The organism is Butyricicoccus porcorum, from assembly GCF_051246315.1.
Taxonomy (GTDB): Bacteria; Bacillota; Clostridia; order Oscillospirales; family Butyricicoccaceae; genus Butyricicoccus_A; species Butyricicoccus_A porcorum.
This window is the reverse complement of record NZ_CP178353.1, coordinates 2,930,144-2,986,798: the sequence shown is the minus strand read 5'-3', so window position 1 is coordinate 2,986,798 and position 56,655 is coordinate 2,930,144. Positions and strand designations below refer to the sequence as shown.

The window sequence follows — 56,655 nt, the reverse complement described above, 5'->3', positions numbered from 1 at the left end:
TGCGAAGAATGAGATGTCTTACCAAGCACTGAATTTGGTTAGCCAAATTCGCTTGTTAGGGGTCAGCCCCTAATACCCCGTGAGAACAGAAAGGAGTTCAAGAATGAGTGAGTTCTTATTTTTCATTATCGGCACAATGCTTGGCGGTCTGTTCGGTGTTGTGTGTATGTGCTGCTTGCAGATAAACAGACTTTCCGAGAGAAAGGAAGTGGACAATGCGAAAAAGAAATGTGCAGATACTTTTCCGTCTGACTGAGGAGGAAGCCGAACACCTTAATGAGCTTGTGCGGAAATCGGGTCGCTCAAAAGAAGCCTTTTTAAGAGAAATGGTAAGGGGCTATCAGCTCTGCGAGAAGCCCGACCCAGAGTTCTATAAAATGATGCGTGAGCTGTCCGCCATTGGCAACCGTATCAATCAGCTTGCGGTTAAGGCAAACGCCCTCGGTTTTGTGGATACCCCGATGCTCTGTGAGGAAGCAAGGAAATGGCACGAGTTTCAGATTGACATTCGCAAAAGGTATCTGCTCCCACGCAGGTCATCGTAATGGCGGTCTGCGAGATATGGGATGTGCGTGGCAGGCTCGACCACCCAATTGACTATGCCGAAAATCCCGAAAAGACCGCCAACCCGAAATATTCCGAAGCCGACCTGCAGGCGATGGTCGATGTAATGGAGTACGCTACTAATAAGGATAAGACCGAGCAGCGTTTCTTTGTCACAGGCGTAAACTGTGACCCGACCACCGCCAGAGATGAAATGATGATTACCAAAGCGGGGTGGAGCGATACGAGCGAGATTGTCTGTTACCACGGCTTTCAGAGCTTCAAGCACGGTGAGGTTACGCCAGAGCAGGCTCACGAAGTCGGCGTTAAACTTGCCGAGCGAATGTGGGGTGACAGATTTCAAGTCATCGTTGCCACCCACCTGAATACCGACTGCCTGCATAATCACTTTGTCGTGAACTCTGTTTCTTTTGCGGACGGTATGCACTACCACGACAACAAAGCAAATCTGCGGTTGCTCCGTCAGCGCTCCGATGAGCTTTGCCGTGAGTATGCCCTGTCCGTCATCGAACACCCAAGCGGCAAGAAAAAGCCTTATGCCCTTTACCAAGCCGAAAAGCAGGGGCGACCCACGAGGGATAATGTTGCCAGACAGGCGGTGGACGAAGCTATCAGCAAATCATTTACGCTGAAAGACTTTGACCGCCAGTTGGCAGAAATGGGCTACCGCATAAACTTTGACCCCAACCGTAAGTATTGGACGATTATCGGCGAGGGCTGGCAAAGACCCAAGCGGCTTTATAAGCTCGGAGAGGAATATACCAATGACAGGATTATGGAGCGTATCAGCGAAAATTCCTATGCGGTCAAATTCCAGAGCTTCTCAGAGCCACAGCCACAGGTCAAGGTCTATCGGGTCAAAGGCTCATTGAAGAATGCCAAGAAAATCGACGGCTTGCGTGGGCTGTATCTCCATTACTGCTACAAGCTCGGTATCCTGCCGAAAGGCAGAAAACAAAATTATGCACGGCTTCATTATCTCTTAAAGGATGACCTTATGAAGATGGAAGCCATCACACAGGAAACAAGGCTGCTTTGCCGCAATCACATTGATACGGCGGAGCAGCTTTGTTCATATAAAGGCTCTCTGGAAACGGAGATGTCTGCCCTGCTTCAGAAGCGAAAGGAGCTTTACTCCAAATCCCGCAGGATAAGCGGCGAAGAAAAGGAAGCGGTCAAGGCAGAGATTTCCGATATTTCGGGGCGGCTGAAAGTTATCCGAAAGGATGTCAGACTGTGCGAGGGCATTTCCGCCCGTAGTGATACCCTCAAGGAAAAATTGCAGACGATATGGGCAGACGAAAACGAACAGCAAAGAAAGGAGCTGATGAAGAATGAACACAGGCGGCGAAGCGGCAGAACAAATCGTCCGAATGAGCTTGGAGGGCTTTGAGGTCGCTGCCAAAATCACAGGTGCAGGTGCGAAGAACATCGCTATCCTGTTGTATTCCATTCTCAAAGAAGAAAAGAAAACCAAAGGCAAAGCAAGGCTGACGAGTATGCTCCGTTCTGGTAAGGAACTGAAAGTCTTTACCGTCAAAAGCGGCGACTTAAAGAAGTTCACGCAGGAAGCGAAAAAATACGGTGTGCTTTACTGCGTCCTCACGGACAGGAAAAACAAAGACCCCAATGCGGAGGTCGATGTCATCGCCCGTGCCGAGGACGCATCGAAAATCAGCCGTATTGTGGAACGCTTTAATCTTGCTTCGGTGGATACCGCCTCTATTGTGACGGAAGCCGAGAAATCCAAAGATGCAAAGGATGGTCAGCCAGAACCAGATATTGGTGTGCAGGAAAAGGCGGAGAAAGACAAGCTGCTTGACGAGCTTATGGGCAAGCCTGTCCAGAAGGAGGAAAACGCCCCAAACCCCTCGGTGGCAAAGACAAAAAAATCCCCTCAGTCCGAGCCTACCTCAGAGCAGCCAAAGAAGTCCGCAGAGGGGGCTACTATGACTAAGGAAAAACCTTCTGTCAGAGAGGAACTGCGGAAAATCAAGGAGAGCCGCAAGGGGCAGGAAGCAGAGATTGGCACTTCCGCCCTGGACAAAAGCGGAGCTTCCGACAGGGCGAAAAGTGCTAACGGGAAAACTGAGCATAAACAGCCCCAGAGAAAGAAAAAGAAACCAAAATCCAAAGAAACGAGGTAAACAGCTATGAGTATTTACGATGTATTCAGCGGCGGCAACAGACCTTTTGATAAAGAGGAATGGGCTGCCGCAAAGCAGGCACAGCGGAAAGAAGCCTATGAGCTGATTGACAATACCTGCTCTGAAATGATGGCGAGCGGCGACAGCTTCCGTCAGTATCTTGATGTGCAGGGTCGCTTTGACCGCTACTCCGTGGCTAACGCTATTCTGGTATCAGCACAGATGCCCGAAGCAACGCAGCTTAAAGAGTACAACAAATGGAAAGCGAGCCGTGTCTATGTGAACAAGGACGCACAGAAAATCATTATCCTTGAGCCGAGCAAGGAATACACCCGTGAGGACGGGACAAAGGGCGTCTCCTACAATGCCAAAGTGGTTTATGACATTTCCGAAACCTCGGCAAAGGACAGGCAGCAGGAACAGGAGCCGAAATCCATGCGTGAGCTTGTGTCGGCTCTGATTGATGCAAGCCCTGTACCCTGTGTCCCTGTCGATGAGCTTGAACTGCCTGCCTATTATGACAGCTCTCAGCAGACCATTTTTGTCAAGAAGGGGCTTTCCGAGGAAGTGCTGTTCGTGAGTATGGCAAAAGAAGTGTCGGCGGCGGTTTATGACTTTAAGTACAACGAGAGCCGTGATGCTTCCGATTTCAAATCCTTCTGCGTTGGCTATATGGTAAGCTCCCGTTACGGCGTGGATACCAGAGGTTTTGACTTTTCCAGACTCCCCAGAGAGTATGCGGAAATGGATACGCAGGCGTTCAAGGGAGAACTTGGCACGATGCGTGATGTTCTGGGCGAAATCCAGAGCGATATGTATAAGAGTATGGAGAAGAACAAGCCTGCAAAGAACAAAGAGCAGGAACGCTAATCGGAGGTGCAGACTATGAGAGAAGAACGATACCATATCGCACTTGACAAGTACGATAAGAATATCGTCATCAACGCCTTAAACACCCTGCGTACACGGCAGTTACAGGAGGAACGCCCCACCGAGCCTGTTGACGAGCTGATAAGCAAGGTGGCACACGCTCCGACAAAAAAGGTTAAGGTCGTGCATTGCAGGTGCAATGAGGAACGATGACAAGAAAACGAGCCTAATCCTTTCTATCTGCGGCATACTTCCTGTCGTATGGCTTGCCCTGCTGACAGCACCCTATGTCAGCGGCGGTCTTGTAGAGATTATCCGAGGTCTGCCTGTGGCGATGGGCAATCCATTTGAAATAACGATGTGTGAGGACAGCGTAAAGACTGTCCTTATTTTTTTACTTGCCTACGCTATGGGCATCGGCGTTTATTTCTCTACACGCAGGAACTACCGCAGGCGTGAGGAACACGGCTCTGCGAAATGGGGCAACGCAGGTGTTTTGAATAAGAAGTATCGAGATAAAGACCCGTCAGCCAATAAGCTCTTGACCCAGAATGTCCGTATCGGGTTGGACGGGAAAAAGCACCGCAGGAATCTGAACATTTTAGTCTGCGGAGGCTCTGGTGCGGGTAAAACGAGGTTTTTCTGCAAGCCAAATGCTATGCAGTGCAACACATCTTTTGTAATACTCGACCCAAAGGGCGAAATCGTCCGTGACATCGGCGGTCTGTTGGAAAATAAAGGCTATGAGGTGCGTGTACTTGACCTTATCAATATGCACCGCAGCCATTGTTACAATCCCTTTGTCTATCTGCGGAACGATAACGATGTTCAGAGGTTGGTAACAAACTTGTTTAAGGCGACCACGCCGAAAGGCTCACAGTCGCAAGACCCGTTCTGGGATACGGCGGCGAGTATGCTGCTTATGGCTCTGGTGTTCTATCTGAAATATGAAGCACCGCCAGACGAGCAGAATTTCCCGATGGTTATGGAGCTGCTCCGTGCAGGCGAAGTCCGAGAGGACGATGACAGCTATGTAAGCCCTCTGGACGAGCTGTTTGACCGTCTGGAAATGGTAAACCCAGAGCATATCGCCCTTAAGTATTACAGGGATTACCACAGTGGTAGTGCAAAGACCTTAAAGAGTATCCAGATAACCCTTGCCGCAAGGCTTGAAAAATTCAATCTGGAGAGCCTTGCAGGGCTGACCGCCACCGATGAGCTTGACCTGCCAAGTCTGGGCGAAAGGAAAGTCGCTTTGTTTGCTCTGATACCAGACAACGACACGAGCTTTAACTTCCTTGTCAGTATCCTTTATACCCAGCTCTTTCAACAGCTTTTTTATTTGGCAGACCACAAGTACGGCGGAAGCCTGCCCGTGAATTGCCATTTCATAATGGACGAATTTGCGAATGTTTCATTGCCTGATGACTTTGATAAAATCCTGTCCGTTATGCGTTCCAGAGGGGTATCGGTATCCATTATCCTGCAAAATCTGGCACAGCTCAAAGCCCTTTTTGAAAAGCAATGGGAAAGCATTGTCGGCAACTGCGATGAGTTTCTGTATCTGGGCGGCAACGAGCAAAGCACCCACAAATATGTGTCAGAGCTTTTGGGCAAGGAAACCATTGATACCAACACCTATGGGAAAAGCTCTGGGCGGAGTGGTAACTATTCAACAAATTATCAGATTTCGGGGCGTGAGCTGATGACCCCAGACGAAGTGCGTATGCTTGATAACCGTTACGCACTTCTTTTTGTGCGTGGAGAACGCCCCGTTTTGGATTTTAAGTATGACATCTTGAAGCACCCGAATGTGAAGCTGACGGCTGACGGAGGGCAACCGCCGTATATCCACGGAGAGCCTACGCAGGTTGTCGCAACCCTTGTGTTTGACAGTGATATTCCAGATAACGCCGTGAGCGTGAAAGCTGTCAGCACTTCCTATGAGCTTCTGTCCGATGAGGACTTGGAAGAAATATTCAATTTATAAGGAGGATTTACCCTATGAAACTTTTTAAGAAGAACGAGAACAAGAAAACCACGAAGCTGCCGATGACTGGAAAGGTTAAGAAAGGCTTCCGCTATTACTGTATGGCTGTTATGGCAATGACCTTTGTGCTTGGTACTTCCGTAACCGCCTTTGCTGCCAATGACCCTATTCAGGTAGTCAACAATCTGTCCGATTTCATTTTCGGTCTGGTGAGGGCTGTCGGTATGATTATGCTCGGCTTCGGTATCGTGCAGATTGGTCTTTCCCTCAAATCCCACGACCCGTCCCAGAGAGCTAACGGCTTTTTGACCCTTGCAGGCGGCGTTGTCATTACCTTCGCAAAGGAAATCTTGACTCTTATCACAGGCTAAGATAACAGACTGACACAAAAAGATAACGGGAGCAGATCCGCCGAGTGCGGAACTCGCTCCCGTTATCTAATATCATCAAGGAGGTGGTCAAATGTCTGATAACTGGGTGGTACAGAATTTAGAGAACGCCCTAAACACTTGGAATGAGAAATTAGCCGAGATATGGCAGCTCATTACCCAATCCCCAGAGAACTTTAAGGGCGGCACGATATGGAATGTCATCGTGGATATTCACGGTGCGGTGCAGGCTATCGGACTTGCCTTGCTCGTGCTGTTCTTTGTCGTGGGTGTAATGCGTACCTGCGGAAATTTTGCAGAAATCAAGCGACCAGAGCAGGCGTTGAAGCTGTTTATCCGCTTTGCCATTGCCAAAGGTGCGGTGACCTACGGTTTAGAACTGATGATGGCTCTGTTTAAGATTGTGCAGGGTATGATTTCCACGATTATGAATGCCGCAGGCTTTGGCTCGGTACAGCAGACGGTGTTGCCGCAGGAAATCGTGACAGCAGTTGAAGACTGCGGATTTTTTGAGAGTATCCCGCTATGGGCGGTCACGCTGATAGGCGGACTGTTTATTACGGTGCTGTCATTCATAATGATTATGTCGGTATACGGCAGGTTTTTCAAGCTGTATATCTATACTGCCATAGCACCCGTACCCCTTTCCGCTTTTGCGGGAGAGCCGAGCCAAAGCGTCGGCAAGAGCTTCATTAAGAGCTATGCCGCTGTATGCCTTGAAGGTGCGGTTATCGTGCTTGCCTGCATTATCTTTTCCCTATTTGCTTCTTCTCCGCCTGTGGTCAATCCCGATGCGGCGGCGGTTACAATGGTATGGAGCTATATCGGAGAGCTTGTGTTCAATATGCTCGTCCTTGTCGGTGCGGTCAAAATGGCAGACCGTGTTGTAAGAGAAATGATGGGCTTGTAAGGGAGGTGCTATGATTGGAAGTCAAGATAAATAAGGAAATCCGTAATTATACGGAGAGTATGTTTTTTGGACTGTCCCTCAGACAGTTCATTTTTTCTGTCCTTGCCTGCGGCGTGGCGGTGGGTTTGTATTTTCTTCTCCGTCCACGGTTTGGAACGGAAACGCTCAGTTGGGTTTGTATCTTAGGTGCATTCCCCTTTGCGGCTATGGGCTTTATCAAATACAACGGTATGACCGCAGAGCAGTTTGTCTGGGCGTGGATTAAATCGGAATTTCTGATGCCGAAAAAGCTGATGTTCCTGCCAGATAATCTCTATTACGAAACGATGAAGCCGACTATTGAAGCCTATGAAAAAGGATTGGCGACAGTACGGAAAAAGCAGAAAGGCAGGACACCGAAACCAAAGAAATCGAAAAAGAAAAAAGCGAAACACAGCAAGGAGGTAAACAATGCTGAGAACTCTTAAAAATCTGTTCAAGCAGGACAGGGAAAAGTTTGTTGTGCCGAAGTCGGTACAGAATGTTATCCCGATTAAGACAATCTGGGAGGACGGCATATTCCTTGTCGGCAGGAACAAGTACGCAAAGACCTTTAAGTTTGAGGATATAAACTATGCCGTGGCAAGCCGTGAGGATAAGGAAACGATGTTCCTTGAATACTCGGAGCTTCTTAATTCCCTTGACAGCGGTGCGACCACGAAAATCACTATCAACAACCGTCGCTTGAATAAAGCTGATTTTGAACAGACCATTTTAATCCCAATGGCTGATGACGGTTTAGATAAGTACCGCAAGGAATACAACAAAATGCTTCTGGATAAGGCGACAGGGGCTAATTCCATCGTACAGGATAAGTATGTAACCGTATCTGTCTGCAAGAAGAATATCGAGGAAGCCCGAAACTACTTCGCCCGTGTGGGTGCTGACCTTATCGCCCACTTTAACCGTCTGGGGTCGAAGTGTGTGGAACTGGACGCAGGCGACAAGCTGCGTATCTTCCACGACTTCTACCGTACGGGAGAAGAAACAGCGTTCCACTTCGATATTACCCAGACGATGCGGAAAGGTCACGATTTCAAGGATTTTATCTGTCCTGATACCTTTGAATTTGAGAGCGACTGCTTCAGAATGGGTGACAGATATGGGCGTGTGATTTTTCTCAGAGAGTATGCGGCATATATCAAGGACAGTATGGTGGCGGAGCTTTGTGAGCTGAACAGGAATATGATGCTGTCCGTTGATATTATCCCCGTTCCCACAGATGAAGCCGTGCGGGAGGTGGAAAACCGTCTGCTTGGTGTGGAAACCAATATCACGAATTGGCAGAGGAAGCAGAACCAGAACAACAATTTTTCTGCCGTTATCCCCTATGATTTGGAACAGCAGCGAAAAGAAAGCAAGGAATTTCTGGACGATTTGACAACCCGTGACCAGAGAATGATGTTTGCCGTGCTAACGATGGTGCATACGGCAGATTCCAAAGAGCAGCTCGACAATGATACAGAAGCTCTCTTGACTACCGCAAGAAAGCATTTGTGCCAGTTTGCGGTGCTGAAATATCAGCAGATGGACGGATTGAATACAGCCCTGCCATTTGGTGTACGGAAGATAGATGCCCTGCGTACCCTCACAACAGAGAGCCTTGCAGTGTTTATCCCGTTCCGTGTGCAGGAAATTTACCACGAAAACGGTGTGTATTACGGTCAGAATGTCATCAGCAAAAATATGATTATCGCCAACCGCAGGCAGCTCCTTAATGGCAATTCCTTTATTCTCGGTGTGTCGGGTGCAGGAAAATCCTTTACCGCAAAGGAAGAAATGACGAATATCATTCTGACCGACCCTAATGCCGATATAATCATCATTGACCCAGAGCGTGAATATTCCCCGCTTGTGAAAGCAATGCAGGGAGAGGTCATTCATATCTCTGCGACAAGTGAAAATCACATCAATGCTATGGATATGAACTCCGATTACGGTGATGGTGCAAACCCCGTCATTCTGAAATCGGAGTTTATTTTATCCCTTTGCGAACAGCTCATCGGCGGCACGAACTTGGGAGCAAAGCAGAAATCTATCATTGACCGCTGTACGGCAAGCGTCTACCGCTACTATCAGCAGGGCAACTATATGGGAACGCCGCCCACCTTGCAGGACTTCCGTGAGGAACTGTTAAAACAGAATGAGCCAGAAGCACAGGAAATTGCCCTTGCGATTGAGTTGTTTACGGACGGGTCGCTTAATACCTTTGCAAAGCACACGAATGTTGATACTCACAGCCGTCTTATCTGCTATGACATTCTGGATTTGGGTAAACAGTTACAGCCTATCGGTATGCTCGTCGTGCTTGACAGCATCTTAAACCGTATCACCCAGAACAGGGCGAAAGGCAGAAACACCTTTATTTTTATTGATGAAATCTATCTGCTCTTTCAGCACGAATACTCTGCAAACTTCCTCTTTACCCTCTGGAAGCGTGTGCGTAAATACGGTGCGTACTGTACGGGTATTACGCAGAATGTGGACGACCTTTTGCAGAGCCATACCGCAAGGACGATGCTTGCCAACAGCGAATTTATCATTATGCTTAACCAAGCATCTACGGACAGACTTGAGCTTGCCAAGCTCCTTAATATCTCCGACCTTCAGATGAGCTATATCACGAATGTCGGTGCAGGACAGGGATTACTCAAAGTTGGCAGCTCTCTTGTACCATTTGTAAACAAGTTTCCACGCAATACCGAGCTTTACAAGTTGATGACGACCAAGTTCGGTGAGGTCTAAGAAAGGAGGTCTTTTATGGCTGATATTAAATTCCGTGATACGGCTCACCGTGATTTCTTTCTGGAAAATATAATGAAATGCAGAGTGAACGACTGTTATCACAGGGCATTTTTCTATGTGATGGGTATCGCTTCGGAAACGAGGGCGAACATTAACCAGATGTTCAATTTCAAGGAGGACTGCATCGAGCCAGAGGGTATGCACGGCGGCTGGCAGACAAGCGGAACAGTTAAGGTCTGCCATCTTGCTTTTAACCTTTGGAACGGGTATGCAGAGGAAGGGCGGGAACGGTATTTCACGCCAGAGGAGTTGTTCTGCTGTGAGTTTGCTCCCTACTTTATGGAGGGTATTAAGGTCAGATACCCCGAATATTGCAGGGAGCTTCCTGCTCCCAGAAAACAGACGGAAATTTCAAGATAAGAAAGGAAAAGCCTATGAAGAATTATAAATCTATTATCTGTGTTGCCGCCGCCGTGTGCCTGTTAGGTACGGCGGCTTTTTGCGGCTTCCGTATTTACCATCACTATGCACAGGTGGACGAACAGACGGAAGCCTTTGAGGAGATTGCCGAAATGGTAGAGCAGGCTCCCACGGAGGAAACCGTGCCAGACGATGCCCCTGTCAGCGAGGGAAAAGATGTGCTTGCCAAGTATCAGGAATTGTATTTACAGAATGAGGATATGGTCGGTTGGATTTCCATAGCCGGCACGACAATCAATTATCCTGTGATGCAGAGCAGGAACAATCCGAATTTTTATCTGAAGCACAATTTTGAAAAAGAGTACAGTGACTTAGGTACGCCTTATGTGCAGGAGAATTGTGATATTGCCGAAAGTGACAATCTGGTTATCTACGGTCATCACATCAAGGGCGGTAAGATGTTTGGAGCGTTGGAGGATTACAAGTCCAAGAGCTTCTATGAGGAACACAAGAATATTCAGTTTGATACCCTCACAGAGCAGGCAGAGTATGAAATCGTCGCTGTATTTAAGACTGTGGCGTACAGCTCTGAGGGCTTCCGATACTACGACTTTGTTGATGCGGAGAATGAGGAAGATTTTAATTCCTATGTCGGGAAGTGCAAGGAGCTTGCTTTGTATGATACAAGTGTGACCGCTGAATACGGCGACAGGCTCATTACCCTTTCCACCTGCGAATACTCCGCACAGAACGGCAGACTCGTTGTAGTGGCAAAAAAGGTCGGCTGATTTGAACGCAAATCCTCTGGGAAAGGAGGTTTTTTATGGCTGATATTAAAACCAGAGATGCGGTCAAAGGCACGATAAAGACCATAGATAAAGCCGCCATAGCCAGTGAGCGTATGAAGTCTGCCTATGTGGGGATAAAGGAACGGGCAGAACAGGGATATTACGCTGATGAAAACTCTGCCACTGAGTATGCTGCTGACAGGATTTCTTATGCAGCAGACCGTGTAAAGGATGAAGGTATCCACCAGTTCAATAAGCAGGGGCAAAAGGCAGTCAAGACAACGCAGGAGAATATCGGTAAGGCAAAAGATAAAATAAGCGATTTCAAGCAAAGTCGGGCTGTCAAAGCCGCAGAACAGAAAGCAGCACAGAATATGTCAGAACAACACGGCTTGCAGATCCGTCACGGGGCTGCAAGCCGTTTCTCTGCCCCCGATGTTTCCCAGACAGCAAAATCGCAGTTGATAAAGACCCGACAGCAGGGGCAAAAAATGATTAAGACCACAGCTCGAAATGCAGAAAAAGCGGTGAAAACAACTGCTAAGGGAACAGTCAAGACTACCGAAAAGGGAATTAAAACCGCACAGGCAACTTCTAAGGCGGCAATCAAAACGACGGAAACCTCGGTAAAAACGGCACAGGCAGCGGCGAAGGTTTCTGCGAAAACTGCCCAAAAGGCAGCACAGGCGGCAAAAGCCACCGCAAAGGCAACCGCCGAAGCCACCAAAGCGACGGTCAGAGCCACCATAGCTGCGGTCAAGGCGATTATTGCAGGAACAAAAGCTCTGATTTCTGCTATAATTGCAGGCGGTTGGATTGCAGTTGTGATTATTCTCATTGTTGTCCTGCTCGGCTGTGCTGTTTCCCTGTTTGGCGGCGGAAGCGGAAGCAACGCCTATACGCCTGTCAGTGCGGAGGTGGAAGCCTATGAGCCTTTGATACAGAAATATGCCAAACAATACGGCATTTCCGAATATGTGGAGCTTATCAAGGCGGTTATGATGCAGGAGTCTGGCGGGCGTGGACTTGACCCGATGCAGGCGGCGGAAGGCAGCTTTAACACAAGGTATCCACACGAGCCGAATGGGATTAAAGACCCAGAATATTCGATTGAGTGCGGTGTGCAGGAATTAAAGGCAGCCCTTATCTCTGCTGAGGTAGAAAACCCGATTGATATGGAGCATATCAAACTTGCCTTGCAGGGTTACAATTTCGGCAACGGCTATATTTCGTGGGCTAAGACCAACTATGGCGGCTATTCCTATGCCAATGCGGTGGAGTTTTCCACCATGCAGGCGGCACGGTTAGGTTGGGACAGCTATGGCGACACGCAGTATCCCGCCCATGTGCTGCGGTATTATCCATACGGGAGGGCGTTCACAAGCGGCGGTAACCAGGCGATTGTGGAGGTCGCTTTGACACAGCTCGGAAATGAGGGCGGTCAGCCTTATTGGAGTTGGTATGGCTTTGAAGGGCGTGTGGAATGGTGTGCCTGCTTTGTGTCTTGGTGTGCCGACCAATGCGGATATATTGAGAGCGGGATTATCCCGAAATTCGCAGGCTGCGTGGACGGTGCAAATTGGTTTAAGGGTAACGGGCAATGGCAAGACCGAAGTTATGAGCCGTCGGCAGGCGATATTATCTTTTTTGATTGGGAAGGCGACGGAGAAACCGACCATGTAGGCATTGTGGAGAAATGCGAAAACGGTGTCGTTTACACCGTGGAGGGTAACTCTGGCGACGCTTGCAGGCAAAATCAATATACGGTTGGAAGCAGCTCCATCTATGGCTACGGCGTTCCTGCCTATTAAAAATGGGCAAAAGAAAAACCAGAGGTTTATTCCTCTGGCTCTTTTGCCTTACATAGTCCGCTGACAGTTGCTTCAACTATGGACAGCTCTTTATCGTTTAGTTTGTCGAGTTCTGCGTCTAAGCGTCTGCGGACGGAACTTTTCTTGACCTCATTATCTGGGAATATGTATTCATCAACCGATACACCGAATATCGTTACAAGCTGAATGAACAGCTCCAGACTTGGCTTTTGCCCCTCATTTTCAATCGCTTGAAGATGCCTTGGGTCATAGTCAATGATACGAGAAAGCTCATCTCTGGTCATACCTTTTGCAGTTCTTGCTTTCTTGATTGCCTGTCCTATCGGTGTAAAATCGAAGTCAAAATCATTGTTTCTTGCGTCCATAAACTCACCACCTTGTATCAATATAATATTTCTATTATATTTTACAGAAATGAGAGTTCTTATTGAACGGTCTGAAATCCCTTGTAATAAGAGATATAATTTCTATATACAAGAGATAAAAGCTCATATATAAATACCGATGCACCTATAAACAGTGCATCGGCTCTGCTTTTATTCTTGTATTGGCAATGTGACTTTTACTGAAAAACCGCCATAGGAGCTATGCTCGATAATGGTTGTTCCGTCGTGTGCTGATATAATCTGTTTTACGATAAGAAGTCCTAAACCGTGGCGTTGCTCAGCTGTATTTTCGTCACAGACCATATAATGCGGAGCATTATTGAGCTTTTCTATTTGCTCGTCAGTAGTTCCAACGCCGTCATCAGAAATACCTACTGTGCATTTGCCGCTGTCAGCCGTAACGCTGACATAGATTTTACAGCCCTGTTCATTATGATTGATGCTGTTTTGAATGAGATTGCTAATCGCTCGCTTTAGTAAGTCCTTATCAGCATTTACAGGGCATATGGTTAAGGCTTCGTCTGTTTCCCATTCAATCGGATATTTGTCCTCAATATCCATGTTGATAAAATCAACAACTACCTGCCGAACAATAGCAATTAGATTTTGCTTTGCAGGATTTATCGGCTGCATATTGTACTCTAATTTGGACGCAAGATTAAGGTCATTGATTAAGTTCTGTATACGCTTACTTTGTCTTACAATGACTTCTGCCTTTTGTCGTTCTTCAGAAGTCAAAGTTGCATCGTCCTTTAGTTGACCTGCATACCCCATAACCATAGATAACGGAGTTCTGATGTCATGAGAAACTCCTGCAATCCAATTCGCTCTTGCAGTTTCCTTTTTCTTTAACTGTTGCCGCTGTTCCTGCAATATATTAGAAGTCCGATTGATATTGGCAGAAATATCAGAAAGCAGACCTTTTTCTGGAATATGAACAGGCTCTCCGATAGACAAATCTTGTATGCCTTTTGTAATTGGTTTTACAGGTTTTAAGAATTTCATATTTGCTACCACATAAATCAGCAGGATAACCGCAATATTAACAGCAAAAACAATGAAAACGATTTGTGGTAAGTGGGCAAAAAAGTTATAGTTCCAACTCGCACTTGTATGTTTCCAAAAGCTGTCTTTAGGATAGCCAAGAACGACAATGCCATTTTCTGTTTCGCCCGTGTAAGTAGGATACCCATCGAGATACCCGACAGATAAATCAGCTATATCAGACAATGAGTAACTAGCAGGTATTGTATCGGGAACATTTTCTGTTTTCCACACGATTTGCAGGGTATCGTTATCTACAACAAAGGCCCATATATTTTGTTCTTTTAACTGCGTGGAAACATCTTCCTGCAATGTATATCCGCTTTCGGATATTTGAAACGCCTTGCCTGTTTGTGTTGCCACATTATATGGCGAGTCAGCAACAGATGGCGATTGCCAAACCATAAGGAACGCTAATATAGCAAAATTAGCAAATACCAACAGCACGAAGCTCAACAAAAGAATACCCGTAAAACGCCATATAAGTTTAGGTAAATTGTTCATGTTATCTGCCCTCCACAATCAGCTTGTATCCCAATCCTTTTACTGTTATCAGTGAAACAGGTTGTGAAGGATTTTCCTCTATTTTTTCTCGGATACGGCGTATGTGTGCCATTAAAGAGTTTTCATATCCAAATGGATTTTCGCCCCAAGCCGCTTCACACAGAGCATCTATTGTTACAATCCGACCTGCATTGCGGTATAAAACAGCCAAAATGTCGTGCTCTTTTGCCGTTAGAGCGATATGCTCTCCGCCTTTGATTATCTCTGCACGGTCAAAATCAATTTCGCTGTTTTGCAATTTTACAAGAGGATTTTCGTCCTTATAGCTTCTTCGTAGAATAGCCATTATACGGAATGTTAGCTCCTTTGGTAAAAATGGTTTGACGACATAGTCATCAGCACCAAGACCAAACCCCTTGAATTTATCCTCGTCCTCTCCACGGGCTGTCAAAAATAATATTGGGTATTCGCCTTTCTGCTTTAACTGTTCCATTAAAGAAAAGCCGTTACCGTCTGGCAGCATTACATCAAGGATAGCAAATTCTGGTTGAAAATTGTCTGCTAAAACAAGTGCTTCTTTGACGGTTTTTGCGGTGGCAATATTGTTAAATCCTTCCTCATTCAGAATAGACACAACCATATCCAAAAGCTCCTGCTCGTCATCTACAAGCAACAGGCGTTTATCTTTCAAATATTCAAAATTCATACGGACACCTTCTTCCTAATTAAATATTATAGCATAGAATTTTGAAATTTCCTAATGTGCGAATGAATGTAAGGTAAATGTAAGGTGGATAGAAGGTTGCCACAAGGTTGGTGTTGTACCATAAGGACAGAAAGGAGATGTTGCTATGAACAACTATATTATCAAAACAGAGCAGTTGACAAAAAAATACAAATCTTTTGTTGCTGTCAATGATGTTTCACTGCATATTCGAAAAGGGAGTATTTACGGCTTTTTAGGTCCGAACGGTGCAGGAAAGTCTACTACAATGAAAATGCTCTTAGGGCTTACCGCCCCGACAACAGGCAGCTTTGAAATTGACGGTAAACAGTTTCCGAATGACCGTCTTTCCATCTTGAAAGAAACAGGTTCTTTCATTGAGTCGCCATCCTTTTATGCAAACTTAACAGGCAAAGAAAACCTGGATATTATAAGGCGTATTTTGGGATTGCCTAAAAGTGCTGTTGAGGACGCATTAGAATTGGTAGGTCTTTCTGAGTTTGGCGACCGCCTTGCTAAAAAATACTCGTTGGGTATGAAGCAGAGATTAGGACTTGCAGGTGCATTGCTTGGCAGACCCCCTATTTTGATTTTGGATGAGCCGACAAACGGACTTGACCCGTCTGGCATACATGAAATCCGAAATCTGATTAAGTCGTTACCCGCCCTTTATGATTGTACCATTCTTATTTCCTCTCATATGCTGTCTGAAATCGAGCTGATGGCAGATGATATAGGAATACTTAATCATGGGCGTCTGCTTTTTGAGGGCAGTCTGGATAGTTTACGGCAGAACGCAATGCAGTCTGGATTTGCCGCTGATAATCTGGAAGATATGTTTCTGAGTATGGTAGATAAAGATAATGCAAGCAGAAAGCAGAGGGCAATATTATGAGAGTGTTATCTATTGAGCTTCGGAAAGAAAAAAGAACAGGCGTTATTCCGTTAATGCTTGCGGTTGGAATTTTGGGTGCGGCATACGCACTTGTAAACTTTATTGTACGGAAAGATACGCTGCTTAATTTGCCGTTAGCTCCTATGGATGTTCTTCTTACGCAGGTTTATGGCATGATTATGGTGCTAAATATGTTTGGCGTTATCGTTGCTTCCTGTATCATATATAACATGGAATTTAAGGGAAGTGCCGTGAAAAAGATGTATATGCTGCCAATGAGTGTTCCTGCTATGTATTTTTGCAAGTTTTTAATTTTGACGGTCATGCTTTTATTTGCCATAGGCTTGCAGCACTTAGCTCTTGCTAAAATTGGAATGACAGATTTGCCAGAGGGAACATTTGAACTTGGAACATTGTTGTCTTTTGCAGGATATTCTTTTACGACATCAATGCCTGTATTAGCTTTTATGCTTTTCATATCCTCTCGATTTGAAAATATGTGGATACCGCTTGGCATTGGAGTGGCAGGCTTTTTAAGCGGAATGGCGTTAGCGACATCAAATATAAAATGGTTATGCGTCCATCCGTTTGTAGTTATGCTGAAGCCTGCCGTTGCGACGAGTGCAAAGCCAGATATGACTATTGTAATAATAGCATTGATTGAGACAGCCGTCTTGCTTTTTGCAGGATTATGGACAGCAAAAAATCTGCGTTATGAATAGGAGGTGCCGATATGAGTTTTTTAGAATTACTTAAAATTGAATTTATGAAAGTTAAGAGAAGTAAAATTGTTCCTCTGATTTTCATTGCTCCGATATTGGTAGTAGCTTCTGGTGTCGCAAATCTGCAAAGCTATTTTACACCCGAATACACCAATGCCTGGGCGGCAATGTTTATTCAAAGTGCATTAGTATATGCCTATTATTTACTCCCATTTAGTATGATTGTTGTTTGCGTAATGCTTGCAGGACGTGAAACGGGAAACAACGGAATATTAAAAATGTTGGCGTTGCCTGTTAGCCGATATGCACTTTCTGCCGCAAAATTTTGTGTGTTGCTATTCTATTTGTTCATGGAAATGGTTGTGTTTCTTGGTGTATTTGTTGTTGCAGGATTGATTGCAACGAAAAGCGCAGGAATTACGGAAGCATTACCTATCATGTATTTGCTGAAATGGAGCGTTGGTCTGTTTCTTACTATGCTTCCGAGTATAGCAATCATGTGGGCAATTACAGTATTGTTTAGCAAGATGCTACTTTCTGTCGGATTGAATCTATTGTTGGTTATTCCCAGTGTCTTAGTAGCGAATACACCACTTTGGATTGCTTATCCCTATTGTTATAGCGGCTATTTGGTTTCGTGTTCTTTACATGATTTCAGCGTAGGAAGTGAGAGTACAGCTTTTCAGCTATTTCCGTTTTTACCATGTGCGATATTGATTTTTACTTCGGTACTTGTAGTGGCGGTAACACGCTTTGGAAAAAAAGAAATGAGGTAATACGATTATGGAAAATAAAAAAATAAAAAAACTGAGTATAGCAGCAATTGTCATTAGTATATTGCCGTTGACAACTTTTATCCCATCCCTGCTGAACATTACATTGTCTGATGGAGTGCGTTCGGTCTGGGCAGGTGTAAATATAGTATCTGTATTGGTTGGGTTTGCACTATCCGTTGTCTGCGTTAAAAATCACGATAGCAGAAGTGTTGTAAACATTATTGGGATGGTTATTAGTAGCTTATGGATATTGCTTATATGCGGTATTCTTGCACTTGCAGTATTCCTTAACTTTATTCAATAGAGAGGTATTCTTATAATGAGAAAAATATTTATCTCTTTAATACTGGTGTTGTGTTTGACTTTTTGTGTTGCAGGGTGTAGCTCCAATCATAATAATGGAAATTTGACAGATAAGCTGATTGATGGTTGGGATAGTTGGATGCAATCATACAGTAAACACGCATTGACAAAAGCAAAAGACCTGCAAGGTGAAAAGACCGAGGGTGATGACGCATATACAGGTACTTATACTGCTACCTATGATGGCTTTAACGGAAAAGAATTTATTTTCGGCGGGACTGCTTTGGAACGAGAAAACGGTAATCAACTGAAAGTGACCTATACATTAAGTATAGATGAAGGTACGGCTGAGTTGTATTGGATTGCAGGTAATGATGAATATACGATTGCGAATGACAATTCAGAGGACACAAAGGAGTACACTATCTCGTCTGGAGATAACTATATCGTCCTTAAAGGGGAAGATTTTAGCGGTACTCTGACATTGACCGTAGAATGACAGGCTTGTATTTCAGAACATGTCTATCTTATACCATAACTGGTATCAGCGTGATCCTAATCGGAATACTGCTAATACCAGTTGGCATATTGCTTATGCTTATTTTTATTCTATGGACTTCTACGGATGAAATTTTACGATTGTTGGAGGAAAAAAATGAATTATGAAAAATGGGCGTTTCACGACATAACCCCTATTTCCAGACAACTTATCCAGAAGCTGATATATGCTATTTTGAGTAATGAGCTTTCCTCTGGGGATAGTATTCCGTCTGTTCGTGAAATGGCTGAAATACTACATATCAATCCAAATACCGTTTTGAAATCTTATAAGGCGGTAAAACAAGAACACCTCATTATTTGCTCTAAGGGCGGAAAGTATTCTGTTACGCAAGATTATGATTGCATACAGCAGGTAAAGCAAAATACCATTAAAGAACTTTGTTGCTCATATTTGAGCAAGATGTTTGCATTGGGATTTAGCAAATCCGAAGCTATTGAACAGTTACAAAATTACTGCGATAAGCTAAGTTGTCATCAATAAAGAACTATTAATAGAAAGGCATCAGCCCACCAAATAAAAAAAACGGTGCTTTGGTGGGCGGCTTTGTCACGCCCAGATAAAATTCCAACTGCCCTCTAAACCCGTTTTCGAGTTTGGAGGGATTTTTATGTGTTGGGCAAATCCAACCACGCTGCTTATCAGAAGCAGCAGCTATTTACATAGTGTCATGCACAAGTGAGGATAACCTGTTAAAAAAAGCCTTGCTTGCTCGTGGCACTTTTCTACTTTTCAAATAGAAGTCACATATCCATATCATAGAGATAATTATGCGTATTGCCGTAGAGGTCTTAGTACCTTTGCGGCTTTTTGTTTGTCGTTTTTTATTGGAACGCAGGAGAAGTCTGTTTCGGGCATTGGCTGTCGTAGCCCACCTCAATCTGAATTTTCTCAAAAAAATCAGATTGGAGGTACACATTATGGCTTACAACAAAGCCAGAGAAGAAAAGAAATGGCGGCTCTGGAAAGAAGCCGAGGAAAAGCAGTTACGGAGCTTGGGGGTTAATGGGGACGATATAGAAAAGCTCCGTGTTCACGATTGGGCGATTTTTAATTCAGACAGACGGTATTATCAACGAGTGCAGGAAACAGGTACATATCTTGACGAGCTTGCTGAAGATACTACACAGCCCGAAGTCAAAACGGTTGAGGATTTTCTGGACAGCATCGAAAATCAGCACCTCTATCAAGTTTTGATTAAGGTGGACAGGCTTACATTGCAGATTGCTTTTATGAAGATACAAGGATATTCAACCCGTGAAATTGCGGTGTATCTGGATATTACTGAAAAAGCTGTTTACAGAAGAATGGATAGGCTCAAAGAAAAATTAAAAAAGTTTTTTGAGTAGAGGGGAAAATTGAATATTCCCACGGGCTACAGGGTGAGAGGACAAAAAACTCTTGCCCTGTTTTCCTTTGTGTGGCGAAAACGGGATTGCTCCTTGACAACCGAATACCCATTCGCCAAATACTTTCTCTTTGTGATTGTGATGAGCATAAGCGTGTGTAGCGGTACGCCACGACCTGCCAAGCGGCAGCGAGCGATTGAAAGGTGGTGAGCCTATCTTTACCGACTCAAAATATCGGGCAGCTCCCGATTTCGCCATAACCCACAAAGAGGATAATGATACTCCCGTCCAGTCACAGTCCGAGCGTGAAAAAACCGTCGCAGGCAATGAGGGCGGCTCTGTCAGAACGACAGTTGGGGTGGAACTCCCGTGGCGTCAGTTCGCTGCTGACCGTTTGGCGACTTCCCATAGCATTTCGGGGTGTCGAGGACAAGTTGAAATGCTTCTATCATATCAGCCAAACGAAAGGCGGTCATAAGAACAGAGATATTGTTAAGATACTTCCGACCTTAAATACTTCCTTGCGTTTGGCTGCCTACATAGGCAGGAAGCACCTGTCTAAATCATATTGGGAGGTCAAACACAATGGAAAGAATTATTAAGCGTGGCGACATTTACTATGCGGAGCTTAATCCCGTTATCGGCTCAGAACAAGGCGGCACAAGACCTGTACTTATCATTTCCAATGATATAGGAAACAAGCACAGCCCGACGGTAATCATTGCAGCAATTACGAGCCGAGTACACACAAAAGCAAAGTTGCCCACACATACCGCAGTAAGTAATTATGAAGGACTTGACAAGGACTCTGTTATCCTGCTTGAGCAGATACGGACGATTGATAAGCAGAGGTTAAAACAGTATATGGGAATGATGCCCAATAGCATAATGGCAAGGGTTGACAAGGCTCTTGCCATTAGTGTTTCTCTGAAAGGAGGTCAAAATGGACAATATTAAAGTAGATAAATATACCGCAGCTCTGAAACTCATTGAGATACTTCTTGAAAAAGGAAAAATAAATCAAGCCACATATACAAATATCGTGAAGCACACCAATTCGCACATTTCACAAGCGGATTGATAATAGGTAGAATGTAATCAGCACAGAAATGGAGGTATGCTTTATGAATACAGCAGTAAATGAATATAATTACCGATTTAAGCTCACAGATTATGCTCAGTTTGATAGAAATAGAGCCAGAAATGTTGCTATTTATGGTCGTGTATCAACAGAACACGAAGCACAGTTGTCTGCATTGGAAAATCAGTTACAATGGTATGATGACCAAGTAAAATATCATCCGAACTGGACGGTCTGTGAACGATATATTGATGAAGGTATCACGGGAACACAGGCAAAAAAACGCCCTGCCTTTTTGAAAATGATTGAAGATGCCAAGCAAGGTAAATTTGATTTAATTGTTACCAGAGAGGTATGCCGTTTTGCACGAAATGTTGTGGATACCCTTGTTGTTACAAGAGAGTTGAAAGGCATAGGCGTTGAGGTGTTTTTTATCGACGATAATATTTGGACAATGGACGGAGATGGAGAACTGCGGCTATCTCTTATGGCAACATTGGCACAGGAAGAAAGTCGTAAGACTTCCGAGCGTGTAAAAGCAGGTCAGAAAATCAGCCGTGATAATGGTGTTCTCTATGGAAACGGTAATATTTTATAGCAATCCAACGAATTACTGCACATAGCCACATGAACGAAACCAACCAAAGCAATCGGATTGGCGAATAGTAGAAAATGCCCGCTTAATTGCCTCAGGAAGTTGGAGCCTGTGAAAAAATCTCTGTAAAAGTCGCCAAAGATAGTCTTTTATGATATGATCAATTCACAGGAGGTCGATTTTATGCCTAGAGGAAAGAAGAAACCAGCACATCGTGTCCAGATGACCGATGGTAAGCGTGCTATCATCCAGGGATTACTTGAGGAATACGATATTCAGACCGCTGAAGATATTCAGGACGCACTCAAGGATCTGCTTGGTGGCACAATCAAAGAAATGATGGAATCAGAAATGGATGCGCATCTCGGCTACTCGAAATCTGAACGCACGCATGATGAAGAGAGTGATCGAAACTATCGCAACGGATACAAATCCAAAGAAGTGAATTCCAGCTATGGCAGCTTGGATATCAATGTGCCGCAGGATCGTAAATCAACTTTCCAGCCTAAGGTAGTCAAAAAACGTCAGAAGGATATTTCTTCTATTGATCAGAAAATTATCTCCATGTATGCAAAGGGAATGACTACGCGCCAGATATCTGAAACTTTGGAGGAAATCTACGGATTTGAAGCCTCTGAAGGATTTATTTCAGACGTTACAGATAAGATTCTGCCGCAGATTGAAGAATGGCAGAATCGCCCTCTCGACGAGGTTTATCCGGTACTGTTTATTGATGCAATCCATTACTCCGTTCGTGACAATGGTATCATCCGGAAGCTTGCGGCATATGTCATTCTTGGCATCAACACTGAAGGTAAGAAAGAAGTGTTGATGATTGAAGTCGGTGACAACGAAAGCGCAAAGTATTGGCTTTCTGTTATGAATGGCCTTAAAAACCGAGGTGTGAAGGACGTGCTTATCATCTGCGCTGATGGTCTGACCGGCATCGGAGAAGCCATTGGAACCGCCTTTCCTAAGACAGAATACCAGCGCTGCATCGTTCATCAGGTCCGCAATACGCTCAAGTATGTAGCGGACAAGGATAGAAAACTGTTCTCGGCTGATCTGAAGAAGATTTATTCAGCGCCGACCGAGGCCAAAGCTCAGGAAATCCGCGATAATGTTGCAGAAAAATGGGACGAAAAATACCCCCGTGCTATGAAATCCTGGTTCACAAACTGGGATGCTCTGACGCCAATTTTCAAGTTCTCTGCGGACGTCAGAACCGTCATTTACACAACGAATGCTATTGAGAGCCTGAATTCTACTTACCGCAAGCTGAATCGCCAGAGAAGTGTATTTCCGAGCGATCAGGCGCTGCTGAAAGCCCTTTATCTGGCAACATTCGAAGCCACTAAAAAGTGGAAGATGCCGATTCGAAACTGGGGAAAAGTCTATGGAGAACTGGCCATCATGTACGAAGGTCGTCTGCCCGAATAACAAAAGCCTTTATGCCAACGGAAATATTTTCCTGCTATCGCAGGCACCGAGATCTACGTACACCCTTTTGTTAATCATTAAGCATGAGCTGACAGCAGTTTCTGCTGTCAGCCACAACCAATCTTTAGCATAGAAGGCTATTTACAGAAAAGTTTTCACACTCCCGGAAGTTGTGCTGCAATACGTATCTTCTGCTTTCTGAGATTGGCCTTGAGTTTTGACCACATCTTCTCAATTGGATTCAGATCGGGACTGTATGGCGGCAGATACAGATACCGGACGCCGGCCCTATCCAATAGCTCTTTTACAATCTTTGCATGATGAGAACGCATATTATCCATTACAATGATATCTGTTTCAGACAGCGTTGGCAGAAGAGTAGAGCTCAGATATTCCGCAAAACGTTCTGCTGTCGTTCCACCTTGATAGATTGTATATGCAGTCTCTCCGGTAATGCGGACAGAAGACAAAATAGTAGTATTGGCCGGCGTATTGACAGGAGTGCTGTCAATTGCTCGTCTTTCTTTCCGGGCACGGGCATAATGCCTTGTCATATTTGTGTTGACTCCGCTTTCATCAAGAAATACCAGGCTGTTTGCGGCGTTCTCCGGTATAAGCTGCTCCCAATTTTTCCGTTTTTGCTGTACATCGGGGACGCTCCTGTTCCGAAGCATGCAGAGACTTCTTTTTATAGACATATCCAAGCTTCAAAATTGTTTTACGTACCGTTTCATCACTTACATGGAGTTGGAGTGTATCAATAATCTCATTAATTGTAATATCCGGCTGTTGCTGGATCAAACAGTCAATATTCTGAATATCTTTCCGGCTCAGAGAAGGTTTGCGTCCACGCAGGGAAGTCCTCGTTTCAACAGAACCGGTCTCTCTCATCCGCTTTACCAAACGGTAGACTGTGCTTGTATTTACACCAAAACATTCTGCTACTTCTTTTGCATTATGCGTTCTATTCCATGCTTCAATCAACAATTTTCTGGCTTCGTTGTGCAACATAATAATCACCTCTTGATTTAATCATAATACCTTTGTCAAGAGAGTGCACTATTTATTTGGATTGCTATAGGTTATGACCGTGTTGGAGATACCTATGTTATCAATGAGGAACAGGCAGAAACGGTCAGAATGATATATGATTTGTATCTGCAAGGTTATGGCTCGATGAAAATCGCAAAGATTTTGACGGAGCGAAAAAGGAAAACAGCATCTGGACTTATAAAGTGGAGCGTTTCAAATATTATGAGAGCGATAAAAAATGCCACCTACACAGGAACAAAGTGTTACAACAAATCCAGAAGCAATAATTTTTTAGAGCAGAAGCGAATTAACAATCTTGATATGTCCACTTATGAATATGTTGAGGGAGATTTCCCTGCTATTATTTCTCAAGAGATATGGGATAAAGCACAGGCAATAAGGGAAAGTAGAGTAAAACCTGTATGTGTATCGGCAGGGAAAAACACACATAGTAAGCGTGATTCACGAGATATATGGGTCAATAAGCTACGTTGCTCCTGCGGCTCATCATACCGTAAAAATAAATGGCATACGAAATTGGACGGAAAAACCTCTTACGGTTATCAATGCTACAATCAGCTTAACAACGGAATTAAACGGAAAAGAGCTGAAATCGGTTTAGATACTGAGGGATATTGTGACAGCAGAATGATAACCGATTGGAAACTCGATTTTATGGCAAAAGCTCTGTTAGAGCATCTCTGGACGGAGAGAAAAGAGTCTGTACTGATTGCGTTAGACCTTATTAAGTGTTATTATAAAGAAGAAAAATCTAACGAAACTCAATCCGATACGGTAACGATACAGGCAAAATTGGATAAGGCAAATAGCAGACTGACTAACTTGATTGCTATGAGAGCTGATGGAGAGATTTCCAAAGACGAGTATCAAGCAATGAGAAGTCCTGTCGATGAAGAAATCAAGAAACTTCAAAAAGCACTTGATGGAATTCCACAGGAAAAAAGCAATCCGAAAGGATTGGATATAGAGGGTATCCGTTCCACTCTGAACAGCCTTATTGATTTTAGTGGTAGCACTATCAGCCACGATGTTGTCAATCAGTTTGTATATCTGATAACACCGACATCGGATACCACATTTGATTGGTATGTTAATCTGAATGGGACAGCAGATGTGAAAGCAACCTTTACAGCGGAAGGCAGAAAGAAAAACTGCATTATCAAATTAGAGGAAATCGAAAAGATTTCCTCGGTACATAGGGGAGAGAATGAGGACAATGCTCATTTCATTAAAAACCCCCATATTTTTACCTATCTGCACAGGCAGCACTGGAAGACAAATAAACGGTTAAACGGTTGATATGCAGGGCACATTGCTGAGAGATCGGCGGTGTGCCCTGCTTTCTCAAAAGAAGAATGGAAAAGGGGCGCGGGATGACAGGCTGGGATTGGGAAATCTGGAGAAAAAACAGCGTGCGTGCGCTGAAAATTGCGATCGGCAGCTGTATGGCAATTTTTATTGCGGAACTGTTGCAGCTGGACTATGCCATTTCGGCGGGCACGATTGCGCTGCTCTCCATCGTTACGACAAAATGGGCAACCGTCCGGCTGGCATCGGCGCGCCTGCTGTCGTTTGGTTTTGCTGTGGTAGCTGCGCGCACGGTGGTCTATTATATGGAAAGCACCTGGCTCGCTTTTGGTGTGTATGTGTTTGTCGTTGTCATTATCAGTTACATGCTCAAATGGGATCAGTCCATTTCAGTCAATGTCGTGGCGGGCGCCCATCTGGTGATGGCGGAGGAATTTACCGGGGCTGCCGTGATAAATGAATTTCAGCTGGTATGCATCGGTATCTGTATCGCAATTGTGCTCAATCTGCTGTTTCCTGACCAGAAGAAGACCATTATACGCAGTATGCGTGAGACGGAACAGATGTTGCAGGACATTATGGAAGGGCTGGCGGATTATCTGCATGGCCGTGAAATGGATCGCAGTGTCTGGGAGGAAATCACGGAACTGGAGGACAAATTGGAGCGTGCAGTTGCACGCGCCTATGAATATCAGGACAACACCTGGGCCTCTCATCCGGCGTATTATATCCGGTATTTTGAAATGCGCGCGCGGCAGTGCAGCCTGCTGCACAATCTGCATGAGGAAATGCGCAGGATACGGTGTATGCCGCGACAGGCAGAGATTGTATCCGGCTATCTTTTGTATCTCAGACAATACGTTGTGGAAATCAATGCGCCGGATGCACAGATGGAGCAACTGACACAGATTTTTCAGCAGATGCAGTATCAGCCGCTTCCGAAGGACAGACAGGAATTTGAAAATCGTGCCATTTTGTATCACATTCTCATGGATATCGAGGAGTTTTTGTTGCTGAAAAAGCGATTTGTTGAAACACTGGACGAAAAGCAGAAAAAAATTTACTGGAATACATCCGGGCGGTAAAATGGGAGTCCGGGACAGAAAACAGTGCGTACAGAGGCGAAACAGCCCCTGCACCGCTGTTTTTTCTTTTACAAATAGAATGCGGTAAAAAGAAATATTTTGCGAAAGCGCGGCAATGCGGCACGGGCTAGCCGGAGAGCGGGAGAAATCGAAACGGAAAGAAGAAATACAGACAGCGTGCACGCACACGCAACAGCGAGACATTTATCCATATTCGTTAAGAAAATGACGGAATGCACGCAATGTGCACGCGCACGCGTGCAGTGTGCATCTATCGGAAAAAAACTAATTATTGGAAAAAACCAAAGGAAAAAAGTAAAGAAAACAGCAATTAAGTGATAATATTTGGAAGAAAAAGCGAGAAAAAACATGGATAAAAAGGAAATGAATGACAGATTGCACAAATAAAGAATCGCAAAAAATCACAACAGAACGCAATATTTCTATAGAATATTCAGGGAGAATGGTGGAAAATGGGAAAAATTATCCTATATTTCACAGACAATTGAAGAAAAGAAAAAATGCAATTGAGCTTGAGCAAAAAAATGGATGTTAATAATATACAAAAACGGAGCGTTTTTCTTGGAAAAGTTGCATGAAATCTTGTGAGTTTACCAAAACAATTCCCGAAACGCTTGCAATTGTAACATTTGAGTGATATTCTGAATACATCCAAAAAGTCATGCGTGAATCCCAAGCGCGCATGGCGAAAAAAGAAGAGGAGAAGAACTATGAAACTGAAGAAAATGATGGCAATGCTTCTTGTCGGCGCCACTTGTGTCGGCATGATGGCAGGTTGCGGAAGCTCTGGCAGTTCTTCCGGCGGCAATGGCTCAGCAGAATCTACTGGTTCTGGCGAGAGCGGAAAAATCACGCTCGTTATGGCACAGCGCGATGAGTTCCTGTCCACGCTCGAAGCAGCAGCTACCAAGGCAGCAGCGGAAAAGGGCTACAAGCTGACCGCACAGGACGCACAGTCTGACTCCCAGAAGCAGATTCAGTTCGTTGAAACCGCTAAGAATGGCGGCGAAGACGCTGTAATCGTCAACCCGGTTGACTCCGATGCAGCTCAGTCTATTGTCGATGCAGCTGGCGACATGCCGCTGGTATTCGTTAACCGTCCGCCTACGGATCTCCACGTGCTCGACGCAGAGAACGTAGCATTCGTTGGTTCCGATGAGGACACCTCCGGTTACTTCCAGGGCGAGTATCTGGCACAGTACTACAAGGACAAGGGCCAGACCGAAATCAAGTACATCCTTCTCCAAGGTATTCTTGGTCAGGTTTCCCAGATCAAGCGCTGCGCAGGCGTTGTAAAGGCTCTTGAGGACAACGGCATCAAGGCAACTCCGGTTGTTGAGCTGGCAGCTGAGTACGACCGCGCGAAGGCAATCGACAAGATCAGCCCGGTTCTGACCTCTGGTCAGGAATTCGACTGCATCATTTCGAACAACGACGCGATGGCTCTGGGCGCAGTTGAAGCATGCGAGAACGCAGGCATCACCATCGATTTCCCGATCGTTGGTATCGACTGCACCAAGGACGGCGCAGCAGCTGTTGAGTCCGGCAAGATGGCTATGACCGTATTCCAGAATCCGGAAGGCCAGGGCATTGGTGCTGTTATGGCATGCGCAAACCTGATCGCTGGTAAGGCAATCAACGAAGGCACGGATTACGATCTGGACAGCAACGGCGAGTCCTACAGCGATTCCATTATCTGGGTTCCGTTCGAGCCGGTAACCAAGGATAACGTAGCTGATTACATGTAAGTTGTACATTTGAGAGACTGTATCAACGAAAAATGAGTTGAGACGTTGGGGGCGTCGGACGATGTCTGGCGTCCCCAATTATCAAGTAGGAAAGGCAGGGTGAACAAAACGTGAGTGAAGAGTATATCCTCGAAATGCAAGACATTGTCAAGGAATTCCCGGGTGTCCGGGCGCTGAAAGGTGTCCAGCTGAAGGTTCGCCCCGGCACTGTCCATACCCTCATGGGCGAGAACGGTGCAGGTAAGTCGACATTGATGAAGTGTCTGATTGGCATTCAGCCGCCGACCTCTGGCAAGATTATTTTCGACGGCAAAGAAGTAGAGTTTAAAAACCCGCTGCAGGCGATGAATTCCGGTATTACCATGATCCATCAGGAGCTTTCTCCGGTCCCGGAACGCACCGTCTGTGAAAACCTGTGGCTTGGTCGCTTCCCGATGAAGAATCCCCTCATGTGCGACCACAAAAAGGCGCGTCAGGAAGCACTCGATCTGTTCCAAAAGTGGAAGCTCGATCTGAATCCGGACGATATGATGAAGGATCTGACGGTTGCGAAGCAGCAGATGGTAGAAATTGCAAAGGCAGTTTCCTATGACGCAAAGGTCGTCGTTATGGACGAACCGACCTCCGCTCTGACTGAGACGGAAGTTGAGCACCTGTTCAGCATCATTGCTGATCTGAAGTCGAAAAACGTTGCGATTATCTATATCTCTCATAAGATGGATGAGATTTTCCGCATTAGTGATGATATTACCGTATTCCGCGATGGCGAGTACGTCGGTACAGACCGTGCGGAAAATCTGGACGTAGACAAGCTCGTTACCATGATGGTAGGCCGCCAGGTAGGCAACATGTTCCCGAAGGTTGACTGCCCGATCGGCGACGTTATTCTGGAGGTCAAGGATCTGGCATCCGGCAGAGCGTTTGAGCATGTCAGCTTCGACCTGCACCGCGGCGAGATCCTCGGCTTTGCAGGACTGGTCGGCGCAGGCCGTACTGAAATTGTAGAGACCATCTTTGGTATCCGCCAGAGAACGGCTGGCCAGATCTTTATCAATGGTGAAGAAGTACATATCAAGAGCCCGGAGGATGCGATCAAGAACAAGATTGGTCTTCTCACCGAGGACCGTCGAGGAAACGGTATCTTCGGACTGCTTGACATTACCGAGAACACCGTTATGGCTAACTTGAAGAACTATGGTTTCCCCCAGAATCATAAGAAGATGAAGGAAGATGCCATCAAGTGGAATAAGGCAATGCGCACCAAGACTCCTTCCATGGAGCAGAAGATCATGAACCTCTCCGGTGGTAACCAGCAGAAGGTTCTGGTAGCGCGCTGGCTGCTGCTTGATCCGGACATCCTGATTGTCGATGAACCGACCCGTGGTATCGACGTCGGTGCAAAGGCAGAAATTCACTCCATCATCACGAAGCTCGCCGGTGAAGGCAAGGCAATTATCATGATTTCCTCCGAGCTTCCGGAAGTATCCGGTATGGCTGACCGCATGATCGTCATGTACGAAGGACATATGATGGGTATCCTCAACCGTAACCGCGAAAGCGATACACCGTTTGATTCTGACGAAGTCATGAAATATGCGCACGGCGAAAAGAACGATTTCGCTACCGCAAAGTAAAGAAAGGGGAGACTGAAACATGGAAGCAACAAAAAAGGGCTTTGATTTCAAAAAATTCATGTCTAACAACGCAATGTGGTTCGTCCTCATCGTTCTGGCAGTCCTGCTGACGATTGCGCGTCCGGCATTCCTGACGGTCGCAAACATGACTACATTGTTTACATCGGAATCCATTAAGGGTATTATCACCTGTGGTGTCTGCTGGTGCATCCTGTCCAAGGGCATCGACCTTGGCCCCGGTTCCGTAGCAGCTCTCGCAGCAGTTATTTCCGCATCCTTTGCACAGCAGTCCGACGCGCTGAACAGACTGCACAGCATCCATCTGCCGGCAATTGTTTGTATCATTATCGGTATGATTATCGGTGCTGTCATCGGTATTATCGTTGGCTGGCTGGTAGCTTACACCCACATTCATCCGTTTATTGCAACCCTCGGCTCTCAGCTGATCTGCCGTGCACTTGCTAAGATGTATTCGTCCGCTCCGGTATCCAATCTGGATCAGAGCTTCCGTAACTTCGCAATCTACAAGATTGCAGGCATCCCGATGGTTGTATTCATCTTCCTGCTGATCTTCATCATCTCCTGGTTTATGATGACCCAGTGCCGGTTCGGTAAGAATATCTTCGCAATCGGCGGCAACGATCAGGCAGCTCGCGTAGCTGGTATCAACGTAGAGAAGAACCTCGTTCTGACTTATATGTGGTCCGGCATCTGTGCAGGCCTTGCAGGCGCTCTGCTGGCAGCACGTACCGGTTCTGCTGACCCGTCCACCAACGGCCTGCAGTACGAGTTCGACGCAATCGCAGCAGCTACCGTAGGCGGCACCTCCCAGACCGGTGGTGTTTGTAGGATGTCCGGCGTTCTGTCCGGTATCCTCGTTCTCGGCGTTATCAACAACGGCCTGGTTCTGCTGGGTGCAAACGATAACCTGACCCAGATTATCAAGGGTCTCATCATCGTAGGCGCCGTAGTTGTTGATATGAGAAAGAACGCGAAGAAGCCGTAAGATCTTTTCTCTTTTCAAAACGAAGGACAGCGGGCTGTGGAGAAATCCACAGCCCGCTTTTATGCCTATATGCAAAAAAACTACGCCCGCATTTGCGGGCGTAGTTTGATGTCTGTGTTGAACTTATCGGGCAGCGACAGCGGCCTTGAGCGCGTCGATGCGGTCGGTCTTTTCCCATGCAACATCGAGGTCAGTGCGTCCTATGTGACCGTACGCCGCGAGCTTCCGGTAAATCGGACGGCGCAGGTCGAGATCGCGGATGATGGCACTCGGACGCAGGTCGAAGACCTTCTCCACTGCGGTTTCGAGCACTTCGTCGTCGACAATGCCGGTGCCGAAGGTGTCAACCAGGATGGAAACCGGCTGTGCCACGCCAATGGCATAGGCGAGCTGGATCTGGCACTTGTCTGCGAGGCCAGCTGCGACGATGTTTTTGGCGACATAACGTGCAGCATAAGCAGCAGAACGGTCAACCTTGGTCGGGTCCTTGCCGGAGAATGCACCGCCGCCGTGCGGAGCCGAACCGCCGTAGGTGTCGACGATAATCTTTCTGCCGGTCAGACCGGAGTCGCCTTGCGGACCGCCGATGACAAAGCGTCCCGTCGGGTTGACAAAGATGCGAGTCTTCTCATCGAACAGATCGGCCGGAAGCGTCGGCTTGATGACATACTCGATCATATCGCTGCGAATCTGCTCGAGGGAAGCCTCCGGGCCGTGCTGGGTGGACAGGACAACCGTGTCGATATGAACCGGCTTGTTGGTGTCCTTGTCATACTCAACCGTCACCTGAGTCTTGCCGTCCGGACGGAGGTAATCCACAACACCGGCCTTGCGTACCTCGGTCAGCTTCTTTGCCATTTTGTGAGCGAGAGAGATCGGCAGCGGCATCAGCTCAGGCGTTTCATTGCAGGCATAACCGAACATCATGCCCTGGTCGCCGGCGCCACCGGTGAGATCGGCTGTCTCATCCGCCTTGCTTTCCAGCGCCTTGTCGACGCCCATTGCGATATCGGAGGACTGCTCGTCCAGCGTCGTAACAACGGCGCAGGTATCACAGTCGAAACCGTATTTTGCACGGTCATAGCCGATTTCGCGCACAACACCGCGTGCGATTTTCGGGATGTCTACATAGCAGTGGGTGGAAATCTCGCCCATGATGGAGATCAGGCCGGTGGTAACGGTGGTCTCGCAGGCAACACGCGCCTGCGGATCGTTTTCCAGGATTGCGTCAAGGACAGCGTCGGAAATCTGGTCGCAGATTTTATCCGGATGTCCTTCGGTTACAGATTCAGATGTAAATAAAAATTTGCCCATAGTTGGAATCCTCTCTTTCGTTGGGATATTTTGATAACAAAATCAGAAAATAAAAAACGCACTGCGTAAGCAGAGCGTTGAAGAACTACCTCATCTCTCGATCTGATACGCCGTCGGATTTGGCACCTTGCACGGACGCAGGTTGCCGGGCTTCATAGGGCCGATCCCTCCACCTCTCTTGATAAGGATATTTCGTTGTTGGTAATATCCTAATTCATTTCATGGTAACTGTCAAGAGTAAATTCTAAATTCCTTCAAAAATAGTTAGAAAATCGCAAAATTCGGTTGAAACAAAGTGGTTTACATGGTATATTTTTATATGTAACCAAGTGGAACTTTTGGATAACGGGGCATACTCCGTACAAATTTTGATAAGACAGGAGAGAAAGTGCAATGAATATTTCGTCGATTTTTTCCTATCCTGAGGATGCAGTGGCGTGCGTATCATCCGCAGGTTCCATCACATACGGTGAGCTGTACCGCAGGAGTGAAAATCTTGCAAAGCATATTGTTGCATGCCGTGCATCGCGTGTCATTGTTTATGGACATAAGGAATACAGTATGATAGTTGCATATGTTGCCTGCCTGCGCGCGGGCGCAGCGTATATTCCGGTCAGCCCGGCGCAGCCGGTATCCCGCCGCAAGGCCATTGCGGCACAGGCAGAAGCAGGACTTGTGCTGTGTGCGGTTGGACGCGGCTTTGCCGGCGCCGGGGAAATCCGCACCGAGAACATCGTTGCACTGTCGGAAAACCCGCCGGAAGAGGCTGTCACACTGCCGGAAGAAATCGATGATGATGTACTGGCATATATCATCTATACATCGGGCAGCACGGGTGAGCCGAAGGGCGTAAAGGCAACCCGCCGCAATCTGAACAACTTTATCGACTGGATTGACCGCGCCATTCCGCTGACCGATGAGATGGAAGGCAACGTGCTCAATATGGCGATGTTCTCCATCGACCTGTCGATGGTGGATATTTATTACGCGCTGACCCACGGACGTGCGCTGGTGACGACGACCTCTGAGCAGCAGCAGCACCTGTCCGATCTGTATCCGCATATTACGGAGAGCGATGCGGTGCTGATGGTCATTACGCCAACCATGGCAGAATTCCTCATGCGCAGCGGCCGGTTTAAGCGTGAGATGATGCCCAAGCTGCGTGTCATTTATCTGTCCGGTGAATCGCTGCATCCGGGCACCGTGCGCCGCCTGTTACAGCGCTTTGATGAAGATTTGATGGTATTCAACGCCTATGGTCCGACCGAGGCAACCTGCAACGTGTGCGCCGCGCAGATTACGGATGATATGTGCGACGACCGCCTGCCGGTCGGCATTGTGGAGACTGCCGCCACCGAGATCCGCATCATGAAGGGGGATGCCGTTCTGGCACCGAATGATGAGGGTGAAATCGTTCTGATCGGCGACAGCGTTACGGCTGGCTATGGCCGTGGAGAGAGCGGTGGTTACTGCACGATTGACGGCAAGCCGGCACTGCGTACAGGTGATATCGGCTTTATCACGGAGGACGGCCGCCTGTTCTGGAGCTATCGTAAGAACAGCCTGATTAAGGTCAACGGCTACCGTATCGAGCCGGGTGACGTTGAAAACCATATGTGCCACATCAAGGGTGTCACAGGCTGCGGCGTTGTGGAGCGCTATGGCCATCTGGTCGCATATGTCACGCTGAACCGCGAGATGACGCCGGGACAGGTGCGTGCCGCTGCGCGTCCGCATCTGCCGAGTCATATGATTCCGGGTATTGTCCGCATCGTCGATGCACTGCCGATGACTGAAAACGGCAAGCTCGACCGCGACCGCCTGGAGTAAAGATTCTAACAAATTGAATTGCATTTGATAAGCCGGTGACGTTTTGTCACCGGCTTTGTGCATCTTTTGTTCTGCTGGTAAGGGAACGTGTTTCGATTCTGTAAAAAAAACAGAATCTTAACGGAAGGATGCCGAGAATTATTGACTATTTCTCGCGAAATCGCTAAGATATTGATAATAGTATTGTATTTTATCTCATTTGCCGTTCCGTCAGGCAGGCGGAGGTTGGAAAAGGATATTGTATGAATGTGTATTTAGGAATTGACATTGGATCAACCACAGTAAAACTTGTCGCGGCCGGGGAGAACGAAAAAACCGGCCGTTTGGAAATTTTGTATCAGAAATATGAGCGTCACTTCTCCAAGGTGCGGGAGAAGGCGTGCGAGATGCTGCGCGATGCGAAAAAGGTGATCGGAAACGCGGATATCCGCGCGGCGATTACCGGCTCCGCCGGCCTTGGCGTGGCGAAGGCAAGCGGTGTCGACTTTGTGCAGGAGGTCTTTGCAACGCGTAAATGCGTCGGTACCTTTGTGCCGAAGGCAGATGTTGTCATTGAGCTGGGCGGTGAGGACGCGAAAATTGTGTTCCTGACTGGCCAGCTGGAAGAACGAATGAATGGCTCCTGTGCCGGCGGTACAGGTGCTTTTATTGACCAGATGGCAGTGCTGCTCGACGTCCGTCCGGACGAAATGGATCGCCTGTCGCTGAATGCGGAGCGCATTTATACCATCGCTTCGCGCTGCGGCGTGTTCGCCAAGAGTGATATCCAGCCGTTGCTCAATGAGGGCGCGCGCAAGGAGGATGTCGCGGCATCCATCTTCCAGGCGGTCGTCAATCAGACACTGACCGGACTGGCGCAGGGACGCGAGATTGAGGGCGATGTGCTGTTCCTCGGCGGCCCGCTGTTCTTCTTTAAGGGTCTGCAAAAGCGCTTCCAGGAGACGCTGGAGCTGTCGGACGAGCATGCGCATTTCCCGGAGATTGCACCATATGCAATTGCGGCAGGTGCGGCGTGCTATGCAAAGGATACCAATGGGCGCACGTACAGCTATGATGAGCTGCTGGACACGCTGGAAAAAACGGCGGGAGAGCCGGTCAAAACCGCAACACTTGACCCGTTGTTCCGCAGCGAAGAGGAGTATGCGGAATTCCGCCGCCGCCACAATTCCAGCGATATCATGCGCCAGAACGTGACGGTATACAGCGGCAAGGCATATCTTGGCATCGACTGCGGTTCGACAACGACCAAGCTCGTCCTCATCGGTGAGGACTGCCAGATGCTGTACAACTATTACAGCCCGAACAAGGGCAATCCGGTGGATGTCGTGCGGGAACAGCTGCTCAAGCTGTATGACCTGTGCGGTGACCGCATTCAGATTGTCGGGTCTGCGGTTACCGGCTACGGTGAGGCTTTGATTCTCAATGCGTTCGGTGTAGATTTCGGACTCGTCGAGACGATGGCACACTTCAAGGCGGCGCGCCATTTTGAACCGGATGTCGATTTTATCATCGATATCGGCGGTCAGGACATCAAATGCTTTAAAATTGCAAACAATTGCATTGACAATATTTCTCTGAATGAGGCATGTTCTTCCGGCTGCGGCTCGTTTATCGAGACATTCGCGCGTTCGATGGGCTACAGCATCGAGGAATTTTGCCGTCTGGGTCTGTTCGCGGAGCATCCGATTGATCTCGGCTCGCGCTGCACGGTCTTCATGAACTCGTCGGTCAAGCAGGCACAGAAGGATGGCGCAGGCATTGACGCAATTTCTGCCGGTCTGTCAGTCAGCGTTGTCAAAAACGCATTGTATAAGGTTATCCGTGCACATTCGCCGGATGATCTGGGCAAGCATATCGTCGTACAGGGCGGTACCTTCCTCAATGACGCCATTCTGCGTTCGTTTGAGATGGAAATCGGGCGCAATGTCACCCGTCCGGCGATTTCCGGTTTGATGGGTGCATATGGTGCAGCGCTGCATGCAAAGGTAAACTGCGGCGAAGCCTCTACGCTGATTTCCCGCGACGAGCTGGAGCATTTTTCGCACAAAACAAACACAGTCAAGTGCGGCATGTGTACCAACCACTGCTCGCTCACGGTATCTATGTTCCCGGGTGGGCGCAAGTTCATCTCTGGCAACCGCTGTGAGCGCCCGCTGGGCGGCGGGGACAAGCTCAAGCTGCCGAACCTGTATGAATACAAGCTGAACCGTTTGCAGGAGTACCGCGAGAAGAGCAAGCCGGGTGTCGCGCGCATCGGCCTACCGTTCGGCCTGAACATGTTTGAACTGCTGCCGTTCTGGCATACGTTCCTCACCAAGCTGGGCTTTGAGGTCGTGCTGTCGGATGTTTCCACGCGTGCACTGTACGCACAGGGACAGAATTCCATTCCGTCAGATACTGTCTGCTATCCGGCGAAGCTGATGCACGGACACATCGAAAATCTGCTGAGCAAGGGCGTAGATGCGATTTTTTATCCGTGTATGACATATAATCTGGATGAGCACCGCACGGATAACTGCTATAACTGTCCGGTTGTCGCGTATTATCCAGAACTGCTGATCGCCAACATGAACCACCTCAAGGATGTGGACTTCATGATGCCATATTATGAGCTGGGACGCCAGAAGGACTTTATTAAATCCGCAGGTGAGCTGTTCTCGAAGAAATACAAGCATATCAACAAGCGCATGGTCAAGGACGCGGCACTCGCGGCTTATGCCGAGCTGGACCGCTACTATGCGGATGTTGCTGCGGAGGGCAAAAAGGCAATTGCCTATGCTGATGAGCACGGGCTGGATATCGCCGTTATTGCAGGTCGTCCGTACCATATTGACCCGGAGATCAATCACGGCATTGACCGTCTGATTCAGTCTTATGGCATGGTCATTGTATCCGAGGACGCCGTTGCACCGCTGGGAGACATGCCGGTTGTCAATGTCCTCAACCAGTGGACCTATCATTCCCGCATGTATGCCGCCGCAAACTGGGCGGTACACAGGCCGAATGCACAGCTGATTCAGTTGGTTTCGTTCGGCTGCGGCATTGATGCCATCACAACCGACGAAATGCGTGCCATCACGGAAGACGGCGGCAAAATTTATACACAGCTGAAAATTGATGAAATTAACAACCTCGGTGCGGCGAAAATCCGTATCCGCAGTATGATTGCAGCAGTAGAGGAGGGAAGAAAGAATGCCGGAAAATCGTAAGCTTCCGCACGTTCCGTTTACGGAGGAAATGAAAAAAGACTACACCATCCTGATACCGAATATGCTGCCGGTACAGTTCAAGCTGGTTACCGCAATTATGGCAAACTATGGCTATCATATGGAGGTGCTCGAGACCGAAGGGCCGAACATCGCGGAGTGTGGTCTGAAGAATGTACATAATGACACGTGTTATCCGGCACTTCTTGTCATCGGACAGTTCATCGATGCGCTGGAATCGGGCAAATACGACACCCATAAGGTCGCGCTGATGATTACGCAGACAGGCGGCGGCTGCCGTGCCTCCAATTATATTCATCTGCTGCGCAAGGCGTTGATTAAGAGCGGTTTTGGTTATATTCCGGTCATTTCCGTCAATTTCTCCGGCCTGGAGAAGGACGCAAATCCGGGCTTCAAGCTGACACCGAAGGCGTTGATTCAGGTCGCATATGGAGTGCTGCTGGGCGACTTCATCATGCAGATTCACAACCAGTGCCGCCCGTATGAGGTGCACAAGGGCGACTGCGACAAGGCAGTTGATGATCTGGTGCGCAAGATTTCGCAAGATTTTGCAGGTGATAAGTTTATTCGCTACAAGCAGGTAAAGATGCTGTATTTTCTCATCTGCAAGCGCTTTGCGCAGGTTGAGCTGAAGGACTTTGGCTCGAAGAAAAAGGTCGGCATCGTCGGTGAAATCTATGTCAAGTTCTCGCCGCTCGGCAACAATAATCTGGAAAAGTTCCTGCTGAGCGAGGGCACGGAGCCGGTACTGCCCGGCCTGCTGGATTTTTGCCTGTATTGTATTTATAACGGCATCATCGACTTCAACCTGTATGGACGCAATGCGGGCAATGCAGCCGTGATGCAGGCGGTTTACCGTTTCCTGCTGGACAAGCAGAAGGATATGATCCGCGTCATCCGGCGCGATGGGCATTTCCGCCCGCCGATGGAGTTTGACCGGGTGCGCAAGCTGTCGCAGAAGATCATCAGCCCCGGCGTCAAAATGGGTGAGGGCTGGCTGCTGCCGGCTGAAATGGTCGAGCTGATCGAAGAGGGCGTGCCGAATATCGTCCTGACCCAGCCGTTCGGCTGCCTGCCGAATCATATTGCAGGCAAGGGCATGATCCGTAAGATCCGCGCGGCGTACCCGCAGGCAAATATTGTCAGCGTCGATTATGACCCGGGCGCATCTCGCATCAATCAGGAGAACCGCATCAAGCTGATGCTGTCTGCCGCAAAGTAAACAGAAATTCTACCGGCGCGGAGGTTTCCGTGCCGGTTTTTTCGTTCGGGAGAGAATCCGGTGGCAGGATGGCACGGACTGTGGTAAAATAAGGGACAGAGGATATAGAACAGCTTTTCAGATCGATCAACCAATGACAGGAGGACAATATGAAACAGCGGTTTTTTATTGAACAGGGGGACATTACAACCTATGCCGTCGATGCGATTGTCAACGCGGCGAATACAACGCTTCTGGGCGGTGGCGGTGTAGACGGCGCAATTCATCGCGCCGCAGGACCGGAGCTGCTGGCAGAATGCCGCACGCTGCATGGCTGTAAGACCGGCGAGGCGAAAATTACGCGCGGCTATCGTTTGCCAGCAAAGCACGTGGTGCATACACCAGGGCCGATCTGGCGCGGCGGACACGCCGGAGAGGAGCAGCTGTTGGAAAACAGCTATCGCAACAGCCTGACTGTCGCATGGGAGAATGGCTGCCGAACCGTGGCATTTCCATCGATCAGCACTGGCGTGTATCATTTTCCGCTGGAGCAGGCGGCACGCATCGCAGTGCGCACGATTTTGGATTTTCTGGACGAACACCCGGATATGGAGCGCGTGACGATGGTGTGTTTTGATGACCAAACGCATTGGGCATATGACACGGCGGCGCGGGAATTTCTCGATTGAGCCGCACGCTGTTTCACCGTACAGAAGCAATCAAAAAACAGGAGGGATATCTCATGGATTTTATGCAGGCATTACAGGCGCGTGAGAGCTGCCGCGCTTATCAGGACAAGCCGGTTTCGAGAGAGCAGCTGCTGAAGATTGTCGAAGCGGGTCGTCTGTCTCCGAGCGGCTGCAATGCGCAGCCGTGGAAATTCATCATCATCGATGAGCCGGAGGCAAAGGCAAAGATGAGCGACGCATTGGTAGTTGAGGGCGGTGCAACCGGCTGCCCGTGGCGCGACAGCGTCCCGGCGTTTATCGCGCTGGTCGAGCAGCCTGCAAAGGTCATGCCGGCAGTAAAGGAATACTACGGCGATACGCAGCGCTTTGCACAGGGAGATATTGGTATGGCCGCCATGAATATGTGCTATGAGGCCATGGATCTGGGACTGTCGACCTGTGTGCTGGGTATGTGCGATCAGGCGAAGATGGAGCAGTATTTCGGTGTGCCGGAAGGACATGAGGTGCGCATGGTTCTCGCTGTCGGCTACAGCGCAGAGGACAAGGAGCCGCGCGCAAAGGTGCGCAAGCCGCTCGAAGAGGTTTGCAGCTTCAACAAGTGGTAATTTGATGAAAAAGCAAAATGCCGAAGCCAGATTTTTTGGCTTCGGCATTTCTCTGTGTGAAATAATCAATGAAAGGGTCAGTTGGTCAGTTGTCATACAGGCCAAACAGGTTGAGCACCTTATCCCAGAAGGTCATGGCAGGCTCCGGTTCCTCTTCGGTCTCTTCCTCGTCAGCAGGTGCGATGGCATCCGTCTTGATGACGAACTGAACCGCATTGACATCGGTATTCTTACTGGAAACGAAAGAAACCGTGTCACCGTCGCCGCCCTGAATAGACGAGAGCATTTCGTCGATTTTGTCCTCAACTTCTTTGTCCATGCCGTCGGTCTGGCCGCGCAGCTCAGTGGTACCGTCTGCGAGCTGGGAAGCACCGCCGCACAGCGAAGCTACGCCGTTATACAGCGATTTGCTGCCGCTGTACAGGTCATTTGAGCCGGTGCGCAGCTGTCAGCTCACTGACTTTGTCGGCGGAAACTGCGCTGTCGGACAGCGAGGAATTGATCGTATTCAGCGCTTTTTTCATCTGGGGGGAACCGGAGGAAAGTGTTCCGGACTGTGCATCCAGCTTTTTCATGCCAGCCTGTGCGGTTCGGATGCCGGATTGCAGCTTTTTGACACCGTTGTCCAGCTCTGCCGCGCCGCTGCCCAGGTCAGCTGCGCCGTCTTTGAGCGATCCGCTGCCGTCCTTGAGCTCGACAGCGCCATCGTTCAGCTCAATGGCACCGGTATTCAAATCAACAATACCGTCGATCAGGTCGCCGATCTGGTTGAGCATCTCTTCGTCATCGATCTCGACATCGAGGTTCATTCGGATGCCATTGATGGATACAGCGTCCATCTCGAAGTCCTTGACGTCGGCTGTGATTTCTGTGTCAATGCCTTTGCCGGGGAGGATGGTGTAGGACAGCTGTTTGTCGCTGCCGACATCCGCCATAGTTGCATCCTCTGCCTTGATGCGGGAGCATTTTTGGGTATCCAGCATAAATGTCGTCTGAAGTGCGTAATCGCCGTAAAAATAGCCTTCATACGACTTGTTTTCTGTAATTTTCAGGTGGATGCGCAGAGAACCGCTTTTGCCGGCCAACTCATCGGGCTGGTATTCTTTGCCATCTAGATCGTACCGAATGGAGATGTTCCATGGAATGGTGGTATTCTTGAGCGTGCCCTGATAATAGACGCGATCCGCATCGGACGAAAAGGTAATTTTATCGCCGTTTTGCGAGATTTTATCCTCGGTGGTCAGCATCTTGACGTCGGAATAATCGCCGTAGTCGATCATTTTGCCGCCGTCAAAGATATTGACGACATACACGCCGGAAACCTTGCCGCCCGCGTCGGTCATGACATAGACGACCTCATTCTTGCCGGTTTTTTCTGTATCCGCGGCAAATGCCAGAAGTGTTGCCGATGCCGTCAGTGCGGCGCACATCGTCAGGGAAACAGCTCTTTTATACGATGATTTCATTGGAAAATGACTCCTTTCATTCAGTTGGTTGCGGGTTCATCCGGCTGCTCCTGCCGCCGGTACAGTTTGCTTCTTTTGTTCTTTCGATCAATCACGCCGTCAAACAGATACAGCAGGCCCGGCAGGACGAACAGAACGCTGAAGATGGAACACAGGGAACCGCGTCCGAGCAGGATGCCCAGCTGGGACAGCAGGCCGTGTGTCGAGATGAAGCCGAGCAGGAAGCCGACGATGACCAGCGTGATGCCGGAGGTGAGAATGGACACTGTGACTGCCGAAATGGTTTCAACAATCGAGGTCTTCTTATCATATTTTCGGCGGCATTCCTGATAGCGGTCGGTCAGCAGGATGGCATAGTCCACAGTAGCGCCGAGCTGAATCGAGCTGATGATCAGATATGCAATGTAGAACAGCGGGGAACCCATAAAATATGGAATGGCGAGGTTGATCCAGATCGCGGTTTCGATACAGATGACCAGAATCACAGGAAGAATGACAGATCCCATCGTCAGCGCCAGCACAAGGAAGACTGCCGCAATTGCGACGAGATTTACCTTGTTCATGTCTTGCGTGACGGTGGTCATCAGGTCGTAGGTGCTGACACCTTCGCCTGCGAGATAATAGCTGTCAGGATAATACGAGTTTGTAATATCACGGATCTGCTGAACCAGCTCAAAAGTTTCTTCGCCTTCATAATCCGCGTCGATGGTGAGTACCAGACGGCTGTAATGCTCAGAAATCAGCTGCGACAGTGTGTCTTCATCCAGATATTCCGTCGGGATTTCCGCGCCCGCGGCATCGACATAGGAGATCATGCTGGATACCTGCGGCAGCTGCTGTAACTCGTTGGACAGTTTTACCTGTGTGGCGGTGCTGTCCTTTGGAACCAGTACGACATAGGTATCCTGTTTGCCGAAAATGTCTTCCATTTCCTTTGTATCAGCACCGAGCTGTGTTTCCGGCCCGAAAATATGGGAAGAGCCGTAGTAAAAGTCGTTGCGGCTGGAAGCAAGGTTCGCCGGTACAACAATCAGAACGAATGCACACACGAGCGGCAGCATGACGCGGTAGACAAAGCGGCCAAAGCCGTGGAAATCCGGCATGAACGAGCGGTGCTCGGTTTTGTCAATCCAGCGGTAAACCGAGAGGATCAGCGCAGGAGAGAAGGTGAATACCGTAATCAGGCTGATGGCAATGCCTTTTGCGAGTGCGAGACCCAGATCCGGACCGATGCGGAACTGCATCAGGCACAGCGCGAGAAAGCCGATGACTGTGGTCGCGCCGCTGGACAGGATGGACGTTGTGGATTTGCACAGCGCATCGACCATGGCTTCTTCCACATTTTCCGCCTTTTCCCGGCATTCCGTGAAGCGGTGCAGCAGGAAGACCGAATAGTCCAGCGAGACAGCAAGCTGCAAAATATTTCCTGCGGCATTGGTGACGAAGGAAATTTCACCGAAAAGCAGATTGGAGCCGGCGTTGATGATGATTGCGATGCCGAGGCCGATCAGGACGACCAGAGGTTCTATATATGATGTTGTGGTCAGCAACAGGATGAGCAGGACAAGCAGGACAGCAAAGGCAGCAATTTTTGAGATTTCGCTGACTGTGCTGGTGGTGGCGACTGCGGTGGAAACCGCCGTGCCGCTCATGGCATTGTCGTCGCCGATCCGTGCACGGATATCATCGACCGCTGCTACGCGCTTGTGCTCTTCCATGGTGACGGTAAACAGCGCCGTGTTGTCCTTGTAGTATGTGTCGACGGTATCTGCGTCCAGTGTTTCCAGCGGCTGCGCGACATCTGCGGCGTCATCCAGCCACATGACATCGGTCACACCGTCGACCTCTGACAGCTTTTGTTTGTATTCCAATGCCTCCGGAACAGAGACATTGTGAATCATGACACGCGCGTTCGGGATGCCGCCGGAAAATTCCTCCTCCATCACATCGAGCGACACCGTGGAAGCGGTGTCCTCCGGGAGATAGTCATTCATATCGTAATTGACAGAGACCATCTGCTTACAGAGGGCACAGATCACAGCCAGCACGGCGAATAGACACAAAACAGCTTTTCGATGGCGCACAATGGCAGTATAAAAGCGCCGCATAGTATTCTTCTTTCTGTTCAGGGGATTCGCTGGCCTTGAAGCGGCATGATATTCCGCTCACCGTGCAACGTCAGAGCAACGGACTTTAAATCAAAGTGTCCGATTGCAGTGTGGGGAATGGTGCGCACCGGTGTCTGCATTTTTCCGGTCAGTGTACACGAGCCATCCGGCAGGAGCTTACCGCTGGACGGGATTGCTTGAGCCGAGGATGCGGAGCGTCCCGTAGATACGTGCGCCGCGCATGGACAGCAGAAGGTGCCCGTTTCGCGGCCCGAGCGGCGTTTTCATCGTCACATGGTATTGGTATTGCGGCATATCGTGTCCCCCTTTTTCTTTCTTTGACGGCTCCCATTGTACCGTTCGCACAGATGTGCCGCAATGGGCAATCGACCATCAGGTGTGGCAAAAACGGACAAATGAGGTGATATTGACGGGCAAAATCATTTGCCGGACAGTTGAAACTTTTTCGGACATCTGTATAATGAACGGAGAGAAATAAAACAGAACGAAAACGGGAGGTATCACAATGAAACATGATGTGACAACGCTGCGCACCAAGAAGGCACTTGCCGAATCGCTCAAAAACCTGATGCAGAGCAAGCCGTTTTCCAAAATTACAGTCAGCGAAATCACACGGGACTGCGGCGTCAACCGCAAGACGTTTTATTGCCACTTTGAGGACGTGTATGACTTGCTCAAGTGGATGCTGGAGCAGGAGGCCATCGAGGTGTTCAAACAGTTCGACCTTCTCGTTGATTACCGCGACGCGATTGCCTTTGTCATGGATTATGTAGACAAGAACAAGCACATTTTGAATTGTGCGGTGGATTCCGTTGGCCGGACGGGACTCAAGAGGTTTTTCTATCAGGATTTCATTGGCATTGCACATATGATGGTCGACGGCATCGAACGCGAATACGGCACGCACACCTCGGACGAATTCCGGCAGTTTCTGTGCTAGCTGTTTACGGAAGCACTGGCGGGCGTCCCGATTGAATCATTCCGCCCGGGGCAGAAGTGGGATCGGGATCAGGCGCTGACCTATATCACAACAATCCTGCGTTCCTCCATTCTGGCGTCGCTCCGCGAGGCGGAAAAGCAGGGATTATAAAAACGTGCGCTTCCCTGCGGAAACGCACGCTTTTGGCTTGCGGGGGCTTGTTTACTTGGCAGTTACAACGCCGTTCAGGCTCTTGCCGACAGTCGACCAGTTGACAGAGGCATTCAGAACTTCGTTCAGAGCCTGTACCGGAATCAGAACGGTACCGTCCTGCTCGACAAGTGCACTGTCCTGTACGACCTTTGCACTGTTGGAATAGTAAATGTTGCTGTTTTTGGTCATTGTGGCTTCAACTGAGCCGAGCGTGACGGTTGCGGTGTCACCATTCCATTTGACCGAGCCGCCCAGCGCCTTCACAGTGTCTTCCAGCGGAGTGTAGAACGTGCGGTCGATGACCGCGACATCCTGTTTTGTATCTCCGGCGGTCAGGTTGATGTCCAGCAGGTTGATGAAGTCCGTCTTCTTGATAAGTGCATGGATGCCCTTGGTCTTGTCGACAACCTGGGAAACTTCATAGTCGGTTGCGGCGCTCAGGTAAGCGTATGCCATGTCGCGGTCAACGCCAAGCTGTTCGTTGAGGAAGTCGATGGACTCACGGCAGGCTTCCTTCATGGCCTCGTCCAGATCCTCATCCAGACCGATCGGAATCCAATAATCTTCGGTTTCACCGAACGGCTGAGTGAAGTTCTCGCTGTCGCCGACAATTTCTTCCGAACCATTCTTGAGGACGGTCAGACGAACCGTGCCGCGCAGGGAGCCTTCCAGTGCGGTCAGCGCAACCTCGCCGTCACCCTGTGCAAAATGCGGGTCGCCGGTGTAGAACATTGCACCTTCTACCTCAATCGGCAGGTACAGCGTAGAGCCTTCCCCCAGCTCGTTGATATCGAGGTTGCCGCCCTGCTCCGTCGGCGGAACCGAGCTGAGCATTTCCTCCGTGTCAGTGGCAACACCCATGATGCCGAGGAACGGGTCGAGCTCATAGGTGACTTCTTTGCCGTCTACCTCGTAATAGGAACACCAGACATCATCAACTTTCTTGATGGGAGCGAACTTGGAGACATCGCCGTACTTTTCCGGTTCCTCTGCGGAAGCGTCATCATAGCGCGGGGAGTTTTCGGGGAATTCGTCCGGCAGTGCACCCTTGTAATGGCGGTTGGAGATGACGCCATACGGAACGCGCGGCTGGAGGTCGAGCACCTCGACCTTCAGGACGTCACCCGGCTCTGCGCCCTCGACCTCAACCGGGCCGGTGACGATGTGCGGGCCGTCTTCGAGGAAATCGTGCGCGATGTCAGAGTCAGTGATATTGATGGCGTCGGTCAGGATTTCATCCTCGGATACACCCTGACTTGTGAAATATTCCAGTGCGTCGCGTCCCTGATCTTCCAGCAGACCCTCGTGAGATACCGTGTCGAACGTGACCGTGCTGCCCGATTCCACCGTCAGAACCGGTTCCGTATCGCGGTTTGGCAGGCGGCCCCAGTTGATGGTGTCTTCATTCGAGCCGACATAGTAGTCGCCCATGATCGTGCCGTCGTCCTTGGTCTGAAGGATTTCAAAGGTGTCGTCCTGTGCAGCTGTCTGTGCAGTGGTACCGGAGCCGCTGTCCGTTGTCTGGGTGCTGCTGCCGCAGCCTGCTACAGCGCCGGTCAGCAGGCCGGACACCAGCAGCATTGCTGTCAATCGTCTGTAATTCATCATATTCATCCTTTTTCATGCCAGTTGGTTTTTGTGTAAAAAAACAGAGGTCTACGATGCGCGCTTTCGTAGACCTCTTTGTCTGTAACCAGTATACAAAATGCAGGCAGACTGTGCAATTCGCAGAATATACGAGAAAAAATTTTGTGATTTCGATACATTTTGACATTATACACAATCGTTTTGTCGACATATACTCCTAAATACTTCCTGAAATGTAAGAAAAGTACTTCTTTTTGTTGAGGACGAAAGAATTGCTTTTACAGCATAAATTCGGTATAATAACAGTATCTGAAAGGTGGAGGAACTAACACATGTATCTGAGCGGTTTGGATGATATCGATCGGAAAATTATTGAGATTCTGACACACAATGCGCGCATCTCCTATGTCGATCTCGCGGAGCAGGTTGGACTGTCGCGCGTCGCTGTGAAGGCGCGCATTCAGGCGTTGGAAGAAAGTGGCGTCATTGAGGAATACTGTATCATTGTCGATCCCACCAAAATTATGGGGCGGACGATTTCGACCTATTTTGACGTAGAGGTGCGCCCGGAATGCTTCCAGCAGGCTGTCGATATTCTGATGAACTGCGAGGAGGTCACAAAGCTGTACCATCTGAGCGGAAATTCCCGCCTGCATGTCCACGCAGTTACATCCTCGCAGGAGGAAAATGAAACCTTTATCAATGAGGTGCTGTATCAGCTGCCCGGCCTGGTAAAGCTGGACACCTCGGTCATCCTCAAGCGATATAAAGATATCATCGGATTGAAATTATAACGAACACAAAAAAACAGCGCCCCTCCTGTCGGCCTGACGGGAGGGGCGCATTGCATTGCAGAAAAGATCAGTTTTCTTCTGTTTCCTTGTCGCCGTTTTCCAGCGCGAGCTGGTGTGTGATGAACTGGCGTGCGGTGCGCGGGGAGCGGCCATTCTTGCGGATGGCGAAGCGCTCTGCCAGCAGGTGGAGGCGCTCCTCCGGAAGATCCAGACCGTAGTCCTCGGCGAGACGGTCAACGATGTAAAGATACTCGTTCTTAACCGGATTCGAGAAGGTGATTTCAATGCCGAAGCGGTCGGACAGCGAGGAAGCGGACTGCATCGCGTCGCGGACATGGACATCGTCACCGTTGCGGTCGGAGAAGTTTTCACGGATAATATGGCGGCGGTTAGACGTCGCATAAATCGCCATGTTGTGCGGCTTGCCTGCCACGCCGCCTTCGATAAATGCCTTCAGAGCGACAAACCGCTCATCCTCTGCCGTAAACGACAGATCGTCGAGGAACAGAATGAAGGTGAACGGACTGCGTTCGATCATCGAGCAGATTGCCGGGAACTGTTTGATCTGATCCATTGGCATTTCGATGATTTTCAGGCCGCGGTCGGCATATTCATTGGCGATCGCCTTGACAGTCGACGATTTGCCGCAGCCCTTGTCGCCGTAGAGCAGGATGTTGTTGGCATTTTTGCCGGCGAGCAGCGACAATGTGTTGTCGCGGATGGCTTTTTTCTGTACCGCATATCCCTTGAGGTCGGACAGGCGGATGGGGTCGGGATTGGCAATCGGCTGCGGCATGCCGTCGATAATGGTGAAGGCATTTGCGCGGGCGAAGTAACCTGAGCCCTTTTTGCGGTACATCTGGAGCAGGCCTTCGCAGTTGCCGAACGGCAGCGGTGTGCCGGCAGAGAAGCCCGGCAGGGCGTCGAACAGGTCGGCGCAGCTGCGGTAAGCCTTGCGGGCAAAGTCCAGAAAATCCGAGCCCGAGAGGGAAATGAGTGAGTTGATTGTATACAGGTCGAAATCCGCAGCGGCGCGCACATCGTCAGAAACCGGCTTGTCCACACTCTGGGTCAGGACATTGGTATCATAGTGGATCTCGCGCGCAAACAGCTTGCCAAGGTCACCATGGGTGTAGTGGAACTGGCACAGGCGCGCATAGCTCCGGCAGAAGGCAGCCGGAGAATCGTCCAGCGCGGACAGCGCATCCGCATAGACAGAAAAAACATCCGTACTGCGCAGGCCGCCGAGAATGGTCATCGCTTCGGTGCGCAGGCGGAGGGAAGAACTGGTTAACATAGGTATCTGTCACCTCATATTGCATCAATTTTGTTCGTATTTAACGATAACACAAAGCAATATGCTTTGCAAGGGCAATGAGATATAGAAAACGGCAGCTTCACGCTCAATTTGTCGCTGATTTGTATAAAAGAAGCTCGTTTTATGTGATTCTCCGCGCAGATGGCGGTGTCGTCGCCGTTTCGGAAGCCGCATGGCAGCGCAGGGGGACAGGCACAAAATATGCCGCTGCATCCTATACTGGAAAGAGAAAGAATTTCGGAGGTGCGTAGGATGAAACAGAGTCGAATGATTCTGTGCCGCTCCCAGAGCGAGGCGCTGCTTCTTTCGCGGAAGCTGTCCGCATGCGGCATTGACGCAAGACTTGCGCGCCCGCCGCGTTCGCCGAAGGTGCGTTCCTGTTCCTGGGGGCTTGAAATAGAAACACAGGCATCTGATTGGGCGGCAGATTGCCTGGCAGACATGCCGCCCGATGTCTGGAGCTGGGAGGATGGCGGATGATTTATCTGGACAACGCAGCGACAACGCTGAAGAAGCCGCCGGCGGTCGGGAGTGCAGCGCGCTGGGCGATGGGGCATGCGGCGGGCGCAGGGCGCAGTGCCCATTTCCCGGCGATGACAGGCGCAGAAATATTATATGACACGCGTGCGCTGGCGGCAGAGCTGTTCGGAATGGAGGATCCGCGCCGCGTGGTATTTACGTTCAACGCAACACATGCATTGTGCCTTGCGCTGCATTCGATGCAGGAATGCAGGCATTTTGCCATTTCACCGTTTGAACATAACGCTGTTTTGCGCCCGGTGATTGACATTGTCAGACAGGGAAACAAACGGCTGACGATTTTGAAGGGCGAGCTCTGGAACGATGAGCTGCTGCTTGAGTCAGCGAAAAAAGCCATCGAAGACGGTGCGGACTGCTTTGTTTTGTGCCATGTTTCCAATGTATTCGGCTATATCCAGCCGCTGGAGCAGCTTGACCTTCTGCTGGCGGAAGCGGGCATTCCGCTGATTCTCGACGCATCGCAGTCGGCAGGTGTGCTGCCCATTGATGTGTCGAAGCTGCCCAGTCTGGCAGCGGTCTGTATGCCTGGGCACAAGGGACTGTATGGCCCGCCGGGGACCGGTATGCTGTTGTGGTTGTCGGATGACATGCCGTACCCACTGCTGCCCGGCGGAACGGGCAGCCGGTCAGAACAGACGGAAATGCCGGACTTCCTGCCCGACCGGCTGGAAAGCGGCACGCAGAACATTGCAGGTGTCGCCGGACTGTTTGAAGGCATGAAATTTGTACAGCGGCTCGGTGAGCAAGAAATTTTGCGACATGAACGCGCATTGTGCCGCATTGCAGCGGAGGAACTGCGGCAAATTCCGGGTATCGTGTCGTTTGTCTCGCCCGATATGAATCGACAGACCGGTGTTCTGTCATTTTACAGCCGCCAGCTCCCCGTCGAAACCGTCGCACAGCGTCTGGCGGAGCAGAATATCTGTGTCCGCGCAGGGCTGCATTGTGCGCCGCTTGCGCACAAAACAGCGGGGACAGAGCGCACCGGAACCGTGCGGATTTCGCCCGGCTGGTTCCAGACAGAGCATCAAATGAGACGGTTTGCAGCCCGGATTGCTGTGATAAGCGGAAAAGAATCGACGCAAAATTTGGAGTAGGCTATTCACACCTTGTCGGAGTTGTGGTACAATAAAAATACGCATGGATTGTTTCATGCATATCTTGATAAACAAACCTGCATTTATATGCAGGAACTGGGAGAATCAACTGATTTATGGATTCCATTTTACTGCTGTGGCAAAACTTAACATCGATTACGGTTTCCGATATCATTGATATTGCGGTGGTCTCGTTTCTCATCTATCAGGTCGTAAAACTGGTACGGGAAACGAGCTCCGCCCGCATTATCCGCGGCGTCATTGTCTTGATCGTCGCCATGTGGATCTCCAACATCCTCCAGCTTACAATGGTCAACTATCTGTTCCAGACCGTGCTGACGTGGGGCATTCTGGTCATTGCCATTGTGTTCCAGCCGGAGCTGCGGCGTGTGCTGGAGCGTGTCGGCAAAAGCAAGCTGTCGTCGCTGATGCTGCGCAATGATACCATTCCGGTGGAGGAAAAGGCGGTTCTCGAGATTGTACATGCCTGTTCGGAAATGTCGTGGTCACGCACCGGCGCGCTGATTATTTTTGAGCGCAAGGAGAGTCTGGAGGATGTCATCCGCACGGGTACCATTGTCAATGCGGATGTCAAGGACGAGCTGGTGCGCAACATTTTCTATGAGGGTGCACCTCTGCATGACGGTGCGATGATTATCCGCGGCGGGCGGGTGCACGCCGCAGGCTGTGTGCTTCCGCTGTCCCCCAACCCCAACCTCGCAAAGGAGCTGGGTACACGCCATCGCGCCGCGGTCGGCATGAGCGAGAATGCCGATTCAGTCAGTCTGGTCGTGTCGGAGGAGACCGGCTCCATTTCCATTGCAATTGACGGACAGCTCCAGCGCCATCTTGTGCCGGAGCAGCTGGATGAGATCCTGCGCACGGAGCTTCTGGTCAAGGAGGAATTGGAGCAGCAGCACGAGGAAATGACTGTTCTTGCGAAAATCATGGATAAAATCCAGGGCTTCGGGGGGAAGAAACGATGAAAAACTGGATTGTAAAGCATGATATTTTTACCAAGCTGCTCTCGATTATTGCCGCGGTTATCCTGTGGAGCTACTTCATGGGCATTCAGAACCCGACGAGAACGCTGGAATATAAAAATCTCTCCGTACAGCTCACTGGTGTGGATGAGTTGTACAATTCCTATAACCTCAAGCTCATCAGCGGCGCGGATGCAACCGTTGATGTCAAGGTATCCGGTTCGAGCAATCGCCTTGCGACGCTGACCGTGTCGCAGATTAAGGTGAAGGCGGATCTGACCGACACCATCACGGCACCGGGCACGTATGAGATCCCGTATCATGTTATTCTCCCGGAAAGTGGCATGACCTGTGTCGGGCGCACACCGGAGACCATTACGATCACAGTCGACCGTATAGAATCCAAGACTGTCCCAGTCACGGTCAAATATTCCAACGACGCGCCGGATGGCTATGTATTTGAAGAGGCATCGCTGTCTACGGAGTCCGTAGAGATCACCGGACCGGAGACCGAACTGGATAAGGTTTCCTCTGCCGTCATCAATATCAACACCAAAAAGCTGAAACAGACGCTGACCGATAATTATTCCTACAAGCTGGTGGATAAAAACGGCGACGCAGTCGACAGCAACAATATTTCGCGCAACGTCGCCAGCATTACTGTGACCATTCCGGTTAAGCAGGTAAAAAAGGTTCCGCTTCAGGTGACATTCTCGCCAGAGGATGCGGGAACTGATGTCACAGCGACCATTTCGCCGAAGGAAGTGGAGATCATCGGCGATCCGGCGACCGTGAAGGATATCGATTCCATCACGCTGGGCGCGATCAATGTCAACACGGCGGAAAACGGCGACACCTATGATTTTGATATCAGCGTGCCGACCGGCGTTTCACTTAACGCCGGACAGCCGACGACGGCGACTGTCACAGTTTCCATTAACGATGCCGCGACAAAGAAATTTACCATCACAGATATCAGCCTGGACGATATCAAGAAAGACGATACCGCAGAGGTAACACTGGAGACCGAATCGCTGGAGGTCACACTGAGCGGGTCGCAGAAGCTGCTCGATTCCATCGACGCCGATGACATCAGCGCAGTGGCGGAAATCGCATCGCAGGATCTGTCCGACGGACAGCACACCATCGGCGCGACAATCAGCAGCCCGGATGGTTCTACCGTCATCGGCACCTACAGCGTCACGGTACGCATTACACGGAAAACATCAGAAGGATCATGAGTATTTTAGTTGGAAATATCCGCCTTCCGCTGGAGGCATCTGAGGAGGATGCCTTTGCGGCGGCGCGGAAAAAATGTGAGCTGTCCGGCAGTGCAGTCAGGCGGGCACACCTCTATCGTGCGTCGATTGATGCACGGCGCGGACGCATCACACGCGTGCTGTCCGTCCTGCTGGAGCTGGACAGTGCAGACGCAGAAGCCGCCGCCGTGCAGCGCATTGGAAAGCCGGATGTGCGGCTGAAAAAACCGGTTCAGGAGCCAGTCCCGACGGGAACACAGCGGCTGGAACACCGCCCGGTCGTTGTAGGCTTTGGCCCCGGCGGGCTGTTTGCCGCATATGTGCTGGCAAAAAACGGCTACCGGCCGCTTGTCATCGAACGCGGGCAGGCGATTGACAGCCGTGACCGCGCAGTAGAAGCCTTTGCCGCAGGCGGTGCGTTTGATCCGTGCAGCAACATCCAGTTCGGTGAGGGCGGTGCGGGTGCGTATTCCGACGGCAAGCTGACCTCGCGCATCAACGATCCGTTGAGCGAGTTTGTGCTGCGCACATTTGTCGCGCACGGCGCACCGGAGGAGATTTTGTATCGTGCGAAGCCGCATATCGGCACGGATATCCTCAAGCAGGTCGTGCGTCGGATGCGGGAGGATATCATCCGCATGGGCGGTGAAGTGCGTTTCGGCTGTGCGCTGACCGGTATGATCCAGCGCGGCGGCGCGCTGGCAGCGGCGGTTGTGGACGGGCAGGAACTTCCATGTGAACGACTGATTCTTGCAATCGGGCACAGTGCACGCGACACCTTTGAACAGCTGCATGCACAGGGTGTGTATTTTGAACCCAAGCCGTTTTCGGTTGGTGCGCGCATCGAGCATTTGCAGCGCGACATCGACCGCGGCCTGTTCGGTAAGCTCGCGGGGCATCCGGCTCTGCCACCGGCAGAATACACGCTGTCGCACCGCGAGAACGGGCGCGCGTGTTATTCCTTCTGCATGTGTCCCGGCGGGCAGGTCGTCGCAGCACAGAGCGAGCCGGATTCGATTGTGACCAACGGCATGAGCTATCATGCCCGCGATGGGCGCAATGCAAATTCCGCCATTGTCGTGTCAGTTGACCCGTCGGATTTCCCAACAGCGGATGCGCTCGGCGGTGTGGCCTTCCAGCGCCAGATAGAGCGGCAGGCCTTCCGGGTGACTGGGAACTATCAGGCGCCGTGCCAGCGGATCGGCGATTTTCTGGACGGGACGATCACCCGTCGCGCGGGCAAAGTCCGTCCGACTTATCCGCTCGGCGTGCAGTACGGTACGCTGGAGGGCATTCTGCCGGATTTTGTTGTGCGGCAGATGCAGGGCGGGCTCCGTGTATTCGGCAGAAAAATTCGCGGTTTTGATGCGGCGGATGCGCTGCTCACCGGTCCGGAAACGCGCACGAGCTCGCCGGTGCGCATCACACGGTTGGAAAACCGCCATAGCAGGCAGATTTCCGGCCTTATCCCGTGCGGCGAAGGCGCGGGCTATGCAGGCGGTATCCTGAGTGCGGCGGTGGATGGCATCGGCTGCGCACAGGAAATTTTACAGAATTTTTGTCCTCTCGAGGAAAGGAGAGATTAAATATGCAGCAGATTGCTGTTGTCAAGCGCCTGTTGCCGGACAATCAGGCGGAATTGCAAGTGTCGCGGCAGACAGCCTGTGGGCATGACTGCTCCAACTGCGGCGGCTGCGGCGAGATTGTTTCCAAGCCGATTCTGGTGATTGCAGACAATTCCATTGGCGCAGAGGTCGGTGAAGCGGTCATGATTACCGGCAGCTCGAAGCAGGTACTCGGTCTGGCAGCCGTGCTCTATGTCGTTCCGGTTGTGTTGTTCTTTGCCCTTTACGGCGTTGCTGCCGTGCTTTCGCTCCCGATTCCGGGGCTGTGGGGCGGCATCGGCTTCTTTGGCGGCATCTTTGCCGCGAAAAAAGTGAACGACCGGCAGAAGGATAAAAAGCCGGTGTATACTATTTCAAAATTGTAAACTTTCAGGGCTGACACTTGCGTCAGCCTTGTATTCTTTGGCAAGATACAGTAAAATGTATCAGTGAGGTGAAGCATGTTCGGATTTGTCCGCCCGCTGCGCGGCGAGCTGAAGGTTCGCGAATGGGAGCGCTTCCAGAGCGTCTATTGCGGGCTTTGCCATACCATCCGCAGCCATTATGGGCTGCTTCAGACAGTCATGCACAGCTATGACTGTACCTATCTGGCGCTGGTACTGTGTGCGCTGGAGGAAGAGGGCGGAAGCTGCAAAAAACGGTGTATCATGCACCCGCTGCGCCGCCGCACCTGTGCGGCAGAGAGCGATGGCATGCGCCGCGCGGCAGCGGTGAGCGTCATTCTGTCGTGGCACAAGCTGGAGGACAATGCGCACGATGAGCGCGGGTTCAAACGGCTCGGCGCACGCGCCCTGCAATTTCTGCTGCGGCGTGGATATCGCAAGGCAGCGCGTGACCTGCCTGCGTTTGACGTGTGCACACGGACATGTCTCGACGAGCTCGGGCAGCTGGAACGGCAGAAAACAGCCTCCCTTGACCGCCCGGCGGACGCATTTGCACGTATTCTGCGCGCGGCTGTTGCGGATTACAGCGCAGACAGCCGTATTTTGGAAGAGATGTTTTATCACACCGGAAGATGGATTTACTTAATTGACGCCTGCGATGATGTGGCGGAGGATTTCCAGTCCGGCAGCTATAACCCGGTTGTTCTGCGCTGGCAGCTCACACAGCCGTCCATTGAACCGGTCAGAGAGGCCATGAATCACACGCTGCTGCAATCGCTGGCGGCGTCGTATCACGCATATGTTTTGCTGCGTCCGTACCGGGACGCGGGGATAATAGAGAATATATTGTGCCAGGGTCTGCCGGAAATCACACGGCAGGTACTGAATGGCACGTTTACAAATCACGGAGGAAAGAACAGGCATGGATCCTTATAAAGTACTCGGCGTTTCGCCGTCGGCTTCGGATGATGAGGTCAAGCGGGCATACCGCGACCTCGCACGCAAATATCACCCCGACAACTATGTCGATAACCCGCTTGCAGATCTTGCAAAGGAAAAAATGCAGGAGATCAATGACGCCTATGATACCATCATGAAACAGCGTCAGAATGGAGGAGCTTCCTCCAGCGGGCAGAGCTACACCCAGCAGGGTGGCTACAGCGGAAGCTATGGCGGCTACAGTGGGACAAACGCCGGTATTTACAATCAGGTGCGCAATGCGATCAATGTCGGCAATATCGGCATGGCAGAGGAACTGCTCTCCCGCATTTCACAGCGCGATGCCGAATGGCATTATCTGCGCGCAGCGGTCTGCTACCGAAAGGGCTGGTTTGATGAGGCGATGCAGGAGATCAATCAGGCGTGCACGATGGCACCGAATAACACGGAATACCGCCGTATGCAGAGCATGCTGAGCAACAGCTCTGCCTATGGCGGGTACCGTCCGATGCAGCAGAACGATGCCATGGACTGCTGTACGCAAATGCTGTGCCTCAACTGCCTGTGCAATTGCTGCGGCGGAGGCGGAGGCTGCTGATTCAGAAGCGAAGGGGATTGCCGGACGGCAGTCCTTTTTTCACAGATCAACAGAGATATAGGGAGAGAATGAAATGAGCGGGAGGAATAACGGAATGTGGTTTGTCTTCGCACTGCTGTCCGCAATCTTTGCGGCACTCACCTCTATATTGGCGAAGGTGGGGATTGAAGGTGTCAATTCCACACTGGCGACCGCCATCCGCACGGCAGTTGTGCTGTTGATGGCATGGGGCATGGTTTTTCTGACCAATACGCAGGGAGGAATTGCACAAATCGGCAGAAAGAGCTGGATTTTTCTGATTTTATCCGGCTTGGCAACCGGTGTATCATGGTTGTGCTATTATAGGGCGTTACAGATCGGTGAGGCGTCGAAGGTTGTGCCGGTGGATAAGCTCAGCGTAGTTATCACGCTGGTGCTGGCCGTTGTTTTCCTGCATGAAAAAATGACCGCGAAATCACTGATCGGTGCGGCGCTCATCACGGCAGGGACGCTGGTCATGGTGGTATAGATATGCTGCCAGCCAAATTTTTTTGAAAGACAGAAGGATGTGACCATTTATGCAAAGCAAGACAAAAACTCTGACTTTCTGTGCGATGATGACCGCGCTGGGCATTCTTTTCCTGATGATGGGGTCGATGATGCCGGGCATGTGGGTTGCATTTACGGCGATTGCCGGTGTTGTCGCCGCGCTGACTGTTGTACAGGGCAATTTGGCTTACGGCCTGCTGACCGTCATTGCGACGGCACTGTTGTCAGCGCTCATCGTGCCGGCAAAGGAGATTGCACTGCTGTATGCGGCTTTTTTCGGCCCGTATACGCTGGTGAAGAATCTGATCGAGCGCCTGCATAACCTTCCGTTGGAATGGGTGCTCAAGCTGCTGTTCTGCGGGATTGTCTCTGCGTTGCTGTTCCTGTTTGCTGACAGTGTGCTTGCTATGGTGCCGGCTGTACTCGCCAGCCATATCTGGCTGTTCCTTCCGGCTGTGCTCTTCGTTTTTGCCGCGTATGATAT

The 56,655-nt window shown here is 49.5% G+C and carries 58 protein-coding genes, 2 pseudogenes and 1 riboswitch (2 of these 61 only partly in view); of the genes and pseudogenes, 49 read left to right on the top strand and 11 right to left on the bottom strand.

Going from position 1 to position 56,655, the window contains the following annotated elements:
• The 15 genes and pseudogenes from ACLM7Z_RS14880 to ACLM7Z_RS14810 all read left to right on the top strand — a co-directional run.
• Nucleotides 1-12 carry the final stretch of a hypothetical protein gene (locus tag ACLM7Z_RS14880; protein WP_435645424.1) on the top strand. It extends 282 nt beyond the left edge of the window, so the window shows 12 of its 294 coding nt (coding positions 283-294); its start codon lies off the left edge, out of view; its stop codon occupies nt 10-12.
• A gap of 91 nt (nt 13-103) precedes the next feature.
• A complete protein-coding gene (locus ACLM7Z_RS14875; RefSeq protein WP_117628766.1) occupies nt 104-256 on the top strand; it encodes a DUF3789 domain-containing protein in 153 nt (50 codons plus the stop codon).
• The gene (locus tag ACLM7Z_RS14870) at nt 216-545 is read left to right on the top strand and encodes a plasmid mobilization protein (RefSeq protein WP_435645423.1); all 330 of its coding nucleotides are present in this window, start codon (nt 216-218) and stop codon (nt 543-545) included. The genes ACLM7Z_RS14875 and ACLM7Z_RS14870 overlap by 41 nt, the downstream gene beginning before the upstream one ends.
• On the top strand, nt 545-1,957 hold the full coding sequence (locus tag ACLM7Z_RS14865; RefSeq protein ID WP_435645422.1) for a relaxase/mobilization nuclease domain-containing protein: 1,413 nt from the start codon (nt 545-547) through the stop codon (nt 1,955-1,957). The genes ACLM7Z_RS14870 and ACLM7Z_RS14865 overlap by 1 nt, the downstream gene beginning before the upstream one ends.
• Nucleotides 1,899-2,711 carry a PcfB family protein gene (locus tag ACLM7Z_RS14860; RefSeq protein WP_435645421.1) on the top strand — a complete coding sequence of 271 codons (813 nt, stop codon included), beginning with the start codon at nt 1,899-1,901 and terminating at the stop codon, nt 2,709-2,711. Before ACLM7Z_RS14865 ends, ACLM7Z_RS14860 begins: the two co-directional genes overlap by 59 nt.
• A 6-nt stretch (nt 2,712-2,717) precedes the next feature.
• Nucleotides 2,718-3,581, top strand: coding sequence for a hypothetical protein (locus tag ACLM7Z_RS14855; protein ID WP_435645420.1), 864 nt, complete (start codon nt 2,718-2,720; stop codon nt 3,579-3,581).
• Between the two features lie 15 nt (nt 3,582-3,596).
• Nucleotides 3,597-3,794 (top strand): hypothetical protein, encoded by a 198-nt coding sequence (locus tag ACLM7Z_RS14850; RefSeq protein ID WP_006857246.1) that lies wholly within the window; start codon nt 3,597-3,599, stop codon nt 3,792-3,794.
• Nucleotides 3,781-5,571 (top strand): VirD4-like conjugal transfer protein, CD1115 family, encoded by a 1,791-nt coding sequence (locus ACLM7Z_RS14845; RefSeq protein WP_435645419.1) that lies wholly within the window; start codon nt 3,781-3,783, stop codon nt 5,569-5,571. The genes ACLM7Z_RS14850 and ACLM7Z_RS14845 overlap by 14 nt, the downstream gene beginning before the upstream one ends.
• A 14-nt stretch (nt 5,572-5,585) precedes the next feature.
• The gene (locus ACLM7Z_RS14840; RefSeq protein WP_015560134.1) at nt 5,586-5,942 is read left to right on the top strand and encodes a hypothetical protein; all 357 of its coding nucleotides are present in this window, start codon (nt 5,586-5,588) and stop codon (nt 5,940-5,942) included.
• A 91-nt stretch (nt 5,943-6,033) separates the two neighbouring features.
• The gene (locus tag ACLM7Z_RS14835) at nt 6,034-6,870 is read left to right on the top strand and encodes a hypothetical protein (RefSeq protein WP_435645418.1); all 837 of its coding nucleotides are present in this window, start codon (nt 6,034-6,036) and stop codon (nt 6,868-6,870) included.
• 14 nt (nt 6,871-6,884) lie between these two features.
• Nucleotides 6,885-7,226, top strand: a pseudogene (locus tag ACLM7Z_RS14830) (PrgI family protein); the annotation flags it as partial.
• A gap of 94 nt (nt 7,227-7,320) precedes the next feature.
• Nucleotides 7,321-9,654, top strand: coding sequence for a VirB4-like conjugal transfer ATPase, CD1110 family (locus ACLM7Z_RS14825; protein WP_435645417.1), 2,334 nt, complete (start codon nt 7,321-7,323; stop codon nt 9,652-9,654).
• A 15-nt stretch (nt 9,655-9,669) separates the two neighbouring features.
• Nucleotides 9,670-10,074: a DUF6075 family protein gene (locus tag ACLM7Z_RS14820; RefSeq protein ID WP_435645416.1), complete on the top strand. Its 405-nt coding sequence runs from the start codon at nt 9,670-9,672 to the stop codon at nt 10,072-10,074.
• Nucleotides 10,075-10,088: 14 nt separating this feature from the next.
• Complete coding sequence (gene srtB / locus ACLM7Z_RS14815) at nt 10,089-10,862, top strand: class B sortase (RefSeq protein WP_435645415.1); 774 nt, start codon at nt 10,089-10,091, stop codon at nt 10,860-10,862.
• 35 nt (nt 10,863-10,897) lie between these two features.
• A complete protein-coding gene (locus ACLM7Z_RS14810) occupies nt 10,898-12,673 on the top strand; it encodes a lysozyme family protein (protein ID WP_435645414.1) in 1,776 nt (591 codons plus the stop codon).
• A gap of 26 nt (nt 12,674-12,699) precedes the next feature.
• On the opposite strand, the gene ACLM7Z_RS14805 is transcribed toward ACLM7Z_RS14810, so the two are convergent.
• The 3 genes from ACLM7Z_RS14805 to ACLM7Z_RS14795 form a co-directional block, all read right to left on the bottom strand.
• Entirely contained in the window at nt 12,700-13,059 is a 360-nt protein-coding gene (locus ACLM7Z_RS14805) for a helix-turn-helix domain-containing protein (RefSeq protein ID WP_435645413.1), read from the bottom strand.
• Nucleotides 13,060-13,230: 171 nt separating this feature from the next.
• Nucleotides 13,231-14,628: a sensor histidine kinase gene (locus ACLM7Z_RS14800; RefSeq protein ID WP_435645412.1), complete on the bottom strand. Its 1,398-nt coding sequence runs from the start codon at nt 14,626-14,628 to the stop codon at nt 13,231-13,233.
• 1 nt (nt 14,629) lies between these two features.
• Complete coding sequence (locus ACLM7Z_RS14795) at nt 14,630-15,334, bottom strand: response regulator transcription factor (RefSeq protein WP_435645411.1); 705 nt, start codon at nt 15,332-15,334, stop codon at nt 14,630-14,632.
• A 145-nt stretch (nt 15,335-15,479) separates the two neighbouring features.
• Here ACLM7Z_RS14795 and ACLM7Z_RS14790 point away from each other — a divergent pair, with 145 nt between their 5' ends.
• From ACLM7Z_RS14790 to ACLM7Z_RS14740, 11 genes and pseudogenes are all read left to right on the top strand, one after another.
• Complete coding sequence (locus ACLM7Z_RS14790) at nt 15,480-16,247, top strand: ABC transporter ATP-binding protein (RefSeq protein ID WP_435645410.1); 768 nt, start codon at nt 15,480-15,482, stop codon at nt 16,245-16,247.
• Nucleotides 16,244-16,969: an ABC transporter permease gene (locus tag ACLM7Z_RS14785; RefSeq protein ID WP_435645409.1), complete on the top strand. Its 726-nt coding sequence runs from the start codon at nt 16,244-16,246 to the stop codon at nt 16,967-16,969. The genes ACLM7Z_RS14790 and ACLM7Z_RS14785 overlap by 4 nt, the downstream gene beginning before the upstream one ends.
• A gap of 11 nt (nt 16,970-16,980) precedes the next feature.
• Complete coding sequence (locus tag ACLM7Z_RS14780; protein WP_435645408.1) at nt 16,981-17,745, top strand: ABC transporter permease; 765 nt, start codon at nt 16,981-16,983, stop codon at nt 17,743-17,745.
• 7 nt (nt 17,746-17,752) lie between these two features.
• Complete coding sequence (locus ACLM7Z_RS14775; RefSeq protein ID WP_435645407.1) at nt 17,753-18,049, top strand: hypothetical protein; 297 nt, start codon at nt 17,753-17,755, stop codon at nt 18,047-18,049.
• A 15-nt stretch (nt 18,050-18,064) separates the two neighbouring features.
• Nucleotides 18,065-18,547 (top strand): hypothetical protein, encoded by a 483-nt coding sequence (locus ACLM7Z_RS14770; protein ID WP_435645406.1) that lies wholly within the window; start codon nt 18,065-18,067, stop codon nt 18,545-18,547.
• Between the two features lie 156 nt (nt 18,548-18,703).
• Nucleotides 18,704-19,090 (top strand): GntR family transcriptional regulator, encoded by a 387-nt coding sequence (locus ACLM7Z_RS14765; protein ID WP_178265177.1) that lies wholly within the window; start codon nt 18,704-18,706, stop codon nt 19,088-19,090.
• A 437-nt stretch (nt 19,091-19,527) separates the two neighbouring features.
• Entirely contained in the window at nt 19,528-19,956 is a 429-nt protein-coding gene (locus ACLM7Z_RS14760) for an RNA polymerase sigma factor (protein ID WP_435645405.1), read from the top strand.
• A 585-nt stretch (nt 19,957-20,541) separates the two neighbouring features.
• Nucleotides 20,542-20,913, top strand: a complete 372-nt coding sequence (locus ACLM7Z_RS14755) for a type II toxin-antitoxin system PemK/MazF family toxin (RefSeq protein ID WP_435645404.1) — start codon at nt 20,542-20,544, stop codon at nt 20,911-20,913.
• Nucleotides 20,900-21,037: a hypothetical protein gene (locus tag ACLM7Z_RS14750; protein WP_435645403.1), complete on the top strand. Its 138-nt coding sequence runs from the start codon at nt 20,900-20,902 to the stop codon at nt 21,035-21,037. The genes ACLM7Z_RS14755 and ACLM7Z_RS14750 overlap by 14 nt, the downstream gene beginning before the upstream one ends.
• A 43-nt stretch (nt 21,038-21,080) precedes the next feature.
• Nucleotides 21,081-21,632, top strand: a pseudogene (locus tag ACLM7Z_RS14745) (recombinase family protein); the annotation flags it as partial.
• A 222-nt stretch (nt 21,633-21,854) separates the two neighbouring features.
• Nucleotides 21,855-23,072 (top strand): IS256 family transposase, encoded by a 1,218-nt coding sequence (locus tag ACLM7Z_RS14740; protein ID WP_435645775.1) that lies wholly within the window; start codon nt 21,855-21,857, stop codon nt 23,070-23,072.
• A 155-nt stretch (nt 23,073-23,227) separates the two neighbouring features.
• On the opposite strand, the gene ACLM7Z_RS14735 is transcribed toward ACLM7Z_RS14740, so the two are convergent.
• Complete coding sequence (locus ACLM7Z_RS14735) at nt 23,228-23,746, bottom strand: IS630 family transposase (RefSeq protein ID WP_435645402.1); 519 nt, start codon at nt 23,744-23,746, stop codon at nt 23,228-23,230.
• Entirely contained in the window at nt 23,649-24,083 is a 435-nt protein-coding gene (locus tag ACLM7Z_RS14730) for a helix-turn-helix domain-containing protein (RefSeq protein WP_087018087.1), read from the bottom strand. Before ACLM7Z_RS14730 ends, ACLM7Z_RS14735 begins: the two co-directional genes overlap by 98 nt.
• Nucleotides 24,084-24,137: 54 nt before the next feature.
• Here ACLM7Z_RS14730 and ACLM7Z_RS14725 point away from each other — a divergent pair, with 54 nt between their 5' ends.
• The 6 genes from ACLM7Z_RS14725 (at nt 24,138) to ACLM7Z_RS14700 (ending at nt 30,927) form a co-directional block, all read left to right on the top strand.
• On the top strand, nt 24,138-25,424 hold the full coding sequence (locus tag ACLM7Z_RS14725) for a recombinase family protein (protein ID WP_435645784.1): 1,287 nt from the start codon (nt 24,138-24,140) through the stop codon (nt 25,422-25,424).
• Nucleotides 25,425-25,498: 74 nt separating this feature from the next.
• Nucleotides 25,499-26,518 carry an aromatic acid exporter family protein gene (locus ACLM7Z_RS14720; protein WP_273348969.1) on the top strand — a complete coding sequence of 340 codons (1,020 nt, stop codon included), beginning with the start codon at nt 25,499-25,501 and terminating at the stop codon, nt 26,516-26,518.
• A gap of 388 nt (nt 26,519-26,906) precedes the next feature.
• Nucleotides 26,907-27,074, top strand: a complete 168-nt coding sequence (locus ACLM7Z_RS14715) for a hypothetical protein (protein ID WP_165761014.1) — start codon at nt 26,907-26,909, stop codon at nt 27,072-27,074.
• A 175-nt stretch (nt 27,075-27,249) separates the two neighbouring features.
• A complete protein-coding gene (locus ACLM7Z_RS14710) occupies nt 27,250-28,287 on the top strand; it encodes a sugar ABC transporter substrate-binding protein (RefSeq protein ID WP_087017253.1) in 1,038 nt (345 codons plus the stop codon).
• Between the two features lie 134 nt (nt 28,288-28,421).
• Nucleotides 28,422-29,921, top strand: coding sequence for a sugar ABC transporter ATP-binding protein (locus ACLM7Z_RS14705; RefSeq protein ID WP_205703604.1), 1,500 nt, complete (start codon nt 28,422-28,424; stop codon nt 29,919-29,921).
• A 19-nt stretch (nt 29,922-29,940) separates the two neighbouring features.
• Nucleotides 29,941-30,927, top strand: coding sequence for an ABC transporter permease subunit (locus ACLM7Z_RS14700; protein ID WP_087017256.1), 987 nt, complete (start codon nt 29,941-29,943; stop codon nt 30,925-30,927).
• A gap of 123 nt (nt 30,928-31,050) precedes the next feature.
• Here the strand turns inward: ACLM7Z_RS14700 and metK are convergent, their stop codons facing one another.
• A complete protein-coding gene (gene metK / locus ACLM7Z_RS14695) occupies nt 31,051-32,241 on the bottom strand; it encodes a methionine adenosyltransferase (protein ID WP_435645401.1) in 1,191 nt (396 codons plus the stop codon).
• 87 nt (nt 32,242-32,328) lie between these two features.
• Nucleotides 32,329-32,429, bottom strand: a riboswitch (SAM riboswitch).
• A 205-nt stretch (nt 32,430-32,634) separates the two neighbouring features.
• Between metK and ACLM7Z_RS14690 the strand changes: the two genes are divergently transcribed.
• The 5 genes from ACLM7Z_RS14690 (at nt 32,635) to ACLM7Z_RS14670 (ending at nt 39,793) form a co-directional block, all read left to right on the top strand.
• The gene (locus ACLM7Z_RS14690; protein WP_273348968.1) at nt 32,635-34,071 is read left to right on the top strand and encodes an AMP-binding protein; all 1,437 of its coding nucleotides are present in this window, start codon (nt 32,635-32,637) and stop codon (nt 34,069-34,071) included.
• Nucleotides 34,072-34,313: 242 nt separating this feature from the next.
• On the top strand, nt 34,314-37,280 hold the full coding sequence (locus tag ACLM7Z_RS14685) for an acyl-CoA dehydratase activase-related protein (protein WP_087017262.1): 2,967 nt from the start codon (nt 34,314-34,316) through the stop codon (nt 37,278-37,280).
• Nucleotides 37,264-38,520 (top strand): 2-hydroxyacyl-CoA dehydratase, encoded by a 1,257-nt coding sequence (locus tag ACLM7Z_RS14680; protein WP_087017264.1) that lies wholly within the window; start codon nt 37,264-37,266, stop codon nt 38,518-38,520. Before ACLM7Z_RS14685 ends, ACLM7Z_RS14680 begins: the two co-directional genes overlap by 17 nt.
• A 149-nt stretch (nt 38,521-38,669) precedes the next feature.
• Entirely contained in the window at nt 38,670-39,188 is a 519-nt protein-coding gene (locus ACLM7Z_RS14675; RefSeq protein WP_087017266.1) for an O-acetyl-ADP-ribose deacetylase, read from the top strand.
• A 53-nt stretch (nt 39,189-39,241) separates the two neighbouring features.
• The gene (locus tag ACLM7Z_RS14670; RefSeq protein ID WP_087017779.1) at nt 39,242-39,793 is read left to right on the top strand and encodes a nitroreductase family protein; all 552 of its coding nucleotides are present in this window, start codon (nt 39,242-39,244) and stop codon (nt 39,791-39,793) included.
• Between the two features lie 85 nt (nt 39,794-39,878).
• On the opposite strand, the gene ACLM7Z_RS14665 is transcribed toward ACLM7Z_RS14670, so the two are convergent.
• The 3 genes from ACLM7Z_RS14665 to ACLM7Z_RS14655 all read right to left on the bottom strand — a co-directional run bounded on the left by ACLM7Z_RS14665 (nt 39,879) and on the right by ACLM7Z_RS14655 (nt 43,367).
• Nucleotides 39,879-40,112 carry a hypothetical protein gene (locus ACLM7Z_RS14665; protein ID WP_435645400.1) on the bottom strand — a complete coding sequence of 78 codons (234 nt, stop codon included), beginning with the start codon at nt 40,110-40,112 and terminating at the stop codon, nt 39,879-39,881.
• Between the two features lie 106 nt (nt 40,113-40,218).
• Nucleotides 40,219-41,259, bottom strand: a complete 1,041-nt coding sequence (locus ACLM7Z_RS14660; RefSeq protein ID WP_435645399.1) for a hypothetical protein — start codon at nt 41,257-41,259, stop codon at nt 40,219-40,221.
• 20 nt (nt 41,260-41,279) lie between these two features.
• Nucleotides 41,280-43,367 carry an efflux RND transporter permease subunit gene (locus tag ACLM7Z_RS14655; protein ID WP_435645398.1) on the bottom strand — a complete coding sequence of 696 codons (2,088 nt, stop codon included), beginning with the start codon at nt 43,365-43,367 and terminating at the stop codon, nt 41,280-41,282.
• A gap of 526 nt (nt 43,368-43,893) precedes the next feature.
• Here ACLM7Z_RS14655 and ACLM7Z_RS14650 point away from each other — a divergent pair.
• Complete coding sequence (locus ACLM7Z_RS14650; RefSeq protein ID WP_435645397.1) at nt 43,894-44,328, top strand: TetR/AcrR family transcriptional regulator; 435 nt, start codon at nt 43,894-43,896, stop codon at nt 44,326-44,328.
• Nucleotides 44,329-44,529: 201 nt separating this feature from the next.
• On the opposite strand, the gene ACLM7Z_RS14645 is transcribed toward ACLM7Z_RS14650, so the two are convergent.
• On the bottom strand, nt 44,530-46,128 hold the full coding sequence (locus ACLM7Z_RS14645; RefSeq protein WP_435645396.1) for an acetamidase/formamidase family protein: 1,599 nt from the start codon (nt 46,126-46,128) through the stop codon (nt 44,530-44,532).
• A 311-nt stretch (nt 46,129-46,439) separates the two neighbouring features.
• Between ACLM7Z_RS14645 and ACLM7Z_RS14640 the strand changes: the two genes are divergently transcribed.
• A complete protein-coding gene (locus tag ACLM7Z_RS14640) occupies nt 46,440-46,901 on the top strand; it encodes an Lrp/AsnC family transcriptional regulator (protein WP_087017278.1) in 462 nt (153 codons plus the stop codon).
• A 67-nt stretch (nt 46,902-46,968) separates the two neighbouring features.
• Here ACLM7Z_RS14640 and ACLM7Z_RS14635 read toward each other — a convergent pair whose 3' ends face one another.
• On the bottom strand, nt 46,969-48,198 hold the full coding sequence (locus ACLM7Z_RS14635) for an ATP-binding protein (protein WP_087017280.1): 1,230 nt from the start codon (nt 48,196-48,198) through the stop codon (nt 46,969-46,971).
• A 273-nt stretch (nt 48,199-48,471) separates the two neighbouring features.
• Between ACLM7Z_RS14635 and ACLM7Z_RS14630 the strand changes: the two genes are divergently transcribed.
• From ACLM7Z_RS14630 to ACLM7Z_RS14585, 10 genes are all read left to right on the top strand, one after another.
• Complete coding sequence (locus ACLM7Z_RS14630; protein WP_087017283.1) at nt 48,472-48,699, top strand: putative Se/S carrier-like protein; 228 nt, start codon at nt 48,472-48,474, stop codon at nt 48,697-48,699.
• Nucleotides 48,696-49,856 (top strand): aminotransferase class V-fold PLP-dependent enzyme, encoded by a 1,161-nt coding sequence (locus ACLM7Z_RS14625; protein ID WP_435645395.1) that lies wholly within the window; start codon nt 48,696-48,698, stop codon nt 49,854-49,856. The genes ACLM7Z_RS14630 and ACLM7Z_RS14625 overlap by 4 nt, the downstream gene beginning before the upstream one ends.
• Before the next feature lie 116 nt (nt 49,857-49,972).
• Nucleotides 49,973-50,842, top strand: coding sequence for a diadenylate cyclase CdaA (gene cdaA / locus ACLM7Z_RS14620; RefSeq protein ID WP_087017288.1), 870 nt, complete (start codon nt 49,973-49,975; stop codon nt 50,840-50,842).
• Entirely contained in the window at nt 50,839-52,080 is a 1,242-nt protein-coding gene (locus ACLM7Z_RS14615; protein ID WP_087017290.1) for a CdaR family protein, read from the top strand. Before cdaA ends, ACLM7Z_RS14615 begins: the two co-directional genes overlap by 4 nt.
• Nucleotides 52,077-53,684, top strand: coding sequence for an FAD-dependent protein (locus ACLM7Z_RS14610; RefSeq protein ID WP_273348962.1), 1,608 nt, complete (start codon nt 52,077-52,079; stop codon nt 53,682-53,684). The genes ACLM7Z_RS14615 and ACLM7Z_RS14610 overlap by 4 nt, the downstream gene beginning before the upstream one ends.
• 2 nt (nt 53,685-53,686) lie before the next feature.
• Nucleotides 53,687-54,088 (top strand): SoxR reducing system RseC family protein, encoded by a 402-nt coding sequence (locus tag ACLM7Z_RS14605; RefSeq protein WP_087017295.1) that lies wholly within the window; start codon nt 53,687-53,689, stop codon nt 54,086-54,088.
• A 75-nt stretch (nt 54,089-54,163) separates the two neighbouring features.
• Complete coding sequence (locus tag ACLM7Z_RS14600) at nt 54,164-55,042, top strand: DUF5685 family protein (RefSeq protein WP_087017297.1); 879 nt, start codon at nt 54,164-54,166, stop codon at nt 55,040-55,042.
• The gene (locus ACLM7Z_RS14595) at nt 55,029-55,643 is read left to right on the top strand and encodes a J domain-containing protein (protein ID WP_087017299.1); all 615 of its coding nucleotides are present in this window, start codon (nt 55,029-55,031) and stop codon (nt 55,641-55,643) included. The genes ACLM7Z_RS14600 and ACLM7Z_RS14595 overlap by 14 nt, the downstream gene beginning before the upstream one ends.
• 94 nt (nt 55,644-55,737) lie before the next feature.
• Nucleotides 55,738-56,151 (top strand): EamA family transporter, encoded by a 414-nt coding sequence (locus ACLM7Z_RS14590; RefSeq protein ID WP_087017301.1) that lies wholly within the window; start codon nt 55,738-55,740, stop codon nt 56,149-56,151.
• A gap of 49 nt (nt 56,152-56,200) precedes the next feature.
• A protein-coding gene (locus tag ACLM7Z_RS14585) for a hypothetical protein (RefSeq protein WP_087017302.1) crosses the window boundary here: on the top strand, nt 56,201-56,655 show its 5' portion. The gene runs 49 nt beyond the window's last position; only the first 455 of its 504 coding nucleotides appear in the window; it begins with the start codon at nt 56,201-56,203; its stop codon lies beyond the right edge, outside the window.

Coding starts and splice junctions, on each gene's coding strand:
- ACLM7Z_RS14595 (WP_087017299.1), top strand. CDS start 55,029: ATGGATCCTTATAAAGTACTCGGCGTTTCGCCGTCGGCTTCGGATGAT.
- ACLM7Z_RS14740 (WP_435645775.1), top strand. CDS start 21,855: ATGACCGATGGTAAGCGTGCTATCATCCAGGGATTACTTGAGGAATAC.
- ACLM7Z_RS14615 (WP_087017290.1), top strand. CDS start 50,839: ATGAAAAACTGGATTGTAAAGCATGATATTTTTACCAAGCTGCTCTCG.
- ACLM7Z_RS14750 (WP_435645403.1), top strand. CDS start 20,900: ATGGACAATATTAAAGTAGATAAATATACCGCAGCTCTGAAACTCATT.
- ACLM7Z_RS14680 (WP_087017264.1), top strand. CDS start 37,264: ATGCCGGAAAATCGTAAGCTTCCGCACGTTCCGTTTACGGAGGAAATG.
- srtB (WP_435645415.1), top strand. CDS start 10,089: ATGAAGAATTATAAATCTATTATCTGTGTTGCCGCCGCCGTGTGCCTG.
- ACLM7Z_RS14600 (WP_087017297.1), top strand. CDS start 54,164: ATGTTCGGATTTGTCCGCCCGCTGCGCGGCGAGCTGAAGGTTCGCGAA.
- ACLM7Z_RS14640 (WP_087017278.1), top strand. CDS start 46,440: ATGTATCTGAGCGGTTTGGATGATATCGATCGGAAAATTATTGAGATT.
- ACLM7Z_RS14785 (WP_435645409.1), top strand. CDS start 16,244: ATGAGAGTGTTATCTATTGAGCTTCGGAAAGAAAAAAGAACAGGCGTT.
- ACLM7Z_RS14865 (WP_435645422.1), top strand. CDS start 545: ATGGCGGTCTGCGAGATATGGGATGTGCGTGGCAGGCTCGACCACCCA.
- ACLM7Z_RS14665 (WP_435645400.1), bottom strand. CDS start 40,112: ATGGACAAAGAAGTTGAGGACAAAATCGACGAAATGCTCTCGTCTATT.
- ACLM7Z_RS14720 (WP_273348969.1), top strand. CDS start 25,499: ATGACAGGCTGGGATTGGGAAATCTGGAGAAAAAACAGCGTGCGTGCG.
- ACLM7Z_RS14690 (WP_273348968.1), top strand. CDS start 32,635: ATGAATATTTCGTCGATTTTTTCCTATCCTGAGGATGCAGTGGCGTGC.
- ACLM7Z_RS14820 (WP_435645416.1), top strand. CDS start 9,670: ATGGCTGATATTAAATTCCGTGATACGGCTCACCGTGATTTCTTTCTG.
- ACLM7Z_RS14655 (WP_435645398.1), bottom strand. CDS start 43,367: ATGCGGCGCTTTTATACTGCCATTGTGCGCCATCGAAAAGCTGTTTTG.
- ACLM7Z_RS14810 (WP_435645414.1), top strand. CDS start 10,898: ATGGCTGATATTAAAACCAGAGATGCGGTCAAAGGCACGATAAAGACC.
- ACLM7Z_RS14700 (WP_087017256.1), top strand. CDS start 29,941: ATGGAAGCAACAAAAAAGGGCTTTGATTTCAAAAAATTCATGTCTAAC.
- ACLM7Z_RS14850 (WP_006857246.1), top strand. CDS start 3,597: ATGAGAGAAGAACGATACCATATCGCACTTGACAAGTACGATAAGAAT.
- ACLM7Z_RS14610 (WP_273348962.1), top strand. CDS start 52,077: ATGAGTATTTTAGTTGGAAATATCCGCCTTCCGCTGGAGGCATCTGAG.
- ACLM7Z_RS14840 (WP_015560134.1), top strand. CDS start 5,586: ATGAAACTTTTTAAGAAGAACGAGAACAAGAAAACCACGAAGCTGCCG.
- ACLM7Z_RS14630 (WP_087017283.1), top strand. CDS start 48,472: ATGAAACAGAGTCGAATGATTCTGTGCCGCTCCCAGAGCGAGGCGCTG.
- ACLM7Z_RS14705 (WP_205703604.1), top strand. CDS start 28,422: ATGCAAGACATTGTCAAGGAATTCCCGGGTGTCCGGGCGCTGAAAGGT.
- ACLM7Z_RS14670 (WP_087017779.1), top strand. CDS start 39,242: ATGGATTTTATGCAGGCATTACAGGCGCGTGAGAGCTGCCGCGCTTAT.
- ACLM7Z_RS14645 (WP_435645396.1), bottom strand. CDS start 46,128: ATGATGAATTACAGACGATTGACAGCAATGCTGCTGGTGTCCGGCCTG.
- ACLM7Z_RS14835 (WP_435645418.1), top strand. CDS start 6,034: ATGTCTGATAACTGGGTGGTACAGAATTTAGAGAACGCCCTAAACACT.
- ACLM7Z_RS14685 (WP_087017262.1), top strand. CDS start 34,314: ATGAATGTGTATTTAGGAATTGACATTGGATCAACCACAGTAAAACTT.
- ACLM7Z_RS14650 (WP_435645397.1), top strand. CDS start 43,894: ATGAAACATGATGTGACAACGCTGCGCACCAAGAAGGCACTTGCCGAA.
- ACLM7Z_RS14710 (WP_087017253.1), top strand. CDS start 27,250: ATGAAACTGAAGAAAATGATGGCAATGCTTCTTGTCGGCGCCACTTGT.
- ACLM7Z_RS14855 (WP_435645420.1), top strand. CDS start 2,718: ATGAGTATTTACGATGTATTCAGCGGCGGCAACAGACCTTTTGATAAA.
- ACLM7Z_RS14755 (WP_435645404.1), top strand. CDS start 20,542: ATGGAAAGAATTATTAAGCGTGGCGACATTTACTATGCGGAGCTTAAT.
- ACLM7Z_RS14635 (WP_087017280.1), bottom strand. CDS start 48,198: ATGTTAACCAGTTCTTCCCTCCGCCTGCGCACCGAAGCGATGACCATT.
- ACLM7Z_RS14760 (WP_435645405.1), top strand. CDS start 19,528: ATGGCTTACAACAAAGCCAGAGAAGAAAAGAAATGGCGGCTCTGGAAA.
- ACLM7Z_RS14765 (WP_178265177.1), top strand. CDS start 18,704: ATGAATTATGAAAAATGGGCGTTTCACGACATAACCCCTATTTCCAGA.
- ACLM7Z_RS14770 (WP_435645406.1), top strand. CDS start 18,065: ATGAGAAAAATATTTATCTCTTTAATACTGGTGTTGTGTTTGACTTTT.
- ACLM7Z_RS14715 (WP_165761014.1), top strand. CDS start 26,907: ATGACAGATTGCACAAATAAAGAATCGCAAAAAATCACAACAGAACGC.
- ACLM7Z_RS14845 (WP_435645419.1), top strand. CDS start 3,781: ATGAGGAACGATGACAAGAAAACGAGCCTAATCCTTTCTATCTGCGGC.
- ACLM7Z_RS14875 (WP_117628766.1), top strand. CDS start 104: ATGAGTGAGTTCTTATTTTTCATTATCGGCACAATGCTTGGCGGTCTG.
- ACLM7Z_RS14860 (WP_435645421.1), top strand. CDS start 1,899: ATGAACACAGGCGGCGAAGCGGCAGAACAAATCGTCCGAATGAGCTTG.
- ACLM7Z_RS14795 (WP_435645411.1), bottom strand. CDS start 15,334: ATGAATTTTGAATATTTGAAAGATAAACGCCTGTTGCTTGTAGATGAC.
- ACLM7Z_RS14780 (WP_435645408.1), top strand. CDS start 16,981: ATGAGTTTTTTAGAATTACTTAAAATTGAATTTATGAAAGTTAAGAGA.
- ACLM7Z_RS14590 (WP_087017301.1), top strand. CDS start 55,738: ATGTGGTTTGTCTTCGCACTGCTGTCCGCAATCTTTGCGGCACTCACC.
- ACLM7Z_RS14825 (WP_435645417.1), top strand. CDS start 7,321: ATGCTGAGAACTCTTAAAAATCTGTTCAAGCAGGACAGGGAAAAGTTT.
- ACLM7Z_RS14790 (WP_435645410.1), top strand. CDS start 15,480: ATGAACAACTATATTATCAAAACAGAGCAGTTGACAAAAAAATACAAA.
- ACLM7Z_RS14625 (WP_435645395.1), top strand. CDS start 48,696: ATGATTTATCTGGACAACGCAGCGACAACGCTGAAGAAGCCGCCGGCG.
- ACLM7Z_RS14735 (WP_435645402.1), bottom strand. CDS start 23,746: ATGCTTCGGAACAGGAGCGTCCCCGATGTACAGCAAAAACGGAAAAAT.
- ACLM7Z_RS14605 (WP_087017295.1), top strand. CDS start 53,687: ATGCAGCAGATTGCTGTTGTCAAGCGCCTGTTGCCGGACAATCAGGCG.
- metK (WP_435645401.1), bottom strand. CDS start 32,241: ATGGGCAAATTTTTATTTACATCTGAATCTGTAACCGAAGGACATCCG.
- cdaA (WP_087017288.1), top strand. CDS start 49,973: ATGGATTCCATTTTACTGCTGTGGCAAAACTTAACATCGATTACGGTT.
- ACLM7Z_RS14660 (WP_435645399.1), bottom strand. CDS start 41,259: ATGAAATCATCGTATAAAAGAGCTGTTTCCCTGACGATGTGCGCCGCA.
- ACLM7Z_RS14775 (WP_435645407.1), top strand. CDS start 17,753: ATGGAAAATAAAAAAATAAAAAAACTGAGTATAGCAGCAATTGTCATT.
- ACLM7Z_RS14675 (WP_087017266.1), top strand. CDS start 38,670: ATGAAACAGCGGTTTTTTATTGAACAGGGGGACATTACAACCTATGCC.
- ACLM7Z_RS14730 (WP_087018087.1), bottom strand. CDS start 24,083: ATGTTGCACAACGAAGCCAGAAAATTGTTGATTGAAGCATGGAATAGA.
- ACLM7Z_RS14805 (WP_435645413.1), bottom strand. CDS start 13,059: ATGGACGCAAGAAACAATGATTTTGACTTCGATTTTACACCGATAGGA.
- ACLM7Z_RS14800 (WP_435645412.1), bottom strand. CDS start 14,628: ATGAACAATTTACCTAAACTTATATGGCGTTTTACGGGTATTCTTTTG.
- ACLM7Z_RS14870 (WP_435645423.1), top strand. CDS start 216: ATGCGAAAAAGAAATGTGCAGATACTTTTCCGTCTGACTGAGGAGGAA.